General features: G+C 36.4%; 55 protein-coding genes (1 of these 55 running past the window's edge). 28 read left to right on the top strand and 27 right to left on the bottom strand.

Features of this window, described 5'->3' with window-relative positions; all coding sequences use genetic code 11:
* Nucleotides 1–181: the 3' portion of a 5-(carboxyamino)imidazole ribonucleotide mutase gene (gene purE, locus ACODR7_RS10190; protein ID WP_488838923.1), read on the top strand. It extends 323 nt beyond the left edge of the window; only the last 181 of its 504 coding nucleotides appear in the window; its start codon lies off the left edge, out of view; the stop codon is at nt 179–181.
* 132 nt (nt 182–313) lie between these two features.
* Here purE and yiaA read toward each other — a convergent pair whose 3' ends face one another.
* The 3 genes from yiaA to ahcY form a co-directional block, all read right to left on the bottom strand.
* A complete protein-coding gene (yiaA, locus tag ACODR7_RS10185; protein ID WP_034699887.1) occupies nt 314–706 on the bottom strand; it encodes an inner membrane protein YiaA in 393 nt (130 codons plus the stop codon).
* A 258-nt stretch (nt 707–964) separates the two neighbouring features.
* Nucleotides 965–1,759, bottom strand: coding sequence for a hypothetical protein (locus ACODR7_RS10180; RefSeq protein WP_488838922.1), 795 nt, complete (start codon nt 1,757–1,759; stop codon nt 965–967).
* A gap of 101 nt (nt 1,760–1,860) precedes the next feature.
* Nucleotides 1,861–3,174 carry an adenosylhomocysteinase gene (gene ahcY / locus ACODR7_RS10175; RefSeq protein ID WP_076597398.1) on the bottom strand — a complete coding sequence of 438 codons (1,314 nt, stop codon included), beginning with the start codon at nt 3,172–3,174 and terminating at the stop codon, nt 1,861–1,863.
* A 166-nt stretch (nt 3,175–3,340) separates the two neighbouring features.
* Between ahcY and ACODR7_RS10170 the strand changes: the two genes are divergently transcribed.
* Nucleotides 3,341–3,859: a HugZ family pyridoxamine 5'-phosphate oxidase gene (locus ACODR7_RS10170; protein WP_488838921.1), complete on the top strand. Its 519-nt coding sequence runs from the start codon at nt 3,341–3,343 to the stop codon at nt 3,857–3,859.
* Between the two features lie 272 nt (nt 3,860–4,131).
* Entirely contained in the window at nt 4,132–4,746 is a 615-nt protein-coding gene (locus ACODR7_RS10165) for a 4'-phosphopantetheinyl transferase family protein (RefSeq protein WP_110366689.1), read from the top strand.
* On the opposite strand, the gene ACODR7_RS10160 is transcribed toward ACODR7_RS10165, so the two are convergent.
* Entirely contained in the window at nt 4,727–6,997 is a 2,271-nt protein-coding gene (locus ACODR7_RS10160) for an FUSC family protein (RefSeq protein ID WP_488838920.1), read from the bottom strand. The two genes, ACODR7_RS10165 and ACODR7_RS10160, sit on opposite strands and share 20 nt — an antisense overlap.
* 231 nt (nt 6,998–7,228) lie before the next feature.
* On the opposite strand from ACODR7_RS10160, the gene blaCHM reads away from it, so the two are divergent.
* Complete coding sequence (gene blaCHM, locus ACODR7_RS10155) at nt 7,229–7,987, top strand: CHM family subclass B1 metallo-beta-lactamase (RefSeq protein ID WP_488838919.1); 759 nt, start codon at nt 7,229–7,231, stop codon at nt 7,985–7,987.
* A gap of 235 nt (nt 7,988–8,222) precedes the next feature.
* On the opposite strand, the gene porV is transcribed toward blaCHM, so the two are convergent.
* Both porV and porU read right to left on the bottom strand, forming a co-directional pair.
* Complete coding sequence (gene porV, locus ACODR7_RS10150; protein WP_076597393.1) at nt 8,223–9,386, bottom strand: type IX secretion system outer membrane channel protein PorV; 1,164 nt, start codon at nt 9,384–9,386, stop codon at nt 8,223–8,225.
* Between the two features lie 60 nt (nt 9,387–9,446).
* A complete protein-coding gene (gene porU / locus ACODR7_RS10145) occupies nt 9,447–13,349 on the bottom strand; it encodes a type IX secretion system sortase PorU (RefSeq protein WP_488838918.1) in 3,903 nt (1,300 codons plus the stop codon).
* A 164-nt stretch (nt 13,350–13,513) separates the two neighbouring features.
* On the opposite strand from porU, the gene gldJ reads away from it, so the two are divergent.
* Together gldJ and ACODR7_RS10135 are read left to right on the top strand one after the other, a co-directional pair.
* A complete protein-coding gene (gldJ, locus tag ACODR7_RS10140) occupies nt 13,514–15,115 on the top strand; it encodes a gliding motility lipoprotein GldJ (protein ID WP_076597391.1) in 1,602 nt (533 codons plus the stop codon).
* A 153-nt stretch (nt 15,116–15,268) separates the two neighbouring features.
* Nucleotides 15,269–16,540, top strand: coding sequence for a UDP-N-acetylmuramoyl-tripeptide--D-alanyl-D-alanine ligase (locus ACODR7_RS10135; RefSeq protein ID WP_488838917.1), 1,272 nt, complete (start codon nt 15,269–15,271; stop codon nt 16,538–16,540).
* 157 nt (nt 16,541–16,697) lie between these two features.
* Here ACODR7_RS10135 and ACODR7_RS10130 read toward each other — a convergent pair whose 3' ends face one another.
* Nucleotides 16,698–17,306 (bottom strand): NUDIX hydrolase, encoded by a 609-nt coding sequence (locus ACODR7_RS10130; RefSeq protein ID WP_488838916.1) that lies wholly within the window; start codon nt 17,304–17,306, stop codon nt 16,698–16,700.
* A 36-nt stretch (nt 17,307–17,342) separates the two neighbouring features.
* On the opposite strand from ACODR7_RS10130, the gene ACODR7_RS10125 reads away from it, so the two are divergent.
* Nucleotides 17,343–17,732, top strand: a complete 390-nt coding sequence (locus ACODR7_RS10125) for an orotate phosphoribosyltransferase (RefSeq protein ID WP_076597685.1) — start codon at nt 17,343–17,345, stop codon at nt 17,730–17,732.
* A gap of 324 nt (nt 17,733–18,056) precedes the next feature.
* Here the strand turns inward: ACODR7_RS10125 and ACODR7_RS10120 are convergent, their stop codons facing one another.
* From ACODR7_RS10120 to bamG, 3 genes are read right to left on the bottom strand one after another with little or no spacing between them, the layout of a single operon-like run.
* Entirely contained in the window at nt 18,057–19,100 is a 1,044-nt protein-coding gene (locus ACODR7_RS10120) for an anhydro-N-acetylmuramic acid kinase (RefSeq protein ID WP_488838915.1), read from the bottom strand.
* An 11-nt stretch (nt 19,101–19,111) separates the two neighbouring features.
* Nucleotides 19,112–19,702, bottom strand: coding sequence for an LPS export ABC transporter periplasmic protein LptC (gene lptC, locus ACODR7_RS10115; protein ID WP_488838914.1), 591 nt, complete (start codon nt 19,700–19,702; stop codon nt 19,112–19,114).
* A gap of 1 nt (nt 19,703) precedes the next feature.
* The gene (bamG, locus tag ACODR7_RS10110; protein WP_488838913.1) at nt 19,704–21,017 is read right to left on the bottom strand and encodes a BamG family beta-barrel-assembly machinery protein; all 1,314 of its coding nucleotides are present in this window, start codon (nt 21,015–21,017) and stop codon (nt 19,704–19,706) included.
* Nucleotides 21,018–21,349: 332 nt separating this feature from the next.
* Between bamG and ACODR7_RS10105 the strand changes: the two genes are divergently transcribed.
* Nucleotides 21,350–22,468 (top strand): DNA polymerase III subunit, encoded by a 1,119-nt coding sequence (locus tag ACODR7_RS10105; protein ID WP_488838912.1) that lies wholly within the window; start codon nt 21,350–21,352, stop codon nt 22,466–22,468.
* A 54-nt stretch (nt 22,469–22,522) separates the two neighbouring features.
* On the opposite strand, the gene ACODR7_RS10100 is transcribed toward ACODR7_RS10105, so the two are convergent.
* Entirely contained in the window at nt 22,523–22,753 is a 231-nt protein-coding gene (locus ACODR7_RS10100; RefSeq protein ID WP_488838911.1) for a hypothetical protein, read from the bottom strand.
* 228 nt (nt 22,754–22,981) lie between these two features.
* Between ACODR7_RS10100 and ACODR7_RS10095 the strand changes: the two genes are divergently transcribed.
* The 5 genes from ACODR7_RS10095 to ACODR7_RS10075 all read left to right on the top strand — a co-directional run bounded on the left by ACODR7_RS10095 (nt 22,982) and on the right by ACODR7_RS10075 (nt 28,736).
* Nucleotides 22,982–23,620, top strand: coding sequence for a TetR/AcrR family transcriptional regulator (locus tag ACODR7_RS10095; RefSeq protein WP_488838910.1), 639 nt, complete (start codon nt 22,982–22,984; stop codon nt 23,618–23,620).
* Nucleotides 23,604–24,920: a TolC family protein gene (locus ACODR7_RS10090; protein WP_488838909.1), complete on the top strand. Its 1,317-nt coding sequence runs from the start codon at nt 23,604–23,606 to the stop codon at nt 24,918–24,920. The genes ACODR7_RS10095 and ACODR7_RS10090 overlap by 17 nt, the downstream gene beginning before the upstream one ends.
* Before the next feature lie 16 nt (nt 24,921–24,936).
* Nucleotides 24,937–26,040: an HlyD family secretion protein gene (locus tag ACODR7_RS10085; protein ID WP_488838908.1), complete on the top strand. Its 1,104-nt coding sequence runs from the start codon at nt 24,937–24,939 to the stop codon at nt 26,038–26,040.
* Nucleotides 26,041–26,180: 140 nt separating this feature from the next.
* Nucleotides 26,181–27,758, top strand: coding sequence for a DHA2 family efflux MFS transporter permease subunit (locus ACODR7_RS10080; protein ID WP_076597676.1), 1,578 nt, complete (start codon nt 26,181–26,183; stop codon nt 27,756–27,758).
* Nucleotides 27,759–28,139: 381 nt separating this feature from the next.
* Nucleotides 28,140–28,736, top strand: coding sequence for a hypothetical protein (locus tag ACODR7_RS10075; protein ID WP_488838907.1), 597 nt, complete (start codon nt 28,140–28,142; stop codon nt 28,734–28,736).
* A 121-nt stretch (nt 28,737–28,857) separates the two neighbouring features.
* Here ACODR7_RS10075 and ACODR7_RS10070 read toward each other — a convergent pair whose 3' ends face one another.
* Together ACODR7_RS10070 and ACODR7_RS10065 are read right to left on the bottom strand one after the other, a co-directional pair.
* Nucleotides 28,858–29,871, bottom strand: a complete 1,014-nt coding sequence (locus ACODR7_RS10070; RefSeq protein WP_488838906.1) for a TQO small subunit DoxD — start codon at nt 29,869–29,871, stop codon at nt 28,858–28,860.
* A gap of 54 nt (nt 29,872–29,925) precedes the next feature.
* Complete coding sequence (locus ACODR7_RS10065; protein WP_488838905.1) at nt 29,926–30,282, bottom strand: hypothetical protein; 357 nt, start codon at nt 30,280–30,282, stop codon at nt 29,926–29,928.
* 181 nt (nt 30,283–30,463) lie between these two features.
* Here ACODR7_RS10065 and ACODR7_RS10060 point away from each other — a divergent pair, with 181 nt between their 5' ends.
* Nucleotides 30,464–31,024, top strand: coding sequence for a DNA-3-methyladenine glycosylase I (locus ACODR7_RS10060; protein WP_488838904.1), 561 nt, complete (start codon nt 30,464–30,466; stop codon nt 31,022–31,024).
* Between the two features lie 270 nt (nt 31,025–31,294).
* Here ACODR7_RS10060 and ACODR7_RS10055 read toward each other — a convergent pair whose 3' ends face one another.
* On the bottom strand, nt 31,295–31,660 hold the full coding sequence (locus tag ACODR7_RS10055) for a winged helix-turn-helix transcriptional regulator (RefSeq protein ID WP_488838903.1): 366 nt from the start codon (nt 31,658–31,660) through the stop codon (nt 31,295–31,297).
* Nucleotides 31,661–31,751: 91 nt separating this feature from the next.
* On the opposite strand from ACODR7_RS10055, the gene ACODR7_RS10050 reads away from it, so the two are divergent.
* A complete protein-coding gene (locus ACODR7_RS10050) occupies nt 31,752–32,282 on the top strand; it encodes an NAD(P)H-dependent oxidoreductase (protein WP_488838902.1) in 531 nt (176 codons plus the stop codon).
* A 14-nt stretch (nt 32,283–32,296) separates the two neighbouring features.
* Here ACODR7_RS10050 and ACODR7_RS10045 read toward each other — a convergent pair whose 3' ends face one another.
* The 4 genes from ACODR7_RS10045 to ACODR7_RS10030 form a co-directional block, all read right to left on the bottom strand.
* Nucleotides 32,297–32,524: a hypothetical protein gene (locus ACODR7_RS10045; RefSeq protein WP_488838901.1), complete on the bottom strand. Its 228-nt coding sequence runs from the start codon at nt 32,522–32,524 to the stop codon at nt 32,297–32,299.
* Complete coding sequence (locus ACODR7_RS10040; protein WP_488838900.1) at nt 32,525–33,025, bottom strand: DUF2199 domain-containing protein; 501 nt, start codon at nt 33,023–33,025, stop codon at nt 32,525–32,527.
* 38 nt (nt 33,026–33,063) lie between these two features.
* Complete coding sequence (locus ACODR7_RS10035; protein ID WP_488838899.1) at nt 33,064–34,650, bottom strand: patatin-like phospholipase family protein; 1,587 nt, start codon at nt 34,648–34,650, stop codon at nt 33,064–33,066.
* 94 nt (nt 34,651–34,744) lie between these two features.
* The gene (locus ACODR7_RS10030) at nt 34,745–35,644 is read right to left on the bottom strand and encodes a magnesium transporter CorA family protein (protein ID WP_488838898.1); all 900 of its coding nucleotides are present in this window, start codon (nt 35,642–35,644) and stop codon (nt 34,745–34,747) included.
* Nucleotides 35,645–35,717: 73 nt separating this feature from the next.
* On the opposite strand from ACODR7_RS10030, the gene ACODR7_RS10025 reads away from it, so the two are divergent.
* Together ACODR7_RS10025 and ACODR7_RS10020 are read left to right on the top strand one after the other, a co-directional pair.
* Nucleotides 35,718–36,740, top strand: coding sequence for a 3-oxoacyl-ACP synthase III family protein (locus ACODR7_RS10025; RefSeq protein WP_488838897.1), 1,023 nt, complete (start codon nt 35,718–35,720; stop codon nt 36,738–36,740).
* A 582-nt stretch (nt 36,741–37,322) separates the two neighbouring features.
* Entirely contained in the window at nt 37,323–38,813 is a 1,491-nt protein-coding gene (locus ACODR7_RS10020) for a hypothetical protein (protein ID WP_488838896.1), read from the top strand.
* 70 nt (nt 38,814–38,883) lie between these two features.
* Here ACODR7_RS10020 and ACODR7_RS10015 read toward each other — a convergent pair whose 3' ends face one another.
* Nucleotides 38,884–40,044: a thioredoxin family protein gene (locus tag ACODR7_RS10015; RefSeq protein ID WP_488838895.1), complete on the bottom strand. Its 1,161-nt coding sequence runs from the start codon at nt 40,042–40,044 to the stop codon at nt 38,884–38,886.
* A gap of 301 nt (nt 40,045–40,345) precedes the next feature.
* Between ACODR7_RS10015 and ACODR7_RS10010 the strand changes: the two genes are divergently transcribed.
* On the top strand, nt 40,346–41,974 hold the full coding sequence (locus tag ACODR7_RS10010) for a tetratricopeptide repeat protein (protein ID WP_488838894.1): 1,629 nt from the start codon (nt 40,346–40,348) through the stop codon (nt 41,972–41,974).
* A gap of 320 nt (nt 41,975–42,294) precedes the next feature.
* Here ACODR7_RS10010 and ACODR7_RS10005 read toward each other — a convergent pair whose 3' ends face one another.
* From ACODR7_RS10005 to pruA, 4 genes are all read right to left on the bottom strand, one after another.
* A complete protein-coding gene (locus ACODR7_RS10005; RefSeq protein ID WP_488838893.1) occupies nt 42,295–42,507 on the bottom strand; it encodes a hypothetical protein in 213 nt (70 codons plus the stop codon).
* Between the two features lie 237 nt (nt 42,508–42,744).
* Complete coding sequence (locus ACODR7_RS10000; RefSeq protein ID WP_488838892.1) at nt 42,745–43,146, bottom strand: thioredoxin family protein; 402 nt, start codon at nt 43,144–43,146, stop codon at nt 42,745–42,747.
* Nucleotides 43,147–43,258: 112 nt separating this feature from the next.
* Entirely contained in the window at nt 43,259–43,408 is a 150-nt protein-coding gene (locus ACODR7_RS09995; protein ID WP_488838891.1) for a hypothetical protein, read from the bottom strand.
* Between the two features lie 442 nt (nt 43,409–43,850).
* Nucleotides 43,851–45,476, bottom strand: a complete 1,626-nt coding sequence (pruA, locus tag ACODR7_RS09990) for an L-glutamate gamma-semialdehyde dehydrogenase (RefSeq protein WP_488838890.1) — start codon at nt 45,474–45,476, stop codon at nt 43,851–43,853.
* A 266-nt stretch (nt 45,477–45,742) separates the two neighbouring features.
* On the opposite strand from pruA, the gene ACODR7_RS09985 reads away from it, so the two are divergent.
* On the top strand, nt 45,743–46,933 hold the full coding sequence (locus ACODR7_RS09985) for a DUF4062 domain-containing protein (RefSeq protein WP_488838889.1): 1,191 nt from the start codon (nt 45,743–45,745) through the stop codon (nt 46,931–46,933).
* A 215-nt stretch (nt 46,934–47,148) separates the two neighbouring features.
* Entirely contained in the window at nt 47,149–47,478 is a 330-nt protein-coding gene (locus ACODR7_RS09980; RefSeq protein ID WP_488838888.1) for a hypothetical protein, read from the top strand.
* A gap of 123 nt (nt 47,479–47,601) precedes the next feature.
* Here the strand turns inward: ACODR7_RS09980 and ACODR7_RS09975 are convergent, their stop codons facing one another.
* The 3 genes from ACODR7_RS09975 to ACODR7_RS09965 all read right to left on the bottom strand — a co-directional run bounded on the left by ACODR7_RS09975 (nt 47,602) and on the right by ACODR7_RS09965 (nt 49,519).
* Entirely contained in the window at nt 47,602–47,730 is a 129-nt protein-coding gene (locus ACODR7_RS09975) for a hypothetical protein (protein ID WP_488838887.1), read from the bottom strand.
* Between the two features lie 41 nt (nt 47,731–47,771).
* Nucleotides 47,772–48,878, bottom strand: a complete 1,107-nt coding sequence (locus ACODR7_RS09970; RefSeq protein ID WP_488838886.1) for a DNA topoisomerase IB — start codon at nt 48,876–48,878, stop codon at nt 47,772–47,774.
* A 203-nt stretch (nt 48,879–49,081) separates the two neighbouring features.
* Nucleotides 49,082–49,519 carry a DUF6526 family protein gene (locus ACODR7_RS09965; RefSeq protein ID WP_488838885.1) on the bottom strand — a complete coding sequence of 146 codons (438 nt, stop codon included), beginning with the start codon at nt 49,517–49,519 and terminating at the stop codon, nt 49,082–49,084.
* Nucleotides 49,520–49,732: 213 nt separating this feature from the next.
* Here ACODR7_RS09965 and ACODR7_RS09960 point away from each other — a divergent pair, with 213 nt between their 5' ends.
* The 8 genes from ACODR7_RS09960 to ACODR7_RS09925 all read left to right on the top strand — a co-directional run bounded on the left by ACODR7_RS09960 (nt 49,733) and on the right by ACODR7_RS09925 (nt 57,426).
* Nucleotides 49,733–51,502 (top strand): aminopeptidase P family protein, encoded by a 1,770-nt coding sequence (locus ACODR7_RS09960; RefSeq protein ID WP_488838884.1) that lies wholly within the window; start codon nt 49,733–49,735, stop codon nt 51,500–51,502.
* A gap of 562 nt (nt 51,503–52,064) precedes the next feature.
* A complete protein-coding gene (locus ACODR7_RS09955; RefSeq protein ID WP_488838883.1) occupies nt 52,065–52,631 on the top strand; it encodes a Crp/Fnr family transcriptional regulator in 567 nt (188 codons plus the stop codon).
* A 53-nt stretch (nt 52,632–52,684) separates the two neighbouring features.
* On the top strand, nt 52,685–53,707 hold the full coding sequence (locus tag ACODR7_RS09950) for a saccharopine dehydrogenase family protein (protein ID WP_488838882.1): 1,023 nt from the start codon (nt 52,685–52,687) through the stop codon (nt 53,705–53,707).
* A complete protein-coding gene (locus ACODR7_RS09945) occupies nt 53,704–54,282 on the top strand; it encodes an NAD(P)H-dependent oxidoreductase (RefSeq protein ID WP_488838881.1) in 579 nt (192 codons plus the stop codon). Before ACODR7_RS09950 ends, ACODR7_RS09945 begins: the two co-directional genes overlap by 4 nt.
* 389 nt (nt 54,283–54,671) lie before the next feature.
* Nucleotides 54,672–55,385, top strand: a complete 714-nt coding sequence (locus tag ACODR7_RS09940) for a hypothetical protein (RefSeq protein ID WP_488838880.1) — start codon at nt 54,672–54,674, stop codon at nt 55,383–55,385.
* Nucleotides 55,372–56,016, top strand: a complete 645-nt coding sequence (locus ACODR7_RS09935; RefSeq protein ID WP_488838879.1) for a hypothetical protein — start codon at nt 55,372–55,374, stop codon at nt 56,014–56,016. Before ACODR7_RS09940 ends, ACODR7_RS09935 begins: the two co-directional genes overlap by 14 nt.
* A 149-nt stretch (nt 56,017–56,165) precedes the next feature.
* A complete protein-coding gene (locus ACODR7_RS09930; protein ID WP_488838878.1) occupies nt 56,166–56,735 on the top strand; it encodes a sensor histidine kinase in 570 nt (189 codons plus the stop codon).
* 10 nt (nt 56,736–56,745) lie between these two features.
* Nucleotides 56,746–57,426, top strand: coding sequence for a response regulator transcription factor (locus ACODR7_RS09925; RefSeq protein ID WP_488838877.1), 681 nt, complete (start codon nt 56,746–56,748; stop codon nt 57,424–57,426).
* A gap of 67 nt (nt 57,427–57,493) precedes the next feature.
* On the opposite strand, the gene ACODR7_RS09920 is transcribed toward ACODR7_RS09925, so the two are convergent.
* Nucleotides 57,494–57,670, bottom strand: coding sequence for a RebB family R body protein (locus ACODR7_RS09920; protein WP_488838987.1), 177 nt, complete (start codon nt 57,668–57,670; stop codon nt 57,494–57,496).
* Nucleotide 57,671: the final 1 nt, after the last annotated feature.

The raw sequence follows: 57,671 nt of genomic DNA, 5'->3' as shown, positions 1-57,671 counted from the left end.
GGTAGCTACCGTAGCCTTGAACGGTGCCCTGAATGCAGGGATTTTAGCAGCGAAAATTTTAGGAAGCGGCAATGAAGAAGTAGCAGCAAAACTTCAGAAATATCAGGATTCTTTAAAAGATAAAGTACTGGGAACTGTGGATAATATTAAAGCTCAGCATCCCAATCATTTTGATAAATAGTTTATTTTTAAATGTCCTGTCCTAAAAGTCAGATACATCTCTTGATAATAGAATATTTGAATATGCCTCCTGAAGGGTACGAATAAAATCAGCAAAAATTGAGGCTGTCCAAACTTTTCGGACAGCCTCTTTTTATTCCTGAAGCATGTTATCACGGGTGTTTTTCTGGACTGCGATGGCTCCGAAGAGAGCGAGTAAAAAGGCAAAGGCATAAAAACCTTTTTCACTTGGAAGGATGGTGGCATTCCAAAGCCCTATGGCCAGTAGTACGATAGATGATAACGTGGCAAACCAGCAGATTCCATAGTAAATGTCTGTCACCTGAATGTTTTCTAATCTATCACGTACTGCTTTCTGCAACGAAACCACGGCAAATAAACCATAAAGAAGGATGGTGAAATAATATCCCTTCTCATTCAGCAGCATTTCTGCTCTTGCAAGACCAACAATAAAGCCAATCATTCCTGCTCCCAAAGCTACCCATGAAGCAGCAACGAATGCATTCGATACTCTTTGTTTTTTCATAGTTTAATGTTTTATTTAAGAGGGCTAAGATATTCATTTTTTGTAAATACAGCTCTAATAAAGGGGAAATATAGGGGAAAACCCGGAATAACTGTATGAAGTAGGTTTATGTTTGGGCTAAAGCCAATGGATGTTATTTTTATTTACTGTAAACGGCTAAAGCCCGTTCCTATTGAATGACAGTGCTTGCGTGAGGAGTATGAGCGGATAGCGGGATCAGCTCATAAAAAAACTCTCCAATTTCTGGAGAGCTTTGTTTTATTGAGTGATATATTCGTAGTTATATTGAGCTGAAAGGTTTCCGTTGGCTTCTTTTGAAATGACCTGAATAGGTAAGCCTGCGCTGTTGTATTGTATGGTGGAAGTTCTGGTTTGATTTTGTATCCAAACGCCATTACTTTTGTAACTTATTTTTTCTATCAAATAATTATTTTTGCTTATAACATAAGCCCCTCTCATCGTAATTCTAAGATATTTGTTGAGATTCGTATATGGGTTTAGTTTATCATCATAAGAGAAGTCGATTCTAGTACCGAAGGAACCTCCGGTTTCTGAAGTTTCTGATGAAATATTGTTTCCATTATAGGTATAAGTATCAATCATTGGATTGGAGCAATCCGGTGACTGACAAAGGGAAGAAGAAGCAACCTGTCCATTTGCATTATAGGTATAGGTAACGGTTCTGTTATTGGCTGGATTTGGATAAATTGCTTTAACGTTTGCCAGCTGATCTCCATTATAATTAAAAACTGAATAATATTCCAGCGTCTGATTGTTAGTGTAGTAATTGATCTTGACGGGTTTTCCGTTACTGTATTCAACTGTAGAACTTCCTGATGCGGATATCGTTTTTATGAGTTCTCCCTGGCTATTGTATTCAAGGTTTTCTATACTGGTCTGTGGCTGAGATGGGTTGTCATAGTAAACTATAGTGATTTTACTTAATAATAATTTTTTCTCAGTAGGTTCATTTACCGTATCGTCATTACTGCTGTTGCAGCTGTTAAAGAATGCAACAGATCCCATTAATCCTAGAAATAATATTTTTTTCATGTTTTTTTTAGTGAGCAAAAATAAGGAATGCGCTATGGTATTGCATAAAAAAATCCCACTATCTTACCAATAGCGGGATCATATCATGTTTTATTAAGATCTTAGTATCTGTAGTATTCAGGCTTGAATGGCCCTTTTACGTCTACTCCGATGTACTCAGCCTGCTCAGGAGAAAGAGTTTCAAGCTCTACGCTTAATTTCTTAAGGTGTAAAGCAGCTACTTTTTCGTCAAGGTGCTTAGGAAGCATATATACCTCGTTTTTGTAAGCAGCAGAGTTGTTCCATAATTCGATCTGAGCCAATGTCTGGTTAGAGAAAGAGTTAGACATTACGAAACTTGGGTGACCTGTAGCACATCCTAAGTTTACCAATCTACCTTCTGCAAGGATGATCACTTCTTTTCCTTCGATGGTATAGATATCAACCTGAGGCTTTACTTCGGATTTAGTATGACCGTAGTTTTTGTTTAACCATGCCATATCGATTTCATTATCGAAGTGACCGATATTACAAACGATCGCTTTATCTTTCATTTTAAGGAAATGCTCTCCTCTTACGATATTGAAGTTACCTGTTGTAGTGATGATGATATCAGCATTGTCTACTACAGTATCCAGTCTTTTTACTTCATATCCGTCCATAGCAGCCTGAAGTGCACAGATTGGGTCAATTTCCGTAACGGTAACGATAGAACCAGCTCCTCTGAATGAAGCAGCAGTACCTTTACCTACGTCTCCATAACCGCAAACTACCACTCTTTTTCCTGCTAACATTACGTCTGTAGCTCTTCTTACTGCATCTACAGCAGATTCTTTACATCCGTATTTATTGTCGAATTTAGATTTAGTAACTGAATCATTTACGTTGATTGCAGGCATTACCAAAGTTCCATTCTTCATTCTTTCATATAGTCTGTGTACTCCTGTAGTGGTTTCTTCAGAAAGCCCTTTGATATCTTTTGTGAATTCAGGATATTTATCAAAAACCATGTTTGTTAAATCTCCACCATCATCAAGGATCATGTTTAATGGCTTTCTGTCTTCACCGAAGAATAAAGTCTGCTCAATACACCAGTCAAATTCCTCTTCATTTAATCCTTTCCACGCATACACCGGAATTCCTGCAGCAGCAATAGCAGCAGCAGCATGATCCTGTGTAGAGAAAATATTACAAGATGACCATGTAACTTCAGCTCCTAAAGCTACAAGAGTCTCGATAAGCACAGCCGTTTGGATTGTCATGTGAAGACATCCAGCGATTCTTGCTCCTTTAAGCGGCTGAGATGGTCCGTATTCTTCACGGATAGCCATCAGACCTGGCATTTCTGCTTCTGCAAGGGTAATTTCTTTTCTACCCCATTCTGCTAGGGAGATGTCCTTAACTTTATAAGGAATGTATTGTGTTGTAGTACTCATATGTAATGAATAGTTTTAAATTCAATTGATAACGAAATGCAAAATTACAATTAATAATTAAGATATAAAAATGACAAACCAAGTTCAGTTTTATGAGATTAAACATGATTTAATATTATTTAGTCTTAATATAAATAATTAATTTTAGCTGATAAACAAATATATTATGAATCAAATCCATACAGAAAAGAAAATCAAACCTGTTGCTCCAAAAGTACAGGAACTGATTAACGCTTCAAAAAGTGTAATTCTTGCTACTGTTGATGCCGAAGGAAACCCTAATTCAAGCTACGCTCCTTTTGTACAGGTAGATCATACTTTTTATATTCTGGTATCTTTCATGGCAAAACATACCAAAAATCTTGCAGACGGAAGAAAAACATCTATTATGTTTATTAAAGATGAATCGGCGACTAAACAAATCTATGCCCGCGAACGCCTGACCATTGAAGCAGTCACTTCTCAGATTGAAAGAGATTCTAAAATAGGGAATACTGTAGTTGCAAAACTTAGAAAAACACACGGTAAAGTAGTAGAGGTAATTTCCGAAATGGGAGATTTTATTTTGATTGCTCTTCAACCGGTAAAAGGTTCTTATGTAAACGGATTTGGAAGTGCTTATTTTGTAGATGCTAATCTGGAAATTGTAGAGCACAGAAATGATGTGAACCATCGGGCTAAATAATTAAGCTAGGAGCAGGGAGCTGGAGGTTTGTAAAGATTAAGGAAACAAAGAGTTTGCTTTTTCATCAACGAATTACCTTTATAAAGTCTGAAAATTATTTTTACCACGAATAGTAACTTCCATCTTCCCGCTCTCAGCTTCCTTTCCTTAGCCTTTTTTACCAACAATTTCTTTTATCTGGTCTGAAAATTATTTTTACCACGAATAGTAACTTCCATCCTCCAGCTCCCATCTTCAAGCTTTTTTCACTATTTTTGTCCAATAAAAAAAGAATGCCCCTCTACAGAGATTTTTCAGATGATAATGCCACAATTTTGGTTTGGAAGTACGATGAAAGTGAAGAACTTGATATCAATGAACTTCTGGAGCCGGAAAATGCCGAAAAGGTAAAAGATTATCATCCTAAAAAACTACTGGAAGTCCTGATGGTTCGCAAGCTCCTGAAAGGATTGAAACCGGATTCTAAAATTTTATATAAAGAAAGGGAACCTTTTCTTTCTCCCTACGATGCGGAAATTTCTATTACGCATTCTTTTCCTTTTGCGGCGATTGCTATTTCCAAAAATAAAATAGGAATTGATATTGAAAAATTCAACCCTAAGATTTTAAGGGTGATTGATAAATTTACCTATGAAAATGAGCGTGGATTTATTCCTGAAGATAAAGCGGATACTTTTTACACTATTATATGGAGTGTGAAGGAAAGTATGTACAAGATCCACCACTCAAAATACTGGTCTTTAAAGAAAAACTATGAAGTAAAGCCATTCGGGCTGAAGCATCTTCATAAAATAAGCTGCCGTGTATATGATGATCAGTTTTCAGATGAGTTCAAAGCCAGAGTAGAATTCTTTGACGATTACTGTTTTACGATTGTGGAGGAGTAGCAATAGATTCTGTTTCGTTTTTATATTTTTCGATTACTTTTCTCTGTTCTTTTGCTACATCATAGATCAGCTCCAGGATATCATGGATATTTTTAAGCTCTGTTAAATGTGATATTTTATCAGGGTCTCTTCGGTCTACAATTTCATTTTCCTCAATCTCGGTTTTTCTTTTCAGAAGCATATCTTCAATGGAAGAATCTTCCGGCTCGAGACGGCTTTCCCGTTTCAGTGTTTCGTTAACATCGTTTCCGTTGAGAAGGGTAGAGGTTTGCTGCATTTCGGCCTCAATCTTTCTGCTCCAGCTTTCAGCATCTATTTCAGGGTATTGCTCATTACTTTTGGAGTATTGAGACAGGGAAGCGGTATAGGCCGTAATCAGATGTGATGTAGCCACAAATTGGTGTACTACTTCCAGTTTTTTCTGCTGATTTTTAGGATCAGAAATCATTCTCTGGAAATTATCGGAAAGATTAGCCAAAGAAATAATGGCATTTTTTCGTTTTACCTTATAATCTTCAAGATCGAAATTTCCTTCTAAGAATTTAGAAATTACACTCTGGAAATAGATAAGGTTGTCAGCGGCAGACTTTTTCATCAGATCCAGGTTTTGGGTGTGTTCCCACACCGGCAGCACAATATAGGATACTGCAAAGGCAATAATTCCGGCAATGGCAGTATCCAGGATTCTGTCTTTAAAAATAATATTGACTTTCCCGGGGTTTAAAAAATTAAAAGTCAGGAAAACATAGATGGTCATGAATAAAACTGCCCAAAAATATCGTCCTTTCAAAAAGCTGAAGCACATAATCATACTGATAAGGAGAATCGCAAATAAAACCCCGTTAATATGTATAAAATGTAGAATCGCATACGCAATACTTGCCCCGGCAATCGTTCCATAGAGACGGAGAAGATTTCTCTGTTTAGTAATGGAATAAGCTGGTTTTAAGATTGCTGTAATGGTAATTAATATCCAATACGTGTGCCCCAGTCCAAGAAAATCGAACATAGAAAAAACATATCCCAGCAATAAAGCTGTTGTAATTCTTATGGCATGGCGGAAATGGGAAGATGATAATGATATATTATTTCTCAGAACCTTGGCATTCAACTTAGGCTCATTAGGCATAAATTTCTTAAGGTCTAACCCTGTAGATAAACTTTTCGCCAGTTTGATATCCTGTGAAAATACTTTATAGATCTCGTTGATTTCCTTTGTGATCTCATAGATACGCATCAGGATCTGGCGCAGGATCATGAAATTTTCCAGATTGTCCGGCGAAAGCTGCTTATTTCTAAGTTCGAAATAATTATAATTTAAGCTTTTTAATTCCTGTTCCAGATTAAACATCGGCTTTGCTCTGGTACCACTTTGAAGGGCAATTCCGATATTGGTGATCTCTTCAGCCAAAAGGTTTAGATAATCATGGATATTAACCAGGATCATACTGTCTTCAAAGCTCTGCTGCAGCTTTTGATAATCACTTTCAGAAGTCATCAGTTTTTCATGAAGGTCCATCGAGTTCAGGAACATCAGCATTAGTAAACGACTGGTGGTCGTAGATTCATTGACGATGGTTCTGGTTTTGAAAACTGTTTCCCGCGTATCTTCCTGCAGATTTTTTATTTGAATCTGCTTGGCAATAACCTGAGTTGTCAGCTTATTAAAATCAGGATTTTTCTGATAATAATTGGCTTTGATCTTTAAAAAATCAGCCAGCTGGAGATAATTTTCACCAATCATCTGGCTTGCCAGTTTATAAGGACGAATGGTCGTTACAACAAGGAATATAAGTAAAAACCATATACAGCCGGAAGCAAAAATCAATAAACTTTTAAAGATATTACTTCCTGTAAGATGCCCATCAATAAAGATGGCGAGTACCACAAGCGATAATGAACCTACCGCTGCCAGTCTCTGGCCATACACGCCAATGAGTGAAAAAAACATCCCGAAGATAATAACCTCCAGAATGACCAGTACTTTGAAATTCATTACAAGGCTGGCAATGAGCGCTACAAAGACAAAACAGCATATAGCGAAAGTAAGAGCATTTCTTCTTCGGATAAAAGGGCCGGGTTGGTCTGTAAGAGCCACAAAGCTGGTTCCGAGAGGGAAAAGGAAATATTCTTTCAAAATCCCGAAGTGGGCGAGGACTAAACAAGGCAGAACAGTTGCTAATGTAATTCTGATGGCAGAATATACATACTGACTGGTTACAAATTTTTTTAGTTCCGCCGAATAGTTCATATTACAAAAATAGCTATTGAATTTAAGAAAATCGCCATAAAAAAAAGACTTTTCTCAACTTCTATGTTATATTTTTTTAATTGTGCTGTTGTACTATTTAAAATAAATTGACAGAAGAGACATAGGAATGATTCACCATTCACAATTGGTCATTTTTAACAGAAGAGGTAACAAATCTTATTCCACGAATTCCTACCTTAGCTTATCTCAAAGTTTAAATAAAAAGGTTTCATGAAAAATACTATTAAAAATGTCTTCATCATATTCTTTTCTTTTTTCATTCTGAGCTGCGGTTCACAGAAAAAGGAAAACTTCAAGGCAAAGGAAGTTTATAAATCCAACACCCTGATTATTACCCAGATTTCGGAAAATTCTTTTATTCATACTTCCTTTAAACAGACCAATGATTTTGGAAATGTACCCTGTAATGGATTGGTTGTGAAAGATCATCGCGAAGCTATTGTTTTCGACACCCCTACCAATGACAAAAGTTCAGAAGAGCTGATACGGTGGATTAATGAAAAACTTAATGCAAAAATTAAGGCCATTATTCCAACCCATTTTCATGATGATAGTTTAGGAGGAGTGATGGCGTTTCATAAACATAGTATTCCTTCTTATTCTTATACAAAAACAATTGAGCTGGCCAAAGAAAATAATTTTGCTATTCCTGAAAACAGTTTTAATGATGCTGTTATTTTACAAGTCGGGGATAAAGATGTTATCGCAAAATTTTTCGGCGAAGGGCATACAAAAGATAATGCAGTAGGTTATTTCCCGAGCGAGAATATTTTATTTGGAGGCTGCTTATTAAAAGAGCTGGAGGCAGGTAAAGGATATTTAGGTGATGCCAATGTTTCTGCCTGGTCCGCTACTGTTGAAAAAGTAAAAAAAGAATATCCCGATGTGAAAATTGCAGTTCCGGGACATGGAGACTACGGTGATGGAAAACTCCTTGATTATACCATTGCCTTATTCAAAGATCAATAGTGAATTCTTGCTTCGCAAAGTGAATGGTGAATGGTTGCAGCATATAAAAAATTGACAAGCGGAGCGGATTGACGATTGACTATTCACGAATCAATAGTGAATTTTTGCTTCGCAAAGTGAATGGTGAGTGGTTGCAGCATATAAAAAATTGACAAGCGAAGCGAATTGACGATTGACATAAAAAAAGCCTCCATACAATAATGTATGAGGCTTTTTTATAGAGCTGTTGCTTTTATTAACGATCGTTGTTGGATGTTTCTTCTCCAATGTTCCAGGTAAGACCGAAACGAAGCGTGTTATCCAAAGCACTGTTGATCTTAGACATGTTGATCAGGTAAGAAAGATCAAGCCCGAAAGAACGGTATCTTAACCCAACCCCCGCGGTAGCAAACTGTCTTGCTCCCTGCTCTTCACTTTCATGGAAGTAACCTCCTCTTACAGAAAATGCATTGTCGTAGGAATATTCCAAAGCACCACTGTACATGATACTGTTTTTATTTTTGAAAGATTTTCCGATACCAGCCATTGGCCCTACATTCGGGATCTGGTAGATGGGCTGTCTTGTATTCGGGTCTATTCCGGCATACTCAGATCCCGGAACCAATAGTTTTGAACCTTCCACAGAAATTCCCACTCTGTTCATATCATCCAGGTACATGTCATATCCAACCCCTAATCTTGCCATAGTAGGAAGATAAGATCTTGATTCTTCATTTCCTGTATAATCCAGTTTTGGGCCTAAGTTCTGAACCGCTAAACCGGCATTCACTTTACCATCATATCCACCTATACTGGAGAATCTTGGTGAGGTATAGTATGCTGAAACGTCTACTGCGAAACTGTTGGCCGCTTTAAGAGTAGTATCTGTATTGAAGCCTCCGGCTAAGTCTGAACGGATAAATCTACCGGTAACGGCACCTGAGAATGAATCAGAGAGTTTCAAAGCGTAGGCAACGTCAATGGAGAATTCGTTTGGTTTTGATGTACCCATGGAAGCGATTTCCGTACCTACCAATTGAGTCAGGTCTACCTGTCCCATATTAAAATAATAGATACTCGCAGAAATTGTAGATCTTTCTTCCTGCCCCAAAAACTTATGGAACGAAGCATATAATAAGAATACATCATTGGTAAGTTTTCCCATGTAAGGCGTATAGTTAAGACCTACGGAAGAACTTGTCCTGCTGAAAGGGTATTTAGCCGCATTCCAGAATTGTGAAAATGCATCCGGAGAGGTTACCACCCCTTGATCTCCCATACCTCCCGATCTTGCATCAGGTGCAATTCTTAAGAAAGGAGCTCCGGTAAGAACTGGGTTTACTTTACCTAAATCTTGCGAATAGCCTAAAAAACCAGCACTCAAACCAAATCCTAATAGCAGTTTAGTAGTTAAATTCATATGTTGTCTTTTATATATTATCAGTTTTTTATTAATATTATTGTCTATTGTTTTGTTTTATTATTTCAAAAGTACCATTTTTTCTACAGCTGTAGCACTTCCTTTGCATTTTTCTTGATTTTGACTTTTTGCAAATATCTTAAAAATATACGTACCTTTTGCTACCGTAGATCCAAAATCATCTCTTCCGTCCCATTCTATTGCCTGACGAGGGGTTCTGAAGCCCTGTAGGAAAGGTTCTGCAACCACTGGCTGTGATAAGGTTCTTACCAATCTTCCGGTTATTGTATAAATTTGTACGTTTACATCCAGAATATCATCACAATTGTGTTCAAACTGAATATAGGTTTTATTGGTAAATGGATTTGGCCAGTTCAGCGGACGGTTGATTGTCAGGTGTTGGTCAGATTCATCTTTAACCTCAAAATTTAACGTAGCAGTTGTCGAATTATTGTTTATATCCCAAACTTTAAATGTTAATTGATGTTGTCCTATTGCCAGATTTCTGAAAGGATAGGTTACATTTCCTTTCTGATATTCGGCAAGGCTTGGATTTAAACATCCGTTTCCTTCTCCTGGAGCATAAAAATCATTCAAAACAACTGTATTGATAATCTGTCCGTCAAGGTATACTGTAATATCATGTCCTACACCGGATCCTGTTGAGTTGATTCCTGTATCATCGGTAAGACAGGCAAGAAGCATAGGATTCTGGTTGGTAATTCCACCATCAGCAAAATTGGTGTTGTTCATATACAGTTTTACTTTTGGAGGCTGATTATCATTAATTCCATTAGGATTGATATCTCCCACCTGTACAGCCTGGTTGTTAAAAACATCCGTTGATTTGTTGTCAGCATAGGCTAATATCCTTCCTTGTCCTACAGCATAGTTAATATCTTTAGGAACGTAGAATTCAGCAGTGAAAACTCCGTTTACAGCAGTTCCTGCAGATTTTACAATAGCACTTCCTTCTTCAGTATAATCTAAAACCGGAGTTAAAATGCCACTGTTATTGAGTGTTTTTTTGTTTAATCTCTTATCAAAAATATTGATGCTGACTTTTCCGTTAAAGGTATTGTTCAGTGTTCCATTAGTGTTATTAATGTGTCCTTTAATTTTTACAAAATCCAGACCTCTGATCAGTCCCGGAACGGGCGTTTCAATATTATCAATAACCAGAAGTCTTTGAGGTCTGCTTAATTTCATAGCCGGATCACCCAGAAAGTTTACTTTTAAGTGGTTACTGTTGGGGCCTTTTTGTTTTTTGGCAATTAATTGAGCATTTCCCAATGAATTAAAATCGTCATTGGTTAATTTAAAAATATTCTGGGTAAATGTATTGGTAAAATCACGTCCGTAATCTACTCCAATAGCACGGCTGGAAGTAATCATGGTAGAAACACCTCCCTGCTTCATTTTAATAAACTGTTCTCCAACAGAGTTGGTTGCAGGCTCGTCCCACAATGTGAATTCACAAGTGATGGTAGAAACAAAAGGGAATCTGCTGTATACATTAGAGAAGTTGTTGGCATTCTGAACCTCTGTGCTGGTAAGCACTCTTTCCTGTGCCCAGCCATTGATTCCTCCGTGTCCGAAATAGAATAAGTACAAACTGTTTCCGATAGCATTGGAAATAGCTTGGTTTACCTGTGGATATCTCCGCCCGCCAGAGGTACTCTGAGCGGTAAAAGCATCCATATATAATTTTTTAACATTATATTCTTTGAGTTCCTGCTGACCTGGCTGTTCAAATATGTTTACCAGGGAGTTGTTCATTACATTATGGAACGGACCGCCTCCTTCTTCATTATCATCCACTACAAAGTCAAGTCGCATACGCCAGTCTCCAAAAGGAGATGACTGCCCCTGAAGAGAATTGTAATAAGCCAGTGTTTTATTGATCATATCTCCGGCTTCACTTGCATTGGCTGCAGGAATTCTACCCACAGGCACATCCGGTAAATTGTTTTCAATTAATAAGGTATTCTGCGGCTTGGTCATTACAATATAATCATCCGTCACAAAAGAGGATACATAATCAGAAGACTGCTCACTCTGGTAGCTGGCAACAACGTTTGAATTGTTCGGAATCCTGTTTTTATAATCATATGAAGCATCCCCAAGAATAAATACATACTGAAGTCTGCCCAGAGGAGTATTGAGTTTGCTTACGAAATCTCTTATCGCGGTAAGGTCTTTACTTCCGCTGCCATATTCCTCATAGATTTTGTTGATGTCAACAATCTCTACCTTATAGTTATTCTTGGTTTGATGGTAGTTGGCAATTCTCTGTGCCTGGCCCATCATTTCAGGAACGGTAAGGATAAGATAATCTACGTTTTGTATTGCGGCAAGATTCTGATTGGAGATTCTTCCTACAAACTGTGGACTATACGCCGCATCAGCACGGAAAGCTACAAATTCATTATTGAAATTCTGATCAGAAGCAGTGTAAGCAAAGTTGAAAGAGCCTGCTCCTGCTTTATTCACTCTTCTGTTAACATTTGTAATATCCGTTACATCCCATACCTGTTCTATATTAGCAGCATTACTGATACTGAAACCGTAATCTGTGTTGCTTCCGCTTACAATGGAATAATCCCTGAAGTTCATTTGTGAACCATTGAATGCAAGGTTTTCCTTATACTGAACCTCTACATAATCAAAATAGAAAGTTCCATTTGGATTCTTGGAAATATCCGGATTGTAAACCAGGGTAAACTGATTTCCGGTAAGATTGGTTAATATTCCGGTGTATGTTACAGGATAGAAGGTATACTGATAGGAAGGAGTGTCCATAGGAATTACCTGCTGTGGGTGCGGATTTAAATTATTGATTTTAAAATCCATGGTATTCTGCTGAGAATTGTACGCAACCACCTGAGTTCTGTATCGTATTACATCATTCGCCTGTATAGGTGAATTGGTAGTTAATGTTATGGTCTTTTCATTGGTGAAAGGAGTATCCTCTACCCATGTTCTTCCTACTTTTAACAGGTTTTTCTGATCCTTGTTGATCACCTGGTAATTGTCATATCTTGTAATCAGCTGTGCAGGAAGATTTCCGTCTACAGTAGGAACTCTTTTTCCCGCACCCTTATCAAAGTTGATATAATAGTAAGAGAAATCTTCATAAATGTTTTTGACATTATTACTTCTTTCACTGAATCGGGTATCGTGTCTTTTAAATCCATTTCCATTACCGGTATCATAAAGATTATATCCATCAGGCCCCTGCGCATAGAAAAGAGCGTAGTCATTGTCATTCCATACTCCATCATCTTCACCTACTACCTGAATGGAATTTTCCTGTAAAGCCCCGTATCTTGGATCCTGATTGTATTCGGGAAGCATTAATCCTCCGTTTCCATAAATTCTGAAGTTTTTAGGATTTACTGAACTTGGATTGATTCCGTTATCTTTTAAAAACTGGGAAGTGATTTTGAATACTCCCGATTTGTCTACTTTTATCTTATAGAAATTTCCACTTGATAAAGGATTGCCAGTGGTTCCTATTTTATTAACAGTTCCTGTTGTATTGATAAAAGAAGAAGCCTCTGAAACATTAAACGAAGATAATCTCTGGACACGGCCTTTTACATTTTTAAATAAAGCAATACTGATGCTGGCATAGCTTTCACCCTCTAAAGTATAATAGGAAACATCTGCTACATCATAATCCGGAAGTCTGCCTTTATCCAGCTCAAATAAATCCTGATTAGAAACGCTTTCCCACACAAGGTCTGAGATTTTTAATTGCTTTTCCCCGATTTTTTGCTTGCTTACAATAAAAACATTATTTTGGCTGTAAGAAAAACCTTCATTTTTAAAATTAGGAAGATTTAATTTTGTATCACCAAAATCCTGAATTTTAGAGCCATTCCATTCTATGGTGTTTCTTTGAGCGTAAAGTGTTGATGTAAAAGCGATTAAAGATAAAATCGTAATTTTTCGTTTCATGTTTACTATTGAAATTGCTAAATTACAAAATAAATGAAAATTTTAGAATTAAATTGTGATACAATAAAATTAATTTGTTAACGTTTTTCAAAAAAATCAAATGTTTACTTGATTTATTGAATAATTTATTTTTTCTTTGTACTTTGAAAATATTTATATCGACTATGAAAAAACTAAAGTTGTTTTCATTAATAGCATTAAGTTCTACACTTGCATTAACCAGCTGTGGCGGATCAGGAACCAGCAAAGGTGGCGGTACCAAAAAATTTGTCAGCAAAACAGGTTGGAAACCAAACGAAAAACAGGGTTGGTTTTTTGCAGGAAAGCAACAGAAGCAGAAGGGTTGGCCTGGGATGGTATATGTAGAAGGTGGAACTTTTACAATGGGATTAGTGAAAGATGATGTTATGCACGATTGGAATAACACACCTCGCAGAATGCAGGTAAGTTCATTCTTTATCGGTGAAACTGAAATTACTAACTACGAATACCGCGAATACCTTACATGGTTGAAGTATGTATTCCCACCAAGTGACCCGAGTTTTAAGGAGATCTATAACGGTGCTTTACCGGATACCTTATTATGGGACAACAAATTAGCAAGAAACGATTATAATGAAACTTATCTGCGTTCTCCGGAATTTGATTACTATCCGGTAGTAGGAGTTTCCTGGACCCAGGCAAACAGATACTGTGAATGGCTGTCAGACAGAGCGAACGAAAAAGCTTTGATGCAGGCTGGTATTATTGCTAAAGATTTGTATATCAACGAATCCAATAATCAGGGAGGTACCGCTTTCAACATGGATAAATTCAAATCGAATGATCCTGAAATGCAAGGGTATATCAATGAGAAAAGAATGCAGCAGAAAACTGGTATGAAAACTACAAACCAGAGATTGCTTGCTGCTAACAGAGCTCCTAATGCTGCAATGGTACAGAAGTTCAGACTTCCTACTGAAGTAGAATGGGAATATGCTGCTCTTGGTATGGCTAAAAACAGAGAATATAACCAATATCTGGGAAAAAAGCCTCAAATTGAAAGATTAAGAGGTAACAAAGGAAGAGACAGAGGAATGTTCCTTGAAAACTTCAAAATGGGTAAAGGTGACTATTCCGGTATCGCAGGATGGAAAAACGACGGATCAGCACAAACTTCTGATGTAAGACAATATCCATCTAACGATTTAGGAATCTACGGTATGTACGGAAACGTTTCTGAATGGACGGCTGACGTTTACAGACCAATCATTGATGAAGATTACAATGATTTCAACTACTACAGAGGAAACATGCCTCAGACCATCGTAAGAAATGGTGACGGAACTTATAAAATGATCGACGAAGGGACTATCAAATATGATACGCTAGCTGACGGAAGATTAGTTTACAGAGGACTTCCCGGACAATTTGAAAGACAAACTATTGCTGACTACAGAAACTACAGAGATGGCGACAGACAGTCTTCATTAGAATATTACAGAGCTTCTGATTCTGCTTCAGGATTCGATATGTACAACGCTCCTAAAACAAGTTTCGTTGTAGATGCCAGCGGTAGAGTGAAACTGCAGAAAGATACCAAAGAAAGAACTTCCGGAATTTCCAACGAGGTTAGAGTTGTGAAAGGTGGTTCTTGGCAGGATACAGCATATTGGCTGGATCCGGGACAAAGAAGATATAAAAATCAAAACAGAGCTTATGGATGGGTAGGGTTCCGTGTTGCACAGGATGCCAGAGCCAGCGATAAGAGTAGAACTAGAAGATAATATTTATCAAAAAATACTTATAAAAAACCTTCCGAACTTTCGGAAGGTTTTTTTATTTTTGAACCGTGAAATCGCTTTGGCTGAAAAGTCTAAAATACTTGTATAGATTTGGCGATTGCGTGTGACTTCTTTTAAAAAAATATATATTTCCACATGAATATAGAACAGTTTTATCCTTTATTTCTGCAGGCTGCAAAAGTAACTATTGACAGCAGAAAAATAGCAGAGAATGATATTTTCTTTGCCTTTTCCGGTGAGAATTTCAATGCAGCTACTCTGGCGGAAAAAGCCATTGATGACGGAGCTTTGGCAGTGATTGTTGAACTTCCGGAATTTGAAAACAGAGATAAAAACATTTTCTATGTTCCGTCTACCCTGGAATTTTTACAGCAATTGGCAATCTATCACAGAAGCAAACTTAATATTCCTTTTATAGGACTTACAGGAAGTAACGGAAAGACAACCACCAAAGAGTTGATTCATGCGGTTCTTTCTGAAAAATTTAATGTTCAGTACACCGCTGGAAATCTGAATAACCATATCGGAGTACCGCTGACCATTCTTTCCATTCAACCGGAGCATGAGATGGCTGTGATTGAAATGGGAGCCAACCATCAGAAAGAAATTGAATTCCTGTGTACCATTTCGCAGCCTGATTTCGGATATATTACCAACTTCGGGAAAGCTCATTTGGAAGGATTCGGAGGTTTTGAAGGGGTAATTAAAGGAAAGTCTGAGCTCTACGATTATCTTAAAAACAATAACAAAACTATTGTTGTTAATGAAAACGATCCTATTCAGGTAGAGAAAACTGAAAACTATTCCCCTAAAATTACTTTTGGAGCAGAAACCTCCCATTATCATTTTGAATCTTTTTCAGAAGAACATTTTGTAGGATTGGTTTATCAGGGAGTAAAAGCTGTTTCAAAGCTCACAGGAGAATATAATTTTACCAATCTTTGTGCAGCCGCAAGTTTAGGACTTTATTTCGGAATCAGCTTTGAAAAAATAAAGCACGCTCTGGAACTATACACCCCAACGAATATGAGATCTCAGGTGGTGAAAAAAGAGGACAGAACTTTGGTTCTGGATACTTATAATGCCAACCCAAGCTCTATGACCGCTTCCTTAAATAATTTTGTCAGTTTTGAAGGCCGTAAAACCATTATTATCGGCGATATGCTGGAATTGGGTGACGAAAGTGAGAAAGAGCATCAGAATATCTTAAAACTCGCTCAGAATCTTCATTTTAATGAAATTATTACAGTGGGTAAACATTTTAAAACGGTTAATTCTTCAGATCTTGCTTTTGAAAATACAGCAGAATTAATAGAGTATTTAAAACAGAATAAAATTCAGTCCGAGAATATATTGCTGAAAGGGTCCAGAGGAATTGCTCTGGAAAAAGTGATTGACTTTATTTAAAGTAAGGAAGCTGGAGGCTGGGAGAGGGAAGTTCCTGATGGGCAAAGAGTTGTTCTTTATTCAGCCTTATAAAATTTCATTGTTAAAAATCACCTGAAGAAGTAATTGGCCGGATAGTAACTTCCGGCTTCACTCTTCCAGCTTCCAGCCTTATTATTTATTTCTTCAAATTCCAGAATTCTTTTACGATAAGTTTAATATTTTTGAAAGTACTAGGAAAAACTTCATTTTCAATTTCTGATGTCGTTTTCCAGGCAACTTCGGTAATACCTTCTTCTATCTGCGGTTTGGAAGTGTCTTCACCATCAAAGTTCATTTCAAACCAATGGGTGCATTTTAGGATTTTATCTCCGTTTCTTTCTACATAGATATGATAGGTCGTATTGATGAATGTTACAAGCTCAACATCACTCAAACCTGTTTCTTCTTCTATTTCCCGTACTGCAGACTCTTCTCTGGATTCTCCTTTTTCCATCTTACCCTTAGGAAGATCCCATTTGCCAAGTCTTCTGATAAAAAGAATTTTGCCTTCAGGATTATTAACGAGACCTCCTGCAGCCTCTATAATTCTGAACAGCTTTTGAAACTCCTGCCAGATTTCTTCCAAATTCTCTCCATACACGTTCAGTTCCTGCACAGAAGTATTCTCCAGAAGATCCAGAGCGATCTCTAAAGTTGTATAATTTTCATACCCAAGCTTTTTTTCAAGATCTTCAGGATGCTTAGATAGTAATAATTTTTTTTCGTTGACAAAAACTTTATACATTTGTAATAGTTAAGAATTTAAATACAAAAATAAAAAATGAATTTAGAAGGACGAAAGATTATTGTCAATAAATCATCTAAAGAACTTACAGAGTTGCTGAAATCTCCTGAAAATTATAAAGATTTTATGCCGGATGGTCTTCAGAAATTTGAAACAAGAGATAACGGATTCAAATTTGGATTACAGGGAATGCCTGAAATCGCATTAAAAATAGATGAGGTGGATGATCACAAAGCTGTTTTAAGATCTGCAAGTTCAAGTCTGGACTTCTCATTAACAGCCACATTAAACCCGATCAGCGAAAACCAGACTGAGGTTCAGATGTTATTTGAAGGGAAATTCAATCCATTTATCAAAATGATGGTAGAGAAGCCGTTACAGAACTTTATCAATACGCTTACCGATAAAATCGAAGCTTATAAATAATAAAAACCTTCAAAATGAAGGTTTTTTTGTTTTTAGAGGAATGTTGATAAAAAGTAAAACAGGCAACCATTTAGATTACCTGCTTTTAAATTATTTATTAACCTATCTCTTTTAGTAATAATAGCTTCGACAGGCTCAGCCTGACAACGCTTAAAAATTTCGGCTGGTATGCGACCTGTCACCCTGAGCCTGCCGAAGGGTTCTCAATAAGAAAGCCGTTATTAATCATTAATCTTGAGTATTAATTAAAAGGATAAGTCAATTATTTATTTATAATTTTCCATTAATAATGGAAAGCAACATATTTGAAACATGACCAAATATCTAAGCAATAACTCCTGAACAATGATCAGCTGTACTTCCAGTCGCAGAAGACAGCACATTCATTTCATTATTCATCTTTAAAACGCCCATAAAGGCAAAGATCAGGGCTTCCTTATAATTGATGATCTCTTTTTCAGGAATGATCACTTCAGCTTTTGTTTTTGCTCTTATTTTTTCAATTAAAAAGGTATTGTAAGCACCTCCACCAGTGATAAGGATGTCTTTTATACTATAGCCATTGATGACATTGGCGATCTGCTGGGCAGCATGTTCTGTAAAAGTTGCCAGAGCATCTAAGACTTCAATGTTTTCAAGAAGCGGAAATATATGTTGATGACACCATTCTATTCCAAGAGATTTTGGATGCGAAATCTGATAGAAATCTAGGGTATTAAGTTGATTCAGTAGAGTTTCATTTATTTTTCCTTTTGCGGCCAGTGCTCCGTTTTCATCAAAATTTTTATGAAGCTGTTGAGCTAAATGGTTCAAAACAATATTCACGGGAGCGATATCAAAAGCGATTCTTTTTCCTTCCGAACGTAAAGAAATATTGGAAAATCCGCCCAGATTCAGACAGGCGCTGTATCCGGAGAAAAGTAATTCATCGCCTATAGGAACTAATGGTGCTCCGTTTCCATTCATCAACACGTCCTGGCTTCGGAAATCATAGATAACAGGGAGTCCGGTTTCCAGTTTGATGGCTCTGCCATCGCCGATCTGCAGGGTAAATTTTCTCTTTGGCTGATGAAAAACTGTATGTCCGTGAGAGGCAATAAGATCGATATTTTCAAGCCGATGTTGATGAATAAACTTTTTAACCTGTTGTCCAAGATAAAAGCCATACGCTGAATGCAGTTCCAGCAAATTTTCAGAAGAAAGATGAATGGAGTTTCTAAGTTGGGTTTCCCAATCCTCAGAATAGGAGAGGGTCTCGGCTTTCAGGATTTGAAAGGTCCATGTGTCCTGTTTTTCAAATTCAGCAAGACAGATATCCAAACCATCCAGACTTGTCCCGGACATCAGTCCAATAGCCACAGCTTTCATTCTTTTTGGATTTATTTTTTGTTTTCAGAAATTCTTTTTGAGCTGAAATCTCCGGAGTTGTTATAGAAAGTGTATTCGGAAAAATCATCTTTGGCCGTCATCCCATTGGCCCCTACCAGTGTAGAACCGTCTTCCATGGTAACATAAACCGTGTCTTTGGTGTAGATTCTGTTTTTCTTCTGATCCCAGTAAATACTCTGCATGGCAAATCTCTGCCCTTCATTGGTTTTTATTCTTACATCACCTTTAGCTTCGTAGAATTTTTTATATTCAAAAATACGGGCATATTTAGCGGTAATTCGTCCTGGAATTTTGGGCTTCTTTTTATCAAAAAACTCAATATCAATTCCTTTTCTGGCTACTACATACGGACTGTCAATTAATTCGTATTTTTCAATGATGGGTGCTTTGGCTTTTAATGTAACAAAGCCGGAGTCACGCTGTATAATATTGGCGTTGTTAATGATCTGTGAAGGGAAATTTTTGCTTTGGCTGCCATTTCTTTTGGTAAGATCCTCCTCACAGGATGTCAGTATAAAAAATATAGCACAACTAAAAAGGCATGCTATATTTTTATATGATATTTTTTTTGAAAAGCTCATTTTAGTTATAAAGTGTCTTTCTGAACCACTTATCGGCAAAATTAAAGCCGATTCTCAGGTTGACGAAATTCTGGTTGATCAGGTTGTTTTGAAGAGTTCCTCTTTTACCAACTTCTAATCCGATTTCAAGACCACTCATTCTTGTAATACTACTATTCTTGAATGGTAACATTACTCCGGCAGAAATACCGAATTTGTTAATACTGTTTCCCTCCAGATTCAGATTTCCTCTTTCATAGAAAGCTCCATATCTGTAGATTACTCTTGAGAAGTAGTTTCTGAAGTTATTATAATTTGGAAGATACCATCCCCCTGCAGAAATTCTGTAGGTATCCTGGAAACTAAAATCTTTACCAAAATAAGAGATATCTTCTCCTTTTTTATAATCTAGCTGTCCTGATACAAACCAATGGTTTTCACTTCCATACCCAACTCCTAATGAAGCCTGTAATGGAAGAAGGTTCTTGGATTTTGTTTCTTTTTGCTCAATAATGGTTTCAGATCCGCTAAGCTTGGTGGTTTCCTGAGCATCAGAATATCTGTACGTGCTGTTGGTGTACTGAGTAGTCATATTACTGGTATTCCCAAAAGTAGCAGTAGCGCCTACTGTGAACTTTTTATCAGTACGTGTATTTAAAGTCTGGTAACTTGTTCCCAGCGTAAAATTAAAGTTTCTGACTCTGTTTTTAGTTTCATAACCATTAACATATTCACCTAAATAGGTTCCAAGATTACTGTTGTAAGCACGGAATTCATTAAGGTCATTAAGGTCTCCAAAATAAAGATTGGCTTTTGCTCCTACGGATAATTCCTGACTGATCTTATAAGAAACAGCAATCTGAGCGGTATTCAATGTTCCGCTTCCTTTAAAGCTGTTTTTGTAAAGAGGAGTTTTATCTGCGGTAAACTGTTCAGTTACGATGTCATAACTTTTAGAGCTGTATGGCTGATAAGAGATCCCCATTTTCACTTTTGAAGATAAAGGAAATGCAATCGAAATATTGGAAAGATACGTAGAATGCTTTGTAGATTTCATATCGTTATAATTCGATTTGAAATAATTGTTTTCGTTGGTAGCTTCCAGTCTGATACTCGTAAGTTCAAAATTGGCGTTGTTTGCCGGGTTGGCAAAATTGAAACTACTGGTAAAATCACTTATAAAAGCAGTAGATATACCTCCCATAGAAGCAGTTTCGATCGTATTATCATATTTCACATCTCCAATTCCATAAGTTGCATAAGGAGAGTTGCTTAGACTCTGTGCATTCAGAAAATATCCAACTGATATGAATGATACTACAAAGATTTTTTTCATTCTTTATTTTTAAAACAATGCGCAAATATCTTAAATATTAATGAATTGTAAAAATTATATGTGGTTAAAGTTTGTTAAGGGCCGTTCTTTAAAAGAAAAATGCAAATTTTCAACAATAGAAAATGTCAATTTTGCTATGAAGAATGTTGCTCTGTAGTGAACAGTCCTTATTTATATTCTTATTTCTTAAGCTTCCTATTTAATTTTTTTAAGTTATAAAAACCTTTATGTGTTCCTTGGGTAAAAGGTTTTTTTATTATAAGTATTCCAACAATTTTATTTTAAGCAGACTTAATTTTATGAATTGAAGTAAGATTTTTTATCTTTGAAACATGAATTGGGATAACATCGCCGGACAGACAAATCTGAAAAAACTTCTTAGAGAAAGCATTGCTGAAAACAGAGTGAGCCATGCCCAGCTTTTTGTAGGAAAAGAGGGATACGGAACACTGCCTATGGTATTGGCTTATGCACGGGAGATTTTCAGTCAGGAAAATGAACATGCTGCTGCGAAGGTAGAGCATCTCAATCACCTGGATCTGCATTTCAGCTTTCCGGTTTTTACGGACAATAAAAACTCATTAAGTAAAAATAAATTTGACGAGTTCAGAGAGATGATCCTGGCTTCTCCTTATGCAAGCTATGACGACTGGACTGCTTTTTTAGAATCAGAAAATAAACAGTTATTTATTTCTGCGGATGAAGTGGATGATCAGAATCAGAAGTTTTCTTTAAAAAGTTTTGAAGGAGGAACCAAAATTCTTATCGTCTGGAGGGCCGATAAAATGAATATCGCGGCTTCCAATAAGTTTTTGAAATTTTTGGAGGAACCACCGGCAAAAACTGTCATTCTTCTTACTGCAGAAAGTACAAACGACATTCTTCCTACTATTCTTTCCAGAACACAGATTGTAGAGATCCCGAGAATTAATGATGAAGATATTGAAAACTATCTTAAAAAGAATTTTTCAGTTTCAGAAGATAAAGTGAGAGAGATTGTTCATGAAGCACAGGGAGATCTTAATGATGCCATTAAACTTCTGAACTCAGGAGACAAAAGCAATGAGTTTGAAAAGCTTTTTGTACAATGGGTAAGAGATGCATTTATGGTAAAAAAGAAACCGGAATATCTCAGAAGTATCATTTCCTGGGCAAGAGAAATTGCAGGATGGAACAGAGAAAAGCAAAAAAACTTCCTCAACTATTGTTCTGAAATTTTCAGGCTTGCATTACTTCAGAACTATCAGTCTGAGAATCTGGTGTATAAAAAGATCAATGCGAACGGTTTCAATTGGGCCGGGTTTTCTAAATTTATCAGTGGAGCCAATATTGAAAGCATCTTAGAAGAAATCAATGCGGCCGACCTGCACCTGACCAGAAACGGAAATCCTAAAATCGTCTGGACCGATCTTGGGATAAAATTATCAAGGTATATTCACAAAAGCACATAAAACAGAACTCCGGTACTTTCACCGGAGTTTTTATCTTCTATACTTAAGAGTATATTAAGCTTTCTTTATTTTTACCGTTTTTTTATCTTTTGTTTTAGGAGTATTTTCTGCTGTTTTTGTTTTCATGCCGCAATCTTTATGATGGTTATCTGTGCATGCCTTTTTGTCTTTTACAGAACATTCTTTTTTATCTTTTCCAGCACAGCATCCTCCGTCTTTTGGTTTCTCCTGAGCATATCCTAGTGTGAATAAAGCTACTGCTGCCATTGAAAGTATTTTTTTCATAATATAAAATTTTTAAAGTGGATAAATGTAATACTTTTTTTAACACTGGTAAAATTTTAACTATATCTGCTAATTATTGAGAGTTCTTTCAGGAAATGAAGCATCTCCTGTCAGTTTCATATTGTATTATAGAAATAGTCTTTTATTTACAATAAATTAAATCTATATTAAAAATCAATCAATCGTTTGATTTGAATAAAAAACTTGTGTACATTTGCGCCCTGAAAAATGAATACGAACATGATTTCAAAAGAAGAAAATATATTATTCGCTGCCGAGAAGCTCTTTGCAGAAAAGGGATTCGAAGGAACTTCCACCAGGGAAATTGCAAAGGCAGCTCATGTAAACATCTCTATGATCTCATATTATTTTGGCTCTAAGGAAAAACTTTATGAGAAATTAGTGGAATACAGAATGAATGAAGGTCAGTTTTTTTCAAAAGATCTTTTGGGAAGAACAGACATCAACGAATGGCAGAAGATTGAAAGAGTAATTGATCAGTTTTCGCACAGGATCCGGACTCAAAAATGCTTCTACAGGATTATGCAGAGAGAGCAGCTGCATACCAAGAATCCTCAGATTGTAGAATTTTTGAAGCAAATCAAAATGGGATTCCTTTCCATGTATTCGCAAATATTGCAAAGTGGTCTTAAAAATGGGGTTTTTACCAAAAATCCACCCATTTATCTGCTTCATTCTACCGTAAGCGGTACCTTGTTTTATGCATTCAATGCGAAAGAAATGTATAAAGAGTTCCTGAATGAAACAGAAGATGAAGAAGCTTTTGATGAAAAATACTATACAGAACTTAATAAACATATTAAATATTTACTAAAAGACCTTTTAGGTTATGAAGAGAATAAATAACTCAGTGATTGCATTATCACTATTCGTAGGAATAGCAAATGCAAATGCCCAGGAGAAAAGAACACTTACTCTTGACGAGGCCGTGCAGCTGGGAATCCAGAACAGCAAGAATCTCAAGATCGATGCAGCCAGGATCGAAGAGGCTACTGCTGATCTTTTGGAGGCTAAAAACAGACAACTACCGGAATTAAAAGTGTCGGGCAGCTATATGTATCTACCGATAAAACCGAATATTGATATCAAACTTCCTGGTCTTGCAGGAGGAGCTGGCGGACCTGAAATACATCAGGTAGTTTACGGTTCAGCAAATCTTAGCGTTCCTATTTACAGCGGTGGAAGAATCAAATACGGAATTCAGTCTGCTAAATATCTGGTAGAAGCTTCTAAATTAAGCACTGAGAATGATAAAATTGCCATTGCTTATAACGTTGCTCAGGCTTATAATAACCTTTTTAAGGCTAACCAGTCCATCAAGGTTTTTGAAGAAAATCTTGCCGCTTCACAAAAAAGAGATGAAACCTTCCTTAAAATGGAAAAGAATGGTTTGATCGCTAGAAACGACAGATTAAAGGCTAACCTTCAGACTTCAAATATTGAACTTCAACTATTGGAAGCTAAGAATAACTACAATATTGCCAATATCAATATGGATTTATTGCTTGGGCTTCCTGAAACGACAGAACTGACGGTAGATGAAAATTATATTGAAGAAGGATCAGACGTAAAACCTGTTGATTTTTACGTTACTGAAGCCAGAGAAAACCGTAAAGATTTACAGGCGCTGGCACAGCAGAGAAAAGCCGCAGAACTTGGTTCCAAAGCTGCAAAAGCAGAAAACCTTCCATCCATCGCATTTACAGGAGGTTATGTAGCTGCAGACATTCCTAAGTTTCTTACGGTATACAATGCCATCAATGTAGGAATCGGGGTTTCTTATAACTTATCCAATCTGTGGAAAGAAAATTCTTCATTGAGACAATCACAGGCAAGAGAGAAACAGCTTGCCGCTACTGATGAATTATTGAATGATAATATTAAGCTTGATGTGAACAGAGAGTACCAAAACACAGACTATTCAAAAAAGAGAATTGCTGTTTTTGAAAAATCGGCGGAACAGGCTAATGAAAATTACAGAATTACCAAAAATAAATACGACAACGGGTTGGCAACCATGACTGAATTATTGGATGCAGACGCTGCACAGATTGCTGCCAACGTTGGCGTGATCAATGCTAAGGCAGATGCTGCACTGGCATACAGAAAACTATTACAGACAACAGGAACTTTAACAATTAAATAATCAGATCGAAACCAAAATGGAAAATAATAATACACAGGCAGCTGAACCTAAAAAGAAAAAAAGTTTAGTCTTTCCTATCATTTTAGCAGCAGTAGTAATTGGAGGAGGAATCTACGGTTACAGAGCCTATACTTACGGACAGTATCACGAAGAGACTGATGATGCTCAGATTGCTTCCAATATGGCACCGGTAATTTCTAAAATCTCCGGTTATGTAGCTCAGGTAAAAGTAAAAGACAATCAGTTTGTGAAGAAAGGAGATACATTGGTGATTTTGGATAACAGAGATCAGAAAATGGCTCTTGAACAGGCTCAGGCAGCATTATCTACTGCCAAAAGCAATATCTCCAATGCAGAAGCTACTACCACAGCTACTTCAAAAAATATAGGTTCTTCAGAAGCAGCAGTAGTAACGGCTAATGCCCAGATAGAAGCAGCAAAAGTAAATGTCTGGAAAACTTCTCAGGATCTGAAGAGATATGCCAATCTTGTAAAAGATCACTCTATTACAGAACAGCAGTATGAGCAGGCTTTGGCAGCAAAACAATCTGCAGACAGACAGTTGCAGGTTTTAGTGGATCAGAGAAACCAAATTGCTCAGCAAACTCACATCGCTTCTTCTCAGACGGCCGCAAGCTCACAACAAATCAGCGTGGCAGGTTCTGTGGCTAAGCAAAGAGAAGTAGATGTAGAAAATGCAAAATTGAATTTATCCTATACTGTAATCCTTGCCCCTGAAGATGGATACGTAGGCAAAGTACCTACACAGGCAGGTCAGTATCTGCAGGCGGGAGCACAGTTGTTTGCTTTGGTTAAAAACGACCAGAAATGGGTGGTGGCCAACTTTAAGGAAACGCAGGTAGATAAAATGGTAGAAGGCCAGAAAGTGAAAATTGAGATTGATGCTTTTCCTGATCAGGAATTTGAAGGAGTAGTAAGCTCTTTCTCTCCGGCTACAGGAGCTACTTTCTCTATTCTTCCTCCGGATAATGCAAGTGGGAACTTCGTAAAGGTAGTTCAGAGACTTCCTGTAAAAATCAATTTTGTAAATCTTGATAAGAATATTGCCAAAAGATTGAGAACAGGAATGAACGTGAAGGCGGAAGTTGCTTTGAAATAACATTTAAAATTGTTAAGAGTCAATGAACTTCGTTGTCAGTAGTGAATCAGCTTTGCAGTCAACTTAAATGGACTGTTTAAAATTCACTATTCACTTGCGCAGCACAATTCACAATTGACTTTTCACATCGAAAAAAACTTATGCAGGATTCATTAGTAGAATATGGAGCACGGAGAGTGATCATTACGATTACGGCTATCCTTTGTGCCCTTCTTGAAATTGTAGACTCCACGATTGTTAATGTTGCCTTGAATGAAATGAAGGGAAATCTTGGAGCTACACTTTCAGAAGTAGGGTGGGTGATTACAGCGTATGCCATCGGGAACGTTATCATTGTTCCGATGACGAGCTGGCTTTCACAGCAGTTTGGGCGTAGAAATTACTTTGCGGCATCCATCATTATATTCACCGTATTTTCATTCTTATGTGGAAATGCGACCAATATCTGGGAACTTGTGTTCTTCAGATTGATGCAGGGAATCGGAGGTGGAGCCTTATTGGTAACCTCACAAACGATTATTACGGAATCTTATCCGATTGAAAAAAGAAGTATGGCTCAGGCAATTTATGGTCTGGGAGTAATTATTGGTCCTACATTAGGGCCGCCTCTTGGAGGATATATCGTTGATAACTTCAGCTGGCCCTATATTTTCTATATTAATATTCCGATTGGGATTGCAGCTACGCTGATGACTCTTCAGTTTGTAAGAAGTCCGAAATATGCAGAAAAACGTAAAGTTTCCGATGTAGACTGGATTGGAATTGCTTTACTGGCAGTAACAGTAGGTTCATTACAGTTTATTCTGGAAAGAGGACATGAAGAAGACTGGTTTGAAAGCGGAATGATAGTAGCCTTCACTGTAGCAGCAGTTTTAGGATTTATACTATTCCTTTGGAGGGAACTTACCTTCAAGTATCCGATTGTTGAGCTCAGAGTACTTAAAAACAGTAACCTGAGAATCGGAACTATGATGTCATTCGTTCTTGGATTTGGATTGTATGGTTCTACATTCATTGTTCCATTGTATACCCAGAGTATTTTGGGATGGACGGCACTTCAGTCAGGAGCTTTGATGATTCCGGCTGCGTTAACGACAGCCTTTATGATGCCTATCATTGGCAGACTACTGGCAAAAGGAGCAAAACAGCAGATCCTGGTTTCATTAGGACTCTTTATCTTCTTCGTTTACAGTTTCTGGGGATACAAAATTCTGACACCGGATACCGGCAAAGATGCCTTCTTCTGGATGTTGATTGTAAGAGGGGCAGGTTTGGGATTATTATTTATTCCGATTACCTCTTTGTCATTAAGTACACTGAAAGGGCAGGAGATTGGGCAGGGAGCGGCTTTTACAGGGATGATGAGACAGCTGGGAGGATCTTTCGGGATTGCAGCCATCACTACCTTTATTGCCAATGCAGGACAGAAGTACAGAAATAACTTAATTTCCCATCTGGACGAAAACAGCTTTGATGTTCAGCAAAGGCTGGCCGCATTGAAAGCCAATTTCATTGCGAAAGGAATGACTCCTGATGCCGCAATGAATGCTGCCTATAAAATGCTCGACTTATCCGTAACGAAACAGGCCACTGTTTTATCCTATATGGATGTATTTCTTTACCTCGGTATCGTATTCCTGATATGTATTCCGTTTATCTTACTCGTAAAAGAAAGAAAGAGCAAAGAAAAAATAGATTTGAGTGAAGCCATGCACTAAATTTTAAATAAAAAACCTTCGAAATTCTCGAAGGTTTTTTATTTTGTTTATGTTGTAAAATAATAAGAAACAATACCTTTTGTTTTCATTTTGTTAAATAAAAAATAATATCACTTATTGGAGAGTTTATTTATTTTTTCTAGCTTTACATCACCAAATGAAAAAGATATGAATAAATTCCCTCATCATTTTATAATCCGTTCACAAAGGATTTACCGGACTGCTGTATCAGATTTTTATCTGAATTCCACTTATTGAAATAAACAGCCCCGGCTGCCTTTCACTTTATTTTCATAAAGACAATTTTTCATATCCGAAAACGGTATGAAGTACTTATTATTTAGCCAAACCATGATTTCAAGACTCAAATAATGTATTACTATGAATCAAATTCAACTGCCGGAAACTTACACTGCATCAGGTGATTTCAGAAAAAATGATATCTATCTTCCTGAAATGGATCAGGCTCAGCTTATTGCAGATTTCTTTCCCGGAACTTTCACAGAACTTACCCAGCGCCTTTCTGATATTACAGGATCTTTTTACGGAGGGATGCTGAAACAGATCGGGAAACTTTACGGTGCAGAAGCTATTGAACAGCTTTCCAGCACTTTTATGCATGATCTGGGATCAAGAATGACATTAAGAAATCTTAAAGCAAAACCCAACCTGCAGCCTGGAATTCCTGCTCTTGCAAAAATATTGATGGAAGCCATTTTTACATCCAGTCCCGAATATAATTTTGAATTTAAAGAATTAAATGATTACAAATGCGAATTGCTTATTAAAGGAGTAGACCGTTACCACAAAATCACTCATAGTCTGCAAATTGCAGATCTGTTGAAATGGCCAGTGATCAAACCTTTTATACAGGGCATTTGCGACACTATGGGACTGGATGTTTTACTTGAAATCAAAGTACTCAGGCTTGATCCGGACAGTACATGCAGCTATCATGTCATCGTCTCCGGGAAATAGCTTCCAACATGAATAATACCCAGAAATTGTACAACAGCATTCAATAGGAGCGGACTTTAGTCCGCTTTTACTATTAGTATCAAGGATAAAAGATAATACGAACACATTGCATCCCGAACTCCTAATCAATTTTCTCTATCCATTCAATACCACTTACATCAATCAGTTTCAGACTGTGGATATCATTTTTTTGGAAAATATCATCAATATTCAAAGTTACATCAGCTTTTGCTCCCAATGGAATTACCAGACTGTGTTTTCCCGGTTTCACTTTGGCAACATAATGGTTTTGAATATTTTCTTTAGAAAATCCGGCAAGTTCTTTATGATCAAGTTCCTTTAAAACTTTTCCGTTTTTATCCAGAATATGAATCCCTATCAGGAAAGAACCATATACATCAGCACCTTCCGTCCGGTAGACTTCAAATGTTAACTTTGAATGCTGATGAGAGATATTTGAAATTTCCAGCTTGGGTTTTACCGATTTATTATGCAGTGTTCCCCATACACCTCCATGAAAATACTGATTGGTAAAAAGAGTCAATCCAAATATAATAAGTGAGCCTGCGAGCACAAATACTTTTGGGTTTGAGACAGGAAAATTTCCTGAGCCAAGCCACTGAAACCATCTTTTTTGAGTAAAGCTTTTGTTATTCTTCATGAAATAATAATCCAGTGAATAAGGACCGCTTCCGGTAAGAAACAGAACGAATCCGCCGGCAACTCCTAAAACTCCGATCTGCCATTCATCAAGACAGGTTGTTCCCAGCCAGCCGGAACCCAGTAATATTCCGAGGGCAAGACTAAAAATTCCGATACTCATTAACCGTGTAAATAATCCGAGAATAATGAATAATCCTACAACCGCTTCAATAATGGTAAAAATCATCATAGAGCGTTGTAAAGCATCGGGATGAGTCACCAGATATTCAATAACAGGTTTTATGCCGAGTGCATTAGGTAAAAAATGATTGAATTTTTCCCCGATATATCCCTTTTCATCAGGAATAAGCTTGTTTTCGAGGATCAATCTGCGCCAGAACGCTGAAAAGTAAGTCCATCCGATCACCATGCGGAGGGATAAAGTATATAATCCGGCCATGTCTGTAGACCGGCTGTTTAAGATATGTTTCATTGAAATTACTATTGTATTGTAAAAAACTGATTTTTATAATTTGATCTGAAAAAATTAAATCAGATGAAGTCTCAGTCTTTTAAATAGAATATATTTCGGAGGGCTGTTACCAGTAGAATGCCCTGAGTAGTTATTGAAAGAAATCCTTTTTTCAACGGAATTTCCGGTTGTTGAAGAAAAATCAGAAAAAGAATTTTTGTATTGGCTCTGAGTTTTGTTTTTTAAAACAGAAGTTCCGGAAGAAGCAGATTCTACATCACAACTGAAGGAAATGGAGGAGGTTGTTTTTGCCTTATTCAGCCCGCTGATAAACTGAATGTCAAAAATATCAAGAACATTTCTTTTGACTGAGCACGGAGACAATGAAAACACCAATATAAGCACCGTAATGATTGCTTTATAGTTTTTCATATGAAGTCCTGAATTGGGCATAATTACAAAACTACACTTTATTTCAATGTAAGTTTAATAAATTGCAGAAAATTATCTTGCAGATAGAATTATTATTAACTTTAAAATACTGCTGACGGACAGTTGTCACAAAGCTGTCTTATCTTTACCGTATTATTTAGAATTTAAACAGAATATTTCAATGAGTTATTGTTTAGCCATAGAAGGAATGCAGCCTGAAAGCAGGAAAGAACTGCACAAGAATTATCATGATAACTATTACGGATATCCTATCCATGATGATAATGAACTGTTTGGAAGATTGATTCTGGAAATTAATCAGGCAGGACTAAGCTGGGAAACTGTTCTGAAAAAAGAAGATAGCTTTAGAAAAGCCTATGATCATTTTGATATTCAGAAAATAGCTGCTTATACCGAAAAAGACCGCGAGAGATTGCTTAATGATCCGGGAATTATCAGGAATAAGCTAAAAGTAAATGCTGCTATTGAAAATGCAAAAACAATCGTTGAGCTTCAAAAGGAATTTAGTTCATTCGAAAAATGGCTGGAACATCATCACCCCAAAACATTACAGGAATGGATGAAGCTATTCAAGAAAACGTTCAAATTCACAGGAGGAGAGATTGTCAATGAATTTCTTATGAGCACCGGATATCTGAAAGGAGCTCATCATGAAACCTGTCCGATACACTCAAAAGTTTTGGCTGAAAAGCCTTTGTGGAAAGAGGCTGAGGGGAAGTAGAATACAACTATTCTTTCAATTAATAAGCCTGGATTTCTACGGAATGACATATAGGACTGTTTGATATTATGCATACACTGTGTCATTCCGGAGGAATCCAGCTTCCGAAAATTAAGAATAGAAAAAGAAAGTCCATTTTATATGTCAGCTGGTAGCCAGGATTTTAAGCTCTGGCTCAAGCCCATTTCTATTGAATTGATCAGATCATTTTTATGTGTCTAGCTTCGTTGAGTGTAAGATCTTTGCAAAAATCCTTTAACCAAAACCTTTTTATTTCTTTTCCATAATCTGTTTATGTTCATTTCCCCATTTCTCAAATTCAAGAATGATGGGTTTCAGCTTATAGCCAATTTCTGTAAGGTCATATTCTACTCTTGGCGGAACTTCTGCATACACTGTTCTGGTGATGATTTTATCTTCTTCAAGCCTGCGAAGCTGAAGGGTAAGCATACGTTCGGTAATGTTCTGAAGCTTTTTTTTAAGTTCACCAAATCTCATTTTTCCATTGATCAGATAACAGCAGATTGCCAATGCCCATTGTCCTCCGATAATATTGGAAGCATAGATTTCCGGACATTCATCTGCAAGGGCTTTTTTATTGGCAAAATTGGTTGAGGTTTCCTTTATTTTAGTCATTACTTACATTTTTTACAGTACCATACAATAGGTTGCTAATGTACGAAATGTAAGTAACGTGTTGTAATTTTGTGATAGAAATTTAGACATAATGAAAACATTAGTGATTGTGACGCATCCTGATATTGAAAAATCAGCGATCAATAAAAAATGGATCGAAGAGTTAAAAAAACACCCTGAAAAATATACTGTTCATCAGCTGTATGAGGCTTATCCTGATGGAAAAATCAATGTAGCAGAAGAGCAAAAGCTGATGGAATCTTATGACAAAATTGTATTTCAGTTTCCTTTTTACTGGTTCAGCAGTCCGCCGCTTTTAAAACAATGGCTGGATGAGGTGGTTTTATATGGCTGGGCGTATGGAAGCAAAAGCGGTTTCAAACTGGCCGGAAAGAAAATGTCACTGGCTGTTACCGCAGGAATAGATGAAGATGGATATTCTAAAGCCGGAGAATATAAATACACGATGAAGGAACTTCTCCGACCTTATGAACTGACTTTTGATTATATAAAAGCAGACTATAAAGAACCTTTTGTTTATTACGGAATTGAAAGAGATTCTTCCGATGAATGGATCAACAGAAGTGTTCCGATGTATCTGGAATTCTTGGATAATTTATAGTGATCAATAGGAATCTATTTAGTATTTTTTGTTAAATAGATTCCTATTCCTAATATAGATAAAAATATTCCTATGATTAAGACAGGAAGCCAAAGTAAAAAAGAAATTTCACCTAGTTTAATGATGATTTTAGGATAGCCACCTCTGGCTGTAAATAATCCAACAGATGTAAAAAACATTATAATGGATAGGACAATCATTGATAATCCAGAGAAAATAATGTATTTGTAAATTGATTTCATCTATTCTTTATTTAAAACCCTGTTGATTCTCTTCTCCGCTTCTTCTTTGGTAATCCCATTATAAAAATCATCAACAAACGGATGGTCATAATTTTGATGGGGATAAACAAATGGTCTGCCAATAGCATTGTTTACCACAACCGTTGTGGGAATACTTTCCTCAAACTCATAATCCGGAAGATAGGTGGAAAGCCATCCGAAATATTCAGCTTCGAATTCCTTATTGTCATAATTTTCAACATATTCCTTGAAGTTTTTTTCACTCAGAGAAACCCAGATTCCGTAATCCAGATCTCTGCAGTCATCTGTAACTTCCTGTATCATAACAGTACGGATAAATCTGTGGATATCTTCAGGATCTTTGACGACACACAAGTCTGAACTGAGTTCAGCATTTTTTAATTCTTCTTCGGATAAACAGGAATAAAAATAAGGGTATGAATAGGCTATCGCAGGCCAATCTTCTTTTTCTTCCCCACAGCATTGGCAGATGTATTTCATGATTAAATTTGCTTTTCGGTTAAAATACCTAAAAATCTTTATCCTACCGTCGGCGTATCCTCTTCTTTCAATATTTTTTTCTCCTTCATCGTAAGCATCATTCTTTCATATTTGTACTTTTCCCAATCAAAGGTGTTGAGAAAATCAAGGGCAGCCTGAAAACCTCTGTTAAAAAGTTCTTCCTTTTCTTCTTTTTTCATAAAGAAATTCAGCCAGCTGCTGGTACCGCAATTAACACTTTGTATGCTGTATAAACGATAAAAAGTATGTTTGGTAAGGAATGTCTTATCATTAAACCCTTTCAGAGTGCTGATGATATTTCCTGCGTAGCTGAACGGTGTTTTAAGGATTTCTTCACTGGTTTTCCCTTTTTCAGAAAGAATGGCAGAATCGCTGGTTAGCTGTACCCCAAAAAGAGGCATTCTGGGATAAAAAACTTCATCCGCATGAAACAGGTCAATAGGAAAGTTGGAAATACTGCCGCCATCAATGAAAACTCCTGCAGGATTAATGTCTTCGGGTTTCGTATTCATCCAGTATCTCCAGGCATATTTTACAGAATCATCGTCCCTATTGATTGGTTTCTGGAAAGGTTCAAAGAAAAAAGGAACTGCCATAGAAGCTCTTACAAATTCGGCAGGACTGATATGTTTCAGTTCCTCTTCGGACCAGTAGAGATTGGCCATTGTAGGAAGTTCTACTTTAATTTTGGCATTGATATCAGTGGTAATAACAACATATTCTGATGTAAGAAGGTAAAACGGATTGTTTTTATAGTAGTCATTATTGACAGCACTTTCATAGAAAATTCTGTATCGGGTTTGGTCAATGTGTACCTGATTTTTGATTTTAATTTTTTCGATGTTTTGCAAAGCCATCTGATAATATTCCTGCCCGTTCCCATAGCGGTAGCTGAGATTGAGTTCCTGTTCTTTCTGAATAAATTTTTTGTTGAGATGGGCAACTGTTTGTATTCCAAATTGATCCAGCGCATTTTGCATGGTATTCTGAAAAACATTTCCGGGATTCAGTCCGCTGTTTTCTTTCCTGAAGTTATTGTACAGCTTTTGAATACAGAAAAAGAGAATGACAGCCGGAATCAGAGGAATCAGAAACATCAGTTTGGCATTCAGAATTGTTGTTGAAGGAGCGAAAAAAGGAATACTAATCAGAATAATAAAAAGGATAGCGGCAATAACAGCATTGATCTTAAAGAAATCTTTGTTGTTCAGCATCGCATGGAGAGTCGTTTTTACATAGCTTTTTCCATCCATAAAATCCGAAAAATCCCAGCTGAAAAGAATATCCTTGATAAGTTCACTTTTAGGTTCTTCTTTGGTCTTACAGGCAGCAATAAGCATGGTATTAATAGCTCCGGCACTCGTTCCTGCTACTTTCAGAAAACGAATTCCAAATATTTCCAGCCCATACAGATAGCCTACCAATGCACTTCCCCAGACACCTCCTCCTTCCTGTACAAATTCTATATACTGATTACCATTCTGATCCAGAAGATCAGAGAATTCTTTGGAAGAGATATTCCTGTGTAAAGCAAGCAATTTGTCCTTGGATGCCTCTGACAGAGAAGAATCTTCCAGAATTTTGTTAAGGTTTTCAGGAGTCATGGTATTTTGTTTTGATGGTGTTCAGGTTAAAGACAAAAGGTAATCAACCGGATTGTATTTTGTTGAAGATGAGCAGCCTTGGGTTTATATTAAATTACCACTGTCTTCGTCTCACGTAAATAAACGTACTGATCACAACTGCAGCCATCAGTCCTATTGTTATATAATATCCATACTTATGATGAAGCTCAGGCATATTATCGAAATTCATCCCGTAAACTCCGGCAATAAAGGTAATTGGTAAGAAGTAAACTGAATAAATCGCCAGAACTTTCATCACCTGATTCGCTTTTTGATCCGAAAGTGCCAGAAACATAGAAATAAGGTTGGTAATCTGAATATTTAAATGATCAAAATCGGCAACCACATCTTTATGTTTATCTTTTAAATCAACAATTTCTGAGTCCTGTAAATTCAGCAGTTTAAATTTATCAATAGCATCTGTAGAAATTACCAATACCCGGGAATTTAATCCTGATTTTCGCTTCAGCTTATAAAGACGGCGGATCTGGCTGGTATGATTGGTGTTTTTAAGAAAAATTTCATTCTCTATATTGTCCATTGTTTCGAACAGACTTAAAGATTCATCATCAAAGCTTTTCATGATCAATATCGCAATCATCAGAATGATTTGCTGAGGTTTAAGGTCTTCCTGAATCAAAGAAACTTTTTTCCTGGTATCAGAAATACTTCTGGTCTTCATCCTGTGGATGGTAATAATGGTATTTTCCACCAGAAAAATCCCGATTTTGGTGCTGATATCACTTATGGTGTTCAAATTCTTTCTTTCCAGCTCTGTACTTTCACGGAGTAAAAAGAATTTTACATTCCCGTCTTCTTCATATTTCGGAAGGTGATTAGGATCCATCGTATCTTCCAGAAGAAGATTGTTGATTTCATATCTTTCATGAAGAAATTTCAGGTCTTCTAAAGTAGGAGCCTCTACATCTACCCATTCGCACTGGGAGGTTCTGTATATCGTATCAATTGGCATAAAGTAAAAATACTAATATTTTGAAAAACTATGTGTTAAATAAGTTTTATCTTTGCCAAAATTAAAAAACTATATGATTAAAAGTACAATAAAAGGGGTTGGATTTTATGTTCCAGATAACGTTGTTACAAATGATGATTTAGCAAAACTCATGGCTACCAATGACGAATGGATTACAGAAAGAACGGGTATCAAGGAAAGAAGACATAGAAAAAACAGAGATGACTCTCAGGAAACTACCGCTTATCTGGGTTTTAAAGCTGCAGAAAAAGCCATCCATAATGCTGGCCTTACCTCAAAAGATATTGATTATATTGTTTTTGCAACGCTTTCGCCGGATTATTATTTTCCGGGGTGTGGGGTATTACTTCAGGATATGCTGGGATGTGATACCATCGGAGCATTGGATGTAAGAAACCAGTGTTCAGGATTTGTATATGCTATGAGCGTTGCTAATGCATTCATCAAATCAGGTACCTATAAAAATATTCTTGTGGTAGGAGCAGAGGTTCACTCTTTCGGACTGGATTTTTCTGACGAAGGGAGAGGGGTATCTGTCATTTTTGGTGATGGCGCAGGAGCTGTTGTTCTTTCTGCATCAGAAAATGAAAATGCAGGAGATATTTTAGCGGTGAATATGCATTCTGAAGGAAAATATGCAGACGATCTTTGTACCCAGTTTCCGGGATCGAAATACGGATGGAGTGACAGAATGAGAAGAGATCCTGAAAATGTAACAAACAAAGAAGTATATCCGATTATGAACGGAAACTTCGTATTCAAACATGCAGTAACAAGATTCCCTGAAACGATGATGGAAGCATTGAATAAAGCCGGAAAAAAAGTAGAGGATCTTGACATGTTTATTCCACACCAGGCCAACCTGAGAATTGCTCAGTTTGTACAGGAAAAATTTGGATTACCGGAGGATAAAATCTTTAATAACATCCAGAAATATGGAAATACAACAGCTGCCTCTATTCCCATTGCTTTAAGTGAAGCGATTGAGCAAGGGAAAATCAAAAGAGGAGACCTTGTACTCCTTTCAGCATTCGGAAGCGGATTTACGTGGGGAAGCGTATTGTTTGAATATTAATTTATTCCTATATGAAAATTAGCAGAGTCCTTTTTACAACCAGTTAAAAAGGACTTTTTTATTATTTCCCCACAACTGTTTTCCGGGAAACGATTTTCATGCAAAGAATGATCTGCCGGCATTATTAAGTTTTAAAATAAAGCTTTTTTGTCAAAAAATTATTACCAGACATAATGTGGTATTGCTGCCAGCTATACAAATTTCGATAGTATAGAGAATGGTTTTATACATTTCAGGCTATGATTATGTTCATTTTCTTATTTATTGATGGGTAATATCCCTTTAGAAGGATTTTTTTTAAATAATTTTTACATTATTAAAGTCTATTTGCTCTTATTTATATTTCACTTAATTGTGTTTTGTTTTCGAATGATTTGTTGTTTATATGTTAAATTTTATATTTAAATAATAGATTTTGAGGTGTTTAGTTGCTTGTGTATGTTTTTTTTGTAACTTTAAATAAAATTATTCCTTTAAAAATATTTAGAAAATTGAAAGATCATTCCCAATCGTTCAGTTTCGTAATACAAGTGGCTTATAAAAAAGGTTGTATGAGCGAATATTAAGTTTAATATATACATTATGAGAAAAAATTTATTACTAGCAGGCTTACTTACCACCCTTTCCCTGGTGGCTAAATCACAAGTAGGGATTAATACTTCCAATCCTCAGGGAGTATTTAATATTGACGGATTAAAGAATAATCCGACAACAGGAGTGCCTACTGCCGTTCAGGCTAAAGATGACCTGGTGATGACTTCTAATGGTAATCTGGGGCTTGGGCTTACTGCTCCCGGTACCACATTGGATGTGAACGGAGCCATTACCAACCGTGAAACTGCTTTAGCCGTTGCAGGTAATGCCGTTAGTATTCCGGTTAATGTAAGCCAGGTACAGCTTACCGGAGCTGCTACAGCAACGGTGGCCATTTCTGCATTTGCTGCTCCCAACCCGGGCCAGCGGCTTATTGTCTATAACAATACCACAGGTGGATTTGGGGCAGTACTGGATGGGATTACCATTCCAAACGGCAAAGCGCTGGAGTTTGTTTTCAGTAATTCATTCTGGAGGTCTACCGAGGGAGGAGCAGCTGGAGCAAATCCCGTTAATATTTATACGGCAAATGGTACTCTTGCGGGAAACAGGACTGTTACTACAGCAGGGAATGCGCTTTCTTTTATCAATGGTACCAATGACGTATCTATCGGAACAACAGGAACCCAGGGAATTGTATCGGCAACGGGTTCTTCAAGAGGTGCATTTCAGGCAAACGGTGGTTCAGCTGTTTTAAATATGTTTGTAGATAATAACGGAGCAGCACAGGTTACAACATCCGGAACCAGTACCAGTATGAACGTGAATACCATCTCGGCAAATCCTGTAAATATTCTCACCAATAATACGAATAGAGTTACTGTAACAGGTGCCGGAAGTGTAGGGGTAGCAACTACTACACCGCAAAGAGCTCTGCATGTTAATGGTGCCTTACAGGTTACCAATGAAATCAATGTGGGTGGTAATGGCACTACTGCAGGCATTGCAGGTACTTCAGGGCAGATTTTAACATCCGGCGGGGCAGGAGCAGCACCAACATGGCAAACCCTGAATACAATAAGCGGAACTATTAACGGCGCTTATTATGTACAGGGAACTACTGCTGCTACAGCCGCACAGGGAACGACAATTGATGTGCCAGGCGCAACAATTACTCTGACAGTTCCTGCAGGAAGAACTCAGACCTTTTTATTTACTATTTTGGGATATGCAACATTAACCGATGGTAATTCAACTCAAGGGGTTTTTGCCCTTGTACAAAACGGAACAAAAATTTCTTCAGCCTTTGCTTCTAAAGCAGGAAGCTTTCCTGGGGGTACAACTTTGGCAAGTATGCCGGTTCCGGTGACATTTTTAAAATCGGTAACTCTTACAGCAGGAACTTATACATTTAAAGTACAATATTCTGCATGGTCCGGATCTGCAACGGTGAATTTTGTGCCTTCTGGCTATAGCGGATATAATGGTGATACAGAAGCAATGCTTACTAAAATGCAGGTTTTGGTATATAATAACTAAAGTATTTTCAAAAAAAAACAAAAACCGCAGAACTTCAGTTCTGCGGTTTTTGTTGATTAACTAAATCTAATTAAAGACTCTTCAATAGCTTTTCTGTGTCGGAAGAATCCTGTCCTGTGCTTTTGGCCAGTTCAATAGACTTTTCAGCCCAAACTTTTGCATTTTTTTTGTCACCAATCTTATTGTATAGGTTGGCTAAAGTATCGGTATTTGCATAGCTCTGTTTTTTCTTTACAGATTCCTGTGCCCAGGCAATGGCTTTTTCCAGAGAAGTTTTATTGCTTACATTTTCAAAAAAGTTCCATGCAAGAGAATTCAGTTCATCAGAACCAACTGCAGAATAATCTTTGTAAAGGTCAAGAATTAATTTTTCATACTCAGGAATATCTTTATTCTTTAAAGCTCTGTTGGCTTTCATTCTTTTTAAGATCTTATCAGCTTCTTCTTTGCTCAGAAATTTCTGGGTTTCAGCCATGAAATAGCTGTCATCCCATTTCTTTGTATCCGGATTATACGCTTTTTTAGAAACGGTGTTCAGCTTAATATTTTTATCAAACTTTTCATATTTATCCTCAGGGAAGAATTTAATGATATCAGCTTTTTTATCCTGGAAAATTTTGTACAAAGGACTTTCTGTAGTTTGTACTCCCGAAAGAAGCATTTGGATATCTTCCTGATCTAAGCTTGTTTTCTGTTGAAAATAACGGTTAAGAACTTTCCCTGCAAACTCAGCATCGTTATACATGGTAAGTCCGGCAAGATTTTTTAAAAACTCAGGATCTTTTTCCCCTTTTTCAAACTGCTGCTTCAGAGAAGTGAGTCTTTTGTTTGGATCTTCTGCGTCTTTTGCAAACTGGATAAAGTCTTTTTCTTCCACATATCCTAACGTTCTGTGTACTGCTTCACCGCTTCCGTCAATGAAAAGGTAAGTAGGAAATGCTTTTACATTATATTTTTTGGCCAGCTCAATTCCTTCTCCTTTTTCCATATCAATTTTAGCATTGATAAAGTGAGAATTGTAATATTCTCCTACAGACTGAAGGGGGAAAATGTTTTTAACCATCAGTTTACAAGGTCCACACCATGAGGCATATGCATCAATAAAGACCAGCTTTTTTTCTTTTTTTGCTTTGGCAAGAATAGAGGCGAAATTGCCTTCTTCAAATTTAATTCCCTGCGCCCATGCAAGGGCTCCTATAAAGATTGAGGAAAGTATTGCTATTTTTTTCATAAAACTTTTTATTCCTTGCAAATGTAATAAATATGATGACACATGAGCCGTTCATATTGAAAATAATTACACAGGAAATTTGATTTTAATACAGATGTCAGCTTGTATTAAAGATAATCTTTTATTATTTTGGTTTTATTATTAAAATTAACGTAAATGATTGTTTTGAGTTAAATGATTAAATTTCAATATAATATTTTAATAAAAAATAAAATATCACTAGTTTTGTAAAAAACAAAAAGACACTCCCGTAAAAATAATGATGAATTATTATAAAATCAAAATAATAATTTGTTCTTCTATGACTAAAAGTCTTTTGAAATTTTTGTTTCTGCTGACAACATCAGTCCCTCTATTCGCTCAGAAAAAAAGTAACTTTGACCTTATCTGTGAGAGAACCTCTTCCGTAACAGCCTATAAGGATTTACCCAAAGCAATAAAAACTGCAGATTCTCTCTACATGAAGGCACAACAACCTTCAGAGAAAATAAAATGCCTTGTGCTCTCTTCAGAACTATATCAGCATGCAGGTGAACTTAAAAAAGCAATCTGTTACAGTGAAAATGCCCATTCCGTGATCAATCAGATTAATGATCCGGAATGGATGGCTGTGGTGACCAGATTACTTGCGAGGCAATATAGACAGGTAGGGTTATACGAAAGATCCAAAAAATATATTATAAAAGGGCTGTATGCTTCAGGACAGATTGTTGATTTTCAGAAAAGTAATGAAGCGGCTGGACTTCTGAATCAGGAAATGGCCTTCTATGAAATGGAGATGGGGAATTTTCCCAATGCAATACAGAATATTGAGTCCTCTCTGAAATATTTTGGAAAAATAAACAGCAATAATAAAAACAGAACAGCAGCAGCTTCTTATCAGTTGTTGGGAGATGTCTATTTCAAACTTAATGATTATTCTGTTTCCGAAAGTTATTACCGAAAAGCAGAAGGATTGCTGAAAAATGGAAGCTGTACCCTGGGATTGGTATACAATGGATTAGGAGGAATCCGCCTAAAGCAGAAAAACTGGAAAGATGCTGAACGGTATCTTAAAAAAGCAGAAAAAATTGCAGATACATCCCGAAGTCTTAAACTTAAAAAAGCAGTTTATTCCAATATTAATGATTACTATGAAGGAATGGGAGACAATTTTAAAGCTTCATTATATGCGGTGAAATATATGCATGCTTATGACAGCATAGCAGCCCGTAATCAAAGCTTTGTAACAATGGGAGCTGAGACTCTGAAAGGGAAGAGCAATAAGAAAGGAGGGCAGATGAATCTGGTGAAAAATGCTGCCATTGTCATTCTGTTTACTTCGCTGGTTGGCTTACTTGTTTTATTCAGGACAAAGCAGAGAAAACAGCGCTCAAAATTCAGAAATATTATAAGAACCCAGTTACGTATGATCAGTAACAGAACTCATTATCCTTTAGCTCAATCCGGCGATTCTGAGTTTTCGAATATATTTGTGGAAGAAATTGATGAAAAAGACCCGGAGGCAGACCGAAGAAGAAATGATTCCCTGATGACTTCCGAAACCGAATCGAAATTACTTGAACTGCTTGAAGATTTTGAAAAAGGTAATCTTTATAACAATAAAGGAATGTCTTTGTCTTTTCTTGCAGGGGAACTGAATACCAATACAAAATACTTGTCTTACGTAATCAATCAGCATAAAAATGCAGATTTCAAAACGTATATCAATCGTTTAAGAATCAACTATATTGTAGACAAACTAATTAATGATGAGAAGTACAGACAATATAAAATAAGTATTCTGGCTGACGAATGCGGATTCTCTTCACACAGCAAATTTGCAGCGGTCTTTAAAGCAGTTACAGACTTTTCTCCATCAGCATATATCAAATATCTGGATGCTGAAAACGCATCAGATAAAAATGTTCATTTTCCTGAAAATGATTAAAAAGGGAGACTTTATTTAATTCTATCTTGCCATTTTCGCGAAAATGAACAACCTATTATTTGAAAGGAAACCCTTGTTATTATATCTTTGCGCCAGTTTCACAGTACGCACACAATTCTGTTACAGAGCTTATCACTTTTATTTCATTTCTGAATAAAGATCATTATAAGACAAACTGCGATTCCTATTTTTAGCTTTTTAATGACATATTCTTCTGAGCAGGAAGAAAATCATATATCATAATCGGGGTTGATTGCCCGGTTTTTTTTCAGTCAAGTTTTTTTAAGTGCAAATCCACAGTAATCTGTGGATTTGTGATTTTATTTAAGTTTTGTGCTGTCGGTTTTGGTTTTTGACGTATCGGCAGCTGCCGGAGTCGGGATAGAATTGGCTACAGCGGAGTCTCCCATCCTGTTTCTTAGAGAATTTTTATTATGAGCTTCTTTATATTCTTCTCTTTTTTCTTTGTTTTGTGCACAACTTCCAAGGAAAAGAAGTCCGAGAACTGCTCCTGTACAGAATAATTTTTTCATAGTAATTTTTTTGACTGGTTTTCTTGAGTAAATATAATAAATCTTTAATGCAATTGTAAACAAACACTTGTTGCGAAATAAAAGTCCGCTGTTTATATATTTTCTGATGTTAAGAATTGATGCCACAGCCTTTCTCCAGGATCTTTTTTGAAGGATCTGTATACTATCTAAAGAGATCTTTATATGCCTTGAATAAGGATATAGATCATTTTAGTGTTGAAGAAAATTGATTTTTTTTCAGACATTCAGCTTTTTATTTGCATCATCTGCATCTTTGCCGAGTTGAATAAACTCTTTTTCTGTAAAATAACCTAAGCCTCTGTGAATAAGCTCACCTTTCCCATTAATAAATAAGTAAGTGGGGTAAGAGTTTATTTGGTATTTTTCTACTAATTCAATCCCTACACCTTTTTCCGTATTAATGTTTACATTTATGAAATGCTGATTGTAGTATTCACTCACAGATTGCAGGGTGAAGATATTTTTAGCCATGAGTTTACAGGGATCACACCAGTAAGTATAAGCATTAATAAATACCAATTTGTATTCTTTTTCAGCTTTGGATATAATTTCAGGAAATGCACCATTATCAAATTTGATACCTTGATCAAATAAGGCAGTTAAAATTTTTTTTATCATTGTGTTGTGTTGTTTCCATCAAAGATAAAAAAAAATGATAGCAGAAAGTATAAAAAAAAATCCACAATAAGTGATTTGTGGATTTCCAATTTTTAATTAGATGTATAAAATGCTATTTGACAGGAGACATTGTCGCAGAATCCTTTTTCATTTTGATAGAGTCGGGATCCTTCATTTTTGTAGTCATGGTATCAGTAGCTGCAGGAGCTATACTTTTCTGTGTGTTCTCTACTGTTGCTGAATCACGGCTACTGGTTGACATTGTCGATTCTTTGGTTCCACAGCTCACTGCAAATATTCCTATTCCAACGGCTGTTAGCAATAACTTTTTCATATTATTTTATTTTGTGGTGTTGTACTAATAAAAAAAATCAACAATTATTCCTAACAAGGCTGGGAGAATCGTAAAATATCGGTAAATTTTGTTAAAAGATGTTAGTGGAGATATCGGGTTTCGAGATACGGGATATGAGAGTTTAACGTATAATGTTTAATGTTGATTGTAGTCCAAAAAATACTTTATTACCAAAAAATACTTTCATACTCTCATATTCTCAAACGCTATAACCCTCAAACTCTCAAAGCTTTCCACTCTCAAACCCCGTATCTCGCACCCCACAAAAAAGCCCCGAAACCGAAATTCCGAGGCTGTATTCAAAGAACAGACAACAATTACTCATTGCCTATTACTTATTATTTATTAATTACCCTAGGTAAGGATATTTGTAGTTTTTAGGAGAAACGAAAGTCTCTTTTACGCTTCTTACAGAAACCCATCTCAGAAGATTCATTTTAGAACCTGCCTTATCATTTGTTCCTGATGCTCTGCCACCACCGAAAGGCTGCTGGCCTACTACGGCACCTGTAGGTTTATCATTGATGTAGAAGTTACCTGATGCATTTTCTAAAGCTTTGTATGCTTCGCTGATTGCGTAACGGTCTTGTGAGAATACAGAACCTGTTAATGAATAAGGAGAAGTAGAATCTACCAGCTTCAGCGTTTCTTTCCAGTCCTGATCTTCATATACGTAGATTGATAAGATCGGGCCGAAGATCTCTTCTACCATACTTTCGTAGTGAGGATTTGTAGTTTCAATTACTGTTGGGTGTACAAACCATCCTTTAGAATCGTCATATTTTCCACCGATCGCCACAGTAGCTTCGTCAGAAGCATTTGCTCTGTCGATATATCCTTTACATTTTTCGAAAGAATTTTTATCAATTACAGCGTTTACGAAGTTTGAAGTATCTTCTGGAGAACCTACTTTAATAGAGTTCATCTGAGTTTCCATTACTTTTTTCACATCAGCCCAAAGAGATTTAGGCACATACGCTCTTGAAGCCGCAGAACATTTCTGACCCTGATATTCGAAAGCACCTCTTACCAATGCTGTTGCTACAGCTTCTACGTTAGCAGACGGGTGAGCGATTACAAAATCTTTACCCCCTGTTTCTCCAACGATTCTTGGATATGTTCTGTAGTTGTGGATATTGTCTCCGATCATTTTCCACATTCCCTGGAATACTTTTGTAGAACCAGTGAAGTGAAGACCTGCGAAATCTTTATGAGCCAATACTTTTTCAGCTGTTTCTTTACCATCCGTAAAGATCATGTTGATAACCCCTGCAGGAAGACCCGCTTCTGTTAATACATCCATGATTACTTTTGCAGAATATACCTGCTTATCAGAAGGCTTCCAAACCACAACATTTCCTAACATTGCCATACAAGTCGGAAGATTTCCTGAAATTGCGGTAAAGTTAAATGGAGTTACGGCAAAACAGAATCCTTCTAATGGTCTGTATTCAACACGATTCCAGATTCCGTTGTCAGAAACCGGCTGCTCAGCATACATTTCTGTCATGAACTCTACATTGAATCTTAAGAAATCGATGAACTCACAAGCTGCATCAATTTCAGCCTGATGTACATTTTTAGACTGTCCGATCATTGTTGCAGCATTAATTACATCTCTGTAAGGACCAGCCAAAAGATCAGCTGCTTTTAAGAAAATTGCTGCACGCTGTTCCCAGCCCAGTTCATTCCATTCTTTTTTAGCTGCCAATGCCGCGTTGATAGCGTCATCCACATGCTGCATACCACCCTGGTAGTAAAACCCGAAATCATGAGCGTGATCCTGTGGAGACTGAAGCTGTACTTTTGTATCAGTCTTTACTTCTTTTCCATTGATGATCATTGGGATTTCTACCTTTTCAGCCCACATTTTTTTATAAGTGTCGATAAGGCTTTTAACTTCCGGAGATCCCGGTTCGTATGAGTTTACAGGCTCGTTTACCGCTAATGGTACTTGCGAAATTGCTTTTGACATATTACGTTTTTATTATTTTATTAAATTTAAATAAGATGTGTATACAAATTTACAATAATTATAAAGAAAGAAAAAACAGGCGGTGTTTTTTTATAGTATTTACAATATTGAATTACTATAAAGAATTACAGGTTCATTTGTAAGTAATATTTTGAAATTATATTGTCAATATTTTTTTGATTGTTAAATTAATTTGTATCTTGTATATAAGTATTTTAATTAACAATTATTTAAAGGTTTACTTTAATAAATAATAAAAACTAATAATGTCATACGAATCAACTGTATATCGAATTTTGATAGCATCACCATCTGATGTAGAAGAAGAAAGAGAGGTTGCTGCCAGAATTATTCAAGAATGGAATGATTTAAATTCTTTTAATAAAAAAATTGTGCTCTTACCAGTTAGATGGGAAACTCATACATCTCCAACTTATGGAGGAAGGCCACAAGAAATAATAAATAATCAAATAGTAAATGAATGTGATTTATTAATTGGTTTTTTTTGGACAAAAATAGGAAGTCCAACTGGAGAAGACATTAGTGGAACAATTGAGGAAATAAAACGTGTTTCGAGTGAAGGGAAACCCGTTATGTTATATTTTTCAAAGAGAGGAAAGGATCCATCCCTTATTGATATTGATCAATTAACAAAACTAAATGATTTTAAAAAAGATATTTATAAAGTTGCACTTGTAGAAAATTTTAGTTCTATTGTAGATTTTAGAGATAAGCTTTCAAGACATCTTGAAATGAAAATTAGAGAATTACAAGAGACAAAGAATAAAAATACAAAACCTATTAAATTTTCTTTTATTGATCATAAAACAAGGAAGTTATCAGTGAAAAATATAACTCAAAAATTTGAGAGAATTATTATTAAAGATGAAACAGTTGAAACAATTTCTAAGAGTTCAAAAGTTAAAAACAAAGAATATGAATTTAAACAATCATTAAACTCCTTTCTTAACAATAGAAATAAATTTCCAATATTATTAGGAATAGATAATTTAACTAATCGAATTATTAATAATAGTGTAGCTCACCTTAGAATAAATTCCTCGACTGAAAATTTAAATATAAGTTCCTTCATACCTTCAAAAAATTTTGAAAATCGCAATTCATTTTACCAATATGATCTAAATAATGAAAGTGTTAGTTTAATAGGTAAAATTTTTAACATAAATTTAAATAAGGTTTCAAAAACTAGTTGGGAGTATAATACTAGACCTTTTCCTTTGTTAACAAATAAGCTAAACGCTATAGATTTAGTATGTTTAATCTACCCTTTAGCGAAAATAAATATTGATTTTTTATTAACTCTTTATTCAGATAACCTTTTACAACCGATTGAAGAAAAATGTAGTATTACAATTGATTACTCTGAAAGAGAAATAACAAAAGAAGAATTAAATGAAGTAATTGAAAGTATTCCAGATTATGAGTATCCTTTCTAAATTTTTAGAATTGATTAGAATTAATTATAGAAAGTAGGACAATAAAAAATTATCATAGTTCAAAAGTAATGCTTAAGTGTTGTGAATAATGGATTTACTGTGAAATGTTAAAATTACATAAAATTGTATTTGTTGCGATTTTGAACATTTTAAATAATCTTTCTGATAACCGAAGGGGTGGGATTGTTCTACTTTTACATCCTTATTAAACAAGTATGAAAAAAAGAGTCTTATTTTTCTCAGCGTTGTGTGCGGGTCTTCTTACGCAGAAAGAAAAAACTAGTTCATACTCTGAAATCATTTCAAAAATTAATCTTCTTCAGCAGACGCAGCCTGAAATTTACAATTTTTCAGATATACAGGATGTGCAGGATTCCAATGACTGGGAGAAAGTGAAATTTGATTCATTACTTGCACAGCCTTGGCTACACTATTTCTTTGCAGGCTATACTTACAATACAAAGGTTGCTGCTGTTCAAAACGGTGATTATATTACAGCGCCAAGATACATTCTATATCATTGCCTGCAGATAGCGGGCTGTTAATCCCTTTTCTTCATTTTTAATGATCCGGTATGGTTTGTAATCACGTCAATACAAATCCGTAAAAATCATTCCCATTTTACATTTCAAAAAGATTGCAGGGATTACCCCAAAGGAGTACAGAGTTCAGTTTTTGAATAACAATAGGATTTCAATATAGTCCGGTTGGAAGCGGGAAGTCAGATGCTGGAAGTATTGTGCAGTAGCCTGATCAAAATAAGTTGAGAATTCAGAAAGTTGTTTTAGGAGTTCCATAACTTCCAGTTTTCATCTCCTAGCTTCCATTCTTCCATCTTCTATATTTTCTCGTTTTCCAGAATCTTCAGAACCAGTCTTTCCTCTTTTGTAAGATCGGCTTTTCCGTCATTGTCTTCTATGACTTCCAGTTCGTCAAGATATTTTTTGATCGTATTGTTCTCGTAAAGGTTGATGACTAAAGGATGAACATAATACTTTCTGCAGACAGCCGATGTATTTCCCAGGTGTTCTGCAACAATGTCCAGGGCTTCTTTAACCTTCTTTTTATATTGAGTATCATTTTCTGCATACCCGATTTCTTTAAAAGCGATCAGGGCACTTACGGTTCCGGACCATGTTCTGAAGTCCTTAGCTGTAAAATCTTCACCACTGATCTCTCTGATATACTCATTTACCATCCCGGAATCTACAGAATGACGGTTTCCTTCATCATCAAAATACTGAAAGAGTTCTTTCCCGGGAATATCTTTACATTTCTGTACCAGCCTTGCCAGCCTTTTACTTCTGAGGTCAATTTTATGCATAATACCTTTCTTTCCTTTAAAAGAAAAAGAGATTTTCTGCCCGTTTACCTTTACGTGTTTACCCTTTAAAGTGGTCAGTCCAAAAGACCCGTACAGTTTTTCATATACATTGTTTCCAATACGAATATTGGTTCTTTGCATAAGGCTTACAATTAAGGCCAAAATTTTTCGCTTTTCAAAATTTCTCAAAGCAAGATCCTGTTCTATATGTAGCCGCATTTCCGGTAACGCATATCCGAACTGAAGCATTCTGTAAAATTTCGTATGATTTCTTAATGCACTCCACAGAGGATGGTAGCGGTATTGTTTTCTTTTTTTTACATCAAAGCCTGTCGCCTGAAGATGGCCGTTATCAAGAGCACAGATCCATACATTTTCCCAGGCAGGCGGAATAACCAGTTTGTTGATCCTTGTAATTTCTTCTTTATCCCGGATTTTTTCGCCGTCCTGATAATAGGAGTATTTCTTCCCGGTTTTTTTACGGGTAATTCCGGCTGTTTCTGCATCGGTGGTATATACAAGATGTACCGCCTTTGCAGAAGCTTCCGGATCCTTCATTATTTTAACAATTTTTGAAGGCTTAAGGTGAGAAATGATCTCCAGATCTGTATTCTTCTCCATAAAACATGGTTAAGAGTTTTTACCCCTCGAAAAAATCAGTAAAAGAATCCCTACTATTACACAGACTAAGAGAATTCCCCACCACATTCCTGCCTTAAAAATCGTTTCTACGGCTTCACAACTTGTTAGTGTCAATATACTTAATAGCATAATACTGTAAAAGCTCCATTTTTTCATAGGTATCTATTTTGTTTGTTGGTGTGCTAAATTCTGAGATGGTCAGCTCTCCATTTTTTAATAGACCTTTTAATTTCGTCTCCTGAGATATTTTCATGAAGTGCTCTGTATAAAAGCTCTTTGAACTCATCATCATACGTAAATCTCAATGCAGCAATCTGATCGAATTTCAGTTTCTCAGCAGTTTCATCCGATCTTTTATTGAAAATCTCGAAATAACGCTGCTTAAACTCCAGGATCACCATCCGGTTTTGAAGTCCCAGTGCGTAATGCTGTCTTGTCATGAATGCCAGATAAAAAAGCAGAAAAATCACAACAGAAAATAATATCCAGATCAGCTGATTTCCGGGGTCGTCCCAGATTTTATAAATTCCTAAAATCTCCAGTATTATAAGTATTGGAAGATAAATAAAATGATGGGGCGGATAAAATTTCCTGTGGTTATTGTAGTTTTGCTGTTTCATGAAATAGAATGCAGCAATAATCTTTCCAAAAATTTATTATTTTGATAATGTGGTAGTTTTTTTTACTTAAAAATGATTTATTTTATGAAATATATTTATTAGCTTGATTTTTTTGGTCTCTTTTACAATAAAGAATTATTAAGCAAAATAGCGGTAGATTTACCCTTCAGACATCAAATTTTTTGTAACTTTCGGTGGTTAAAAATAAAAAGAATGACTTCAAAGGAAAAAGTTGCTGCACTTCGTGAAGAAATGCAGAAAAATAATGTTGATGCATTTATAGTATATTCTGCAGATCCGCATATGAGCGAATACCTTCCTGAAGAATGGCAGGAGAGAGCCTGGCTGTCAGGTTTCTTAGGTTCTGCCGGTTTTGTGGTAGTTACCAAAGACAAAGCGGGACTTTGGACAGACGGAAGATACTTTACACAAGCTGCTATTGAACTGGAAGGTTCCGGAATTGATCTCTTCAAAGAAGGAATGGAAGGAACTCCTAATTATATCGACTGGATTATTTCAGAAATTCCCGCAGGTGGTAAAGTGGCAGTAAATGCTGTTGCAGCCTCTCATGCCAACTGGGAACTGCTTTCTCAAAAATTGAATGCGAAAAATATTACACTGGCAGATATTCCGCTTTTAAAAGAAGTCTGGAAGGAAAGAGGAACTCCATCTGCTAACCCTATTTTCGTACATCCGGTAGAAAGAGCAGGTAAATCAGTATCAGATAAAATTGCTGCCATCCGTCAGAAAATGGAAGAGCAGGAGGCAACTGTGCATATCATCTCAAGTCTGGATGATGTGGCATGGACACTGAACCTGAGAGGAAGTGATGTACAAAGCAATCCTGTATTCTTAGGATATATTGTAATTACTAAAAATGATGCTGTTTTATTCACAGGATTAGAGAAAATGGAAGTGGCAGCCAGAAAACAAATGGATGATTCGTTTGTTAAAATGATGCCTTACGAAGAATTTTACAATTATCTGAAGACCTTCAAAAACGAAAAAGTACTGGTTTCTCCGAACAGCAACCAACAGATTTTCGAAACATTAAAGACAGACAACCAGTTTATCAAAGCTCCGGTTCCAGGTAACCTGATGAAAGCCCAGAAAAATGAAGTTGAGCTGGAAGGTTTCAGAACAGTAATGGTAAGAGACGGAGTAGCCATGGTGAAATTCCTTTACTGGCTAACGCACAATGCAGGAAAAGAAGCGATGAATGAATATTCTATCGGGCTAAAGCTGAGAGACTTCCGCGCTGAAGGTGAAAACTTTGTAGGAGAAAGCTTCAGCCCTATCGTTGGATATAAAGGTAATGGTGCCATTGGGCATTATTCTGCTAAAAAAGAAGGAAGTAAAGAAGTAACCAACGAGGAAACAATCCTGGTAGACTCAGGAGGGCAGTACCTTGAAGGAACTACAGATATTACAAGAACTTTTGCCTTAGGAACACCATCGGAGGAGTTTAAAAGAAATTCAACATTGGTATTACAGGGGATGATCCGTTTATCTATGGTGAAATTTCCAAAAGGAACAAAAGGAGTACAACTTGATGCTATTGCAAGGCTTCCGCTATGGATGGAAGGGAAAGACTTCAACCACGGAACAGGACATGGGGTAGGAAGTTTCATGAATGTACACGAAGGACCGCAAAATATCAGAAAAGATCTGAATCCTCAGGAACTTCTTCCTGGAATGGTCTGCTCAAACGAACCCGGATACTACATTGAAGGAGATTACGGAATTCGTCACGAAAATCTTATTGTAGTAAAAGAAGCAGAAACAACAATTCACGGAACATTCTATGAATTTGAAACATTAACATTCTGCCCGTTTTTCAAAGATACAGTGGTGAAAGAAATGCTTTCAGAAAGCGAAATCGACTGGCTGAACGGTTACCATAAAACCTGTGAGGAAAAGCTTGCTCCATACTTGAAAGGAGAAGTTAAAGAATGGTTCCTTCAATTGGTAAGCCCTCTTTAATAAAGATTCAAAGGTGAAAGCAGATGACCATCATAACTTTAAACCTTGAATGATAAACATTAAACTGAATATTGTTAGATAATCCAAAAGTCCTGTAAGGTATTTCCTGCAGGGCTTTTCTTTTTCTACAACCGTATTTTTACGGATATAATTCTGGGGATTTCACTGATGCGTAAAAAATAAGGTTGGCTTATCTTTGTTACAACAAAACATCATTCATATCTTCATAAATAACTCAAGTAAATTCAAAACGGTAGATCATCTCGTCCTGAGATGATTTTTTTTTTGTTTTCAATTGAAATTTGTATGACTATACATTCGCTTAAAAAGAGACTATCTCAAGTCTAAAAGTGTCATTCTGAACGAAATGAAATGTAGTGAAGAATCTCACGATTCTGATTATTAATGAGATTTTTCCTTCGTCAGAATAGCAAAAGCCAAATTATTTCACTTTTGAAACAGTCTCTGTCTTTGTTTTCTTAAAATAGAATTCTATAAAAATGAAAACGCAGCGTTTACAAAGAAGTATTTTATTTATTTTCGCTGAAACTTATTTTATAGAATGGAACGTGAATATTTTCGAAGCTTTAACCTGTTTTCAGAGGATGAAATTGAAGAATTCCTTAAGTTTTCTGAAGTCAGACATATCAGTAAAAATGATTATTTCATACAGGAAGGAGAGCTTTGTAAGGAAGTAGGATTGGTAAAGTCTGGTATTTTCCGTTCCTTTTATATTTCTGATGAAGGAAAAGATATGACCTACTGCTTCCGGTTTCCCAATCATATGATCGCTGCCTATTCCTCATTTGTTTCCGGATGTCCCAGCAAAGAAAGTATGCAGGCCATTACCAATGCAGAGCTGATTATCCTTAAAAAAGATGCGGTAGATGAACTGGTAAAGAATAGCATAAACTGGACAAAATTTTTAAAGATTATTGCCGAACAGGAATATCTTGAACTTGAAACACGGTTTTTTCAGCTGCAAAGAGACAGCGCTGCCCGGCGTTACGAAACATTATTAAAAAAACATCCTGATTATATTCAAAATATTCCATTACAGTATCTTGCTTCCTACCTTGGTATTACCCAACGTCACCTGAGCCGCATCAGAAAGGAAGTTTCTTTTTAGACATTTGTCCTGCTTATTGAAACATCGGCTCTCTACTTTTGTCAAAAAAAGTTATGGAGCAAAATATTTTAATTATTGGTGGCAATGGATTGGTAGGTAAAACAATTTCCAGAATTTTGAAATCAAGAAATCCTCATCTTACTGTTTTTATCGGAGGAAGAAAAGGTGGAAAAACAGATAGAGACCTGAAGATTGATGTTACAGATCCTTCCTCTTTTAAAGTGATTATTGAGAAGAAAATACAACTCATCATTCTTTCCGTGAATGACAAGGAAGATCATGTACTTCGCTTTGCGATTGATCATCACATAGATTATCTGGATATTACCAAACCTACTCCGGCTTTGGTGAAGGCGTATGATATTGCCGGCAAATCGGATATCAACAGCAGAATTGTCTTCAGTTCAGGCTGGATGGGCGGAATTGTCCCCGGATTGGCTAATATTCTTTCGGATTCAGGTGATATTACTGAAGCAAAACTCTTTGTCTATTATTCTGTGAAAGATCTTGCAGGCGAGAGTTCAGCTCACTTTATGGCAGAAAACGTAGCCGTTCCTTTTGTGCATTATAAGAATGATAAGCCGGTTTTTATAAGACATTTTCTGGATACAGAAGCTTTTAATTTTTCTTTTGGAATAGGGAAAAGAAATGCCTATAATTTTGATGTGCCCGATCTGTATATTCTCAACAAAGTGGAAAGGATTTCCGATGTGAGTGTGAAAATGACTTATAATTCAAAATTCATTACCTGGCTGCTTGGATCATTTCAATATCTCAGAATCTACAATATTTTGTCATTAAAGGAAAGAAAAATGATTTTTGGATCCAGTGGTAACGGAGATCAGGCGGTCTTTGAAATTGTAGTTGATAGCCATTCCGGAGAGAAGAAACTGAGTTTGCAGAGTGAAAAAGGGCAGGCGGAATTAACCGCTTTATCTGCCGTTCTGCATACCGAGGAACTGTTGAGAAACCCTCATCAAAATAAAGTGTATTTCAGCCACCAGCTGCATGAGCCTTTATCATTAATGGCACAGCTTAATGCCTATGATTCCATCAATATTAATGTGAAATCATGAAAAAAACAGCCATTATCAACGGACATCCCAATAGAGATTCTTTCAATTTTGGGATAGCAGAAGCTTACAAATCAGGAGCAATGGAATCAGGAGCTGAAGTAAAAGAAATAGTAATTACGGATTTAAACTTTAATCCCAACTTACAGTTTGGATATCAGAAAAGAATGGAGCTTGAGCCGGATCTGTTGAAAGCTTGGGAAATTATTCAGTGGGCAGATCATTTGGTTTGGATACATCCGGTTTGGTGGGGAGGATTTCCGGCGCTAATGAAAGGATTTATAGACCGTCTTTTTTTACCGGGAATGGCCTATAAATACCGTGAAAATTCTGTGTGGTGGGACAAGCTGTTGAAAGGAAAGACCGCTCACATCATTACCACTTTAGACCAGCCGGGTTGGTATTACCGTCTGTTTTTTGGCAGGCCCAGCGTAAATCAGCTTAAAAAATCTGTACTGGAATATTGTGGAGTAAAACCTGTTAAACTGACTTATATTGGGATAATCCGGAATTCTAAGGATGAACAGCGGTCTCAATGGCTGAAGACTGTCAAGGAGCTTGGAAAGAAACAAAAATAAGCTGCCCGAAATTTTTAAAAATATGATATAATGATAACTTTATCCGGTAATACTATTGATTATCAGATAAAGTTTCATTATTAAAGTGAAAAAAAATGGTTTTCCTTTTTTACCCTCAATCCAGTAGGCTTATGATTTGATGCACTTCGGATATACACCTCTTGCTGTAAGGAATTTTTTGATCAGAGACATTCGTCCTTCTTTTCCTGTAAGATAAAAAATAACCTTATCTGTTTATGATTAGCTTTTGTGAAAATCAGAAGAAAGAGCAATTTTTTCTCAAATTACATTTTATTTTCCACCTGAATGTGATTTAAAAAATAGATCAGTCTGTTTTTTTTGTAAATTTCAACTCATAAAATAATTATCATTCACAAATAAATATTATCATGACTACTGAAAACATCTTTGAAGCTATCAGAAAATGGAAAAATCTTATTGATTCTTATAAAAACGGAATTGATACCAATGGAGCAGAAATTTTGAATTATTTGAATCAGGGAACTCACTTCAGCGTTTCAGGTGAAGACATTGAACAATGGGAAAAAAATCTTGAAACCGCAGAACCCAAAATGATTCATGCCTATGTAGGAATTCATGAAGGGCAGCTGAAATTTTTCCTGATTGATTCCCAAAGTGATAAAGATGCCAACTTCAATACCATCCTTATCAAAGATTTTTTGCGTGAGTTTAGTGAATCAAAAATAGAAAGCAGCAATGATATTGTAGTTGAGGTTCCTCCGATTACTGCAGAATCCGCCATTAACCGAAATTTCAGATGGAATATGTTCGGTACTTCATGGCTGCAGTCTCAGAAGACAGAAGATATCTTTCAGTTGATTTCCATACCGTTTTCAGATTATGAAAATATGGGTATTACGGCAGGGCAGACGTGTACCAGTTTCTTTGGACTTGCGGATGATATGGAAAAAAAAGATCAGGATTTCCCTTACCATATCGAGATTATTACAGTGAAAAGTCTTGCCATTAATCATATGAGTGAGACCGCAGAAAATTATTCTACCCCAAGACCTCCTTTTACCATTATTGATACTCTTAATGATTATCAACTTCTGAAGCAAAGCAACAGTGTTTTCGTATAACAGTTTATCCCTGTATCTGCAGATTATTATTAATCTCGTTTTATGTACAGGGCTGATTATATTGGTAAAAGAAGGGATAAAATCAAAATTTCCTGTGATTGTGCTTCTTTCAGGAGAATTGATGCTGGAACTGTCTGACTTGGCCGGGCGGTTGATGAAATTAAATACACTCAATATCTACAATTATACATTGAGCCAGTTTTTTGGTTTGATGATCCTTACAGTGATCTATGGCAATTACTATATCCAGCTTTCCCGTGAGGTAAGAGGGATGATCTATTGTTACGCAATATTAACCCTCATCACGAATGTGCTGTACGTACAGAATGATATGCAGGTTACTTTTTATTCCAATATTATCACCAGTATTATTATTTGTAGTTATGCGGCCTCTTATTTTATGAAAATCATCAGGGAAGGCAGGACAGATAGAGATCTGTTTATTGTGAACATCATAGTTTTCCTGTTTTTTTCTATTGAATGCCTCATATCCACTACTTTTAATTTTTTAATCAGCAACCACCTGAATTGGGTAGCCCCTATCTGGCTTTTCAGAGGCATCCTGCTATTGTCTTTTTATATTTCTTTTATTAATCTGGGATGTGGCGTTGGGAAAATCAGAATCAGATAGTTGTATGGATATGGATCGGTATTGGGCTATTTTCTTTAACAACTTTATTCATTACATTATTGGTTATTAGTTATTTAAAAAACATCAGGAAAAACAAACAGAAAGTCTCCCGGCTGGTCCGGAATTCAAAAAATGAACATTGGGAGCATATGCTGCTTTTACAGGAACAGGACAGGGAACGCCTGGCAGAAGAACTTCATGATAATATCATCTCACAGTTGAATCTCATCCGTCTGAATCTTAATGATAAAAATCCCGAAGAGCTTAATCGTGATTTAAAAAAATCGATGCAGCTGATACGGGAATTATCCCATAATCTTACACCACCTGATCTTGATGAGATTGAACTGGCAGATTTAATTGCAGATTATCTTGAACAGGTTAATAAAAATATAGAGGTAATTTTCCGGCATATCACCATACAAATACCCATCAGCAGCCCTGTAAAACTGAATCTTTTCAGAATCGTTCAGGAACTGGTTACCAATATTCTGAAACATGCCGAAGCTACCAGAGTGGACGTATCCTTAAGAATATCCCTGAACTATCTGATGCTGACGATAGAAGATAACGGCCGTGGTTTTATCGTAGAAGCACATTCCGGAGGTATGGGTCTGAGAAATATTCAGTCAAGAGCACAAAAAATTAAAGCAATCTATAAACTTAAAGCCCAGCCTGAAAAAGGCACAAAATTCATAGCCTGTATGGCTTTACAATAAAAAAATGAACATGGAATACTCAAAAATTAAAATCGGAATTGTAGATGACGATCTGCTGTTTGTCCAGCTTTTGAAAAATTATATTGAAAATAATAGCGACTATCAGGTGGTCCTGACTTCTACAGGCGGACATCAGTTTCTCACAGAGCAGGATTCCGTGGTTGTAGATATTTTGATGCTGGATCTGAGAATGACGAAGGGTGACGGCCTTGAAGTAATGGCTGAACTCGGTAAAAAAGAAACAGAAACAAAAATCATTGTTCTTTCCAGCTTCTACCGCCGTTCATTCATGGGGCAGATGCTGAAAATGGGAGCCCATGCTTTTTTGTCCAAAGAAATTGAATTAGAAGAATTATTGGCCGTCATCAAAACCGTTCACCACACAGGACATTACTTTTCCAATGATCAGATTGATGTCATGAGAACCCAGCTTTCCAATAAGCTTCCGGAATTTCATTCTTTTTCTAAGAATGAGCTTACCGAAAGAGAAGTAGATGTTTTAAGACTGGTCTGCCAGCAGCTGAGTACTAAAGAAATTGCAGATTCTCTTTTTATTTCTCCCAAAACTGTAGAAACCCATAAAACCAACCTGATGATCAAAACCGGAGTAAAAAATATGGCAGGACTTGTTATTTATGCCGTACAAAACAAGGTGATAGATCCCGACGAAATTGTATTATTTGATAAGTAGTTTATATCCAAAAAGAATCAGGGAGCACATGACTGTACTCCCTGATCACAAGAAATCTAAAAACACACTATAATTTAGGATTCAATACTTTAGCAATAGAAACTGCATCTGCTACAGTATCCAGGCTATAGATCTGCAGAATACCCTGAGTAGTTGCTGCCTGCCCCAGAATGTTCTGTTGGTTTTGTGCATTCACTGCATTTTCAAACATGATTCCTGTAGAATGTGCAGCAGATTGATACACG

This window comes from Chryseobacterium sp. FG46, assembly GCF_057809135.1.
This window is presented reverse-complemented; position numbering and strand designations above follow the sequence as displayed.

What these genes read in the sequence shown, in the direction of transcription:
- ACODR7_RS10050 (WP_488838902.1), top strand. Translation starts at nt 31,752, where the DNA reads ATGAAAACATTAGTGATTGTGACGCATCCTGATATTGAAAAATCAGCG.
- ACODR7_RS10170 (WP_488838921.1), top strand. Translation starts at nt 3,341, where the DNA reads ATGAATCAAATCCATACAGAAAAGAAAATCAAACCTGTTGCTCCAAAA.
- ACODR7_RS09930 (WP_488838878.1), top strand. Translation starts at nt 56,166, where the DNA reads ATGCTGCTTTTACAGGAACAGGACAGGGAACGCCTGGCAGAAGAACTT.
- ACODR7_RS09945 (WP_488838881.1), top strand. Translation starts at nt 53,704, where the DNA reads ATGAAAAAAACAGCCATTATCAACGGACATCCCAATAGAGATTCTTTC.
- porU (WP_488838918.1), bottom strand. Translation starts at nt 13,349, where the DNA reads ATGAAACGAAAAATTACGATTTTATCTTTAATCGCTTTTACATCAACA.
- ACODR7_RS10020 (WP_488838896.1), top strand. Translation starts at nt 37,323, where the DNA reads ATGAGAAAAAATTTATTACTAGCAGGCTTACTTACCACCCTTTCCCTG.
- pruA (WP_488838890.1), bottom strand. Translation starts at nt 45,476, where the DNA reads ATGTCAAAAGCAATTTCGCAAGTACCATTAGCGGTAAACGAGCCTGTA.
- ACODR7_RS10060 (WP_488838904.1), top strand. Translation starts at nt 30,464, where the DNA reads ATGAGTTATTGTTTAGCCATAGAAGGAATGCAGCCTGAAAGCAGGAAA.
- ACODR7_RS10090 (WP_488838909.1), top strand. Translation starts at nt 23,604, where the DNA reads ATGAAGAGAATAAATAACTCAGTGATTGCATTATCACTATTCGTAGGA.
- ACODR7_RS10005 (WP_488838893.1), bottom strand. Translation starts at nt 42,507, where the DNA reads ATGAAAAAATTATTCTGTACAGGAGCAGTTCTCGGACTTCTTTTCCTT.
- ACODR7_RS09940 (WP_488838880.1), top strand. Translation starts at nt 54,672, where the DNA reads ATGACTACTGAAAACATCTTTGAAGCTATCAGAAAATGGAAAAATCTT.
- ACODR7_RS10120 (WP_488838915.1), bottom strand. Translation starts at nt 19,100, where the DNA reads ATGAAAGCTGTGGCTATTGGACTGATGTCCGGGACAAGTCTGGATGGT.
- ACODR7_RS09970 (WP_488838886.1), bottom strand. Translation starts at nt 48,878, where the DNA reads ATGGAGAAGAATACAGATCTGGAGATCATTTCTCACCTTAAGCCTTCA.
- ACODR7_RS10070 (WP_488838906.1), bottom strand. Translation starts at nt 29,871, where the DNA reads ATGAAACATATCTTAAACAGCCGGTCTACAGACATGGCCGGATTATAT.
- gldJ (WP_076597391.1), top strand. Translation starts at nt 13,514, where the DNA reads ATGAAAAAACTAAAGTTGTTTTCATTAATAGCATTAAGTTCTACACTT.
- ACODR7_RS10160 (WP_488838920.1), bottom strand. Translation starts at nt 6,997, where the DNA reads ATGAACTATTCGGCGGAACTAAAAAAATTTGTAACCAGTCAGTATGTA.
- ACODR7_RS10015 (WP_488838895.1), bottom strand. Translation starts at nt 40,044, where the DNA reads ATGAAAAAAATAGCAATACTTTCCTCAATCTTTATAGGAGCCCTTGCA.
- ACODR7_RS10030 (WP_488838898.1), bottom strand. Translation starts at nt 35,644, where the DNA reads ATGCCAATTGATACGATATACAGAACCTCCCAGTGCGAATGGGTAGAT.
- ACODR7_RS10000 (WP_488838892.1), bottom strand. Translation starts at nt 43,146, where the DNA reads ATGATAAAAAAAATTTTAACTGCCTTATTTGATCAAGGTATCAAATTT.
- ACODR7_RS10055 (WP_488838903.1), bottom strand. Translation starts at nt 31,660, where the DNA reads ATGACTAAAATAAAGGAAACCTCAACCAATTTTGCCAATAAAAAAGCC.
- ACODR7_RS10010 (WP_488838894.1), top strand. Translation starts at nt 40,346, where the DNA reads ATGACTAAAAGTCTTTTGAAATTTTTGTTTCTGCTGACAACATCAGTC.
- porV (WP_076597393.1), bottom strand. Translation starts at nt 9,386, where the DNA reads ATGAATTTAACTACTAAACTGCTATTAGGATTTGGTTTGAGTGCTGGT.
- ACODR7_RS10025 (WP_488838897.1), top strand. Translation starts at nt 35,718, where the DNA reads ATGATTAAAAGTACAATAAAAGGGGTTGGATTTTATGTTCCAGATAAC.
- ACODR7_RS10125 (WP_076597685.1), top strand. Translation starts at nt 17,343, where the DNA reads ATGAATTTAGAAGGACGAAAGATTATTGTCAATAAATCATCTAAAGAA.
- ACODR7_RS10080 (WP_076597676.1), top strand. Translation starts at nt 26,181, where the DNA reads ATGCAGGATTCATTAGTAGAATATGGAGCACGGAGAGTGATCATTACG.
- ACODR7_RS10165 (WP_110366689.1), top strand. Translation starts at nt 4,132, where the DNA reads ATGCCCCTCTACAGAGATTTTTCAGATGATAATGCCACAATTTTGGTT.
- ACODR7_RS09975 (WP_488838887.1), bottom strand. Translation starts at nt 47,730, where the DNA reads ATGGAACTCCTAAAACAACTTTCTGAATTCTCAACTTATTTTGATCAG.
- ACODR7_RS10075 (WP_488838907.1), top strand. Translation starts at nt 28,140, where the DNA reads ATGAATCAAATTCAACTGCCGGAAACTTACACTGCATCAGGTGATTTC.
- ACODR7_RS09960 (WP_488838884.1), top strand. Translation starts at nt 49,733, where the DNA reads ATGACTTCAAAGGAAAAAGTTGCTGCACTTCGTGAAGAAATGCAGAAA.
- ACODR7_RS10135 (WP_488838917.1), top strand. Translation starts at nt 15,269, where the DNA reads ATGAATATAGAACAGTTTTATCCTTTATTTCTGCAGGCTGCAAAAGTA.
- ACODR7_RS10130 (WP_488838916.1), bottom strand. Translation starts at nt 17,306, where the DNA reads ATGTATAAAGTTTTTGTCAACGAAAAAAAATTATTACTATCTAAGCAT.
- bamG (WP_488838913.1), bottom strand. Translation starts at nt 21,017, where the DNA reads ATGAAAAAAATCTTTGTAGTATCATTCATATCAGTTGGATATTTTCTG.
- ACODR7_RS10095 (WP_488838910.1), top strand. Translation starts at nt 22,982, where the DNA reads ATGAATACGAACATGATTTCAAAAGAAGAAAATATATTATTCGCTGCC.
- ACODR7_RS10040 (WP_488838900.1), bottom strand. Translation starts at nt 33,025, where the DNA reads ATGAAATACATCTGCCAATGCTGTGGGGAAGAAAAAGAAGATTGGCCT.
- ACODR7_RS10180 (WP_488838922.1), bottom strand. Translation starts at nt 1,759, where the DNA reads ATGAAAAAAATATTATTTCTAGGATTAATGGGATCTGTTGCATTCTTT.
- ACODR7_RS10065 (WP_488838905.1), bottom strand. Translation starts at nt 30,282, where the DNA reads ATGAAAAACTATAAAGCAATCATTACGGTGCTTATATTGGTGTTTTCA.
- ACODR7_RS10035 (WP_488838899.1), bottom strand. Translation starts at nt 34,650, where the DNA reads ATGACTCCTGAAAACCTTAACAAAATTCTGGAAGATTCTTCTCTGTCA.
- ACODR7_RS09980 (WP_488838888.1), top strand. Translation starts at nt 47,149, where the DNA reads ATGAAAAAAAGAGTCTTATTTTTCTCAGCGTTGTGTGCGGGTCTTCTT.
- ACODR7_RS09950 (WP_488838882.1), top strand. Translation starts at nt 52,685, where the DNA reads ATGGAGCAAAATATTTTAATTATTGGTGGCAATGGATTGGTAGGTAAA.
- blaCHM (WP_488838919.1), top strand. Translation starts at nt 7,229, where the DNA reads ATGAAAAATACTATTAAAAATGTCTTCATCATATTCTTTTCTTTTTTC.
- ACODR7_RS10085 (WP_488838908.1), top strand. Translation starts at nt 24,937, where the DNA reads ATGGAAAATAATAATACACAGGCAGCTGAACCTAAAAAGAAAAAAAGT.
- ACODR7_RS10105 (WP_488838912.1), top strand. Translation starts at nt 21,350, where the DNA reads ATGAATTGGGATAACATCGCCGGACAGACAAATCTGAAAAAACTTCTT.
- ACODR7_RS10100 (WP_488838911.1), bottom strand. Translation starts at nt 22,753, where the DNA reads ATGAAAAAAATACTTTCAATGGCAGCAGTAGCTTTATTCACACTAGGA.
- ACODR7_RS09925 (WP_488838877.1), top strand. Translation starts at nt 56,746, where the DNA reads ATGGAATACTCAAAAATTAAAATCGGAATTGTAGATGACGATCTGCTG.
- ACODR7_RS09985 (WP_488838889.1), top strand. Translation starts at nt 45,743, where the DNA reads ATGTCATACGAATCAACTGTATATCGAATTTTGATAGCATCACCATCT.
- lptC (WP_488838914.1), bottom strand. Translation starts at nt 19,702, where the DNA reads ATGAGCTTTTCAAAAAAAATATCATATAAAAATATAGCATGCCTTTTT.
- ACODR7_RS09955 (WP_488838883.1), top strand. Translation starts at nt 52,065, where the DNA reads ATGGAACGTGAATATTTTCGAAGCTTTAACCTGTTTTCAGAGGATGAA.
- ACODR7_RS09995 (WP_488838891.1), bottom strand. Translation starts at nt 43,408, where the DNA reads ATGTCAACCAGTAGCCGTGATTCAGCAACAGTAGAGAACACACAGAAA.
- yiaA (WP_034699887.1), bottom strand. Translation starts at nt 706, where the DNA reads ATGAAAAAACAAAGAGTATCGAATGCATTCGTTGCTGCTTCATGGGTA.
- ACODR7_RS09965 (WP_488838885.1), bottom strand. Translation starts at nt 49,519, where the DNA reads ATGAAACAGCAAAACTACAATAACCACAGGAAATTTTATCCGCCCCAT.
- ahcY (WP_076597398.1), bottom strand. Translation starts at nt 3,174, where the DNA reads ATGAGTACTACAACACAATACATTCCTTATAAAGTTAAGGACATCTCC.
- ACODR7_RS10045 (WP_488838901.1), bottom strand. Translation starts at nt 32,524, where the DNA reads ATGAAATCAATTTACAAATACATTATTTTCTCTGGATTATCAATGATT.